The organism is Streptomyces sp. NPDC057249 (assembly GCF_042669245.1).
In the GTDB taxonomy this organism is placed as follows: Bacteria; Actinomycetota; Actinomycetes; order Streptomycetales; family Streptomycetaceae; genus Streptomyces.
This window is the reverse complement of record NZ_JBHUXS010000013.1, coordinates 169,063-224,363: the sequence shown is the minus strand read 5'-3', so window position 1 is coordinate 224,363 and position 55,301 is coordinate 169,063. Positions and strand designations below refer to the sequence as shown.

The 55,301-nt window shown below is 71.1% G+C and carries 52 protein-coding genes and 5 pseudogenes (2 of these 57 only partly in view); 39 read left to right on the top strand and 18 right to left on the bottom strand.

What is annotated here, in order from left to right; genetic code table 11:
- Window positions 1-745 carry the 3' portion of a protein kinase gene (locus ACFUJY_RS24320; RefSeq protein ID WP_383303185.1) on the top strand. 140 nt of this gene lie to the left of the window's left edge, so only the last 745 of its 885 coding nucleotides appear in the window; its start codon lies beyond the left edge, outside the window; it ends in the stop codon at window positions 743-745.
- A complete protein-coding gene (locus ACFUJY_RS24315) occupies window positions 739-1,335 on the top strand; it encodes a GNAT family N-acetyltransferase (protein ID WP_383303182.1) in 597 nt (198 codons plus the stop codon). Before ACFUJY_RS24320 ends, ACFUJY_RS24315 begins: the two co-directional genes overlap by 7 nt.
- Here ACFUJY_RS24315 and ACFUJY_RS24310 read toward each other — a convergent pair.
- Together ACFUJY_RS24310 and ACFUJY_RS24305 are read right to left on the bottom strand one after the other, a co-directional pair.
- Window positions 1,262-1,867 (bottom strand): dihydrofolate reductase family protein, encoded by a 606-nt coding sequence (locus tag ACFUJY_RS24310; protein ID WP_383303179.1) that lies wholly within the window; start codon window positions 1,865-1,867, stop codon window positions 1,262-1,264. The genes ACFUJY_RS24315 and ACFUJY_RS24310 overlap by 74 nt on opposite strands.
- A gap of 47 nt (window positions 1,868-1,914) precedes the next feature.
- On the bottom strand, window positions 1,915-2,487 hold the full coding sequence (locus ACFUJY_RS24305; RefSeq protein ID WP_383303176.1) for a dihydrofolate reductase family protein: 573 nt from the start codon (window positions 2,485-2,487) through the stop codon (window positions 1,915-1,917).
- Window positions 2,488-2,600: 113 nt separating this feature from the next.
- Between ACFUJY_RS24305 and ACFUJY_RS24300 the strand changes: the two genes are divergently transcribed.
- Both ACFUJY_RS24300 and ACFUJY_RS24295 read left to right on the top strand, forming a co-directional pair.
- The gene (locus ACFUJY_RS24300) at window positions 2,601-3,185 is read left to right on the top strand and encodes a DinB family protein (RefSeq protein WP_383303174.1); all 585 of its coding nucleotides are present in this window, start codon (window positions 2,601-2,603) and stop codon (window positions 3,183-3,185) included.
- Window positions 3,186-3,370: 185 nt separating this feature from the next.
- Window positions 3,371-4,000, top strand: a complete 630-nt coding sequence (locus ACFUJY_RS24295) for a LysE/ArgO family amino acid transporter (protein WP_383303171.1) — start codon at window positions 3,371-3,373, stop codon at window positions 3,998-4,000.
- A gap of 47 nt (window positions 4,001-4,047) precedes the next feature.
- Here the strand turns inward: ACFUJY_RS24295 and ACFUJY_RS24290 are convergent, their stop codons facing one another.
- Both ACFUJY_RS24290 and ACFUJY_RS24285 read right to left on the bottom strand, forming a co-directional pair.
- The gene (locus ACFUJY_RS24290) at window positions 4,048-4,980 is read right to left on the bottom strand and encodes an RNA polymerase sigma-70 factor (protein ID WP_383303169.1); all 933 of its coding nucleotides are present in this window, start codon (window positions 4,978-4,980) and stop codon (window positions 4,048-4,050) included.
- Window positions 4,981-5,008: 28 nt separating this feature from the next.
- Entirely contained in the window at window positions 5,009-5,482 is a 474-nt protein-coding gene (locus tag ACFUJY_RS24285) for a carboxymuconolactone decarboxylase family protein (RefSeq protein ID WP_383303167.1), read from the bottom strand.
- A 590-nt stretch (window positions 5,483-6,072) separates the two neighbouring features.
- Here ACFUJY_RS24285 and ACFUJY_RS24280 point away from each other — a divergent pair.
- The 3 genes and pseudogenes from ACFUJY_RS24280 to ACFUJY_RS24270 form a co-directional block, all read left to right on the top strand.
- Entirely contained in the window at window positions 6,073-6,744 is a 672-nt protein-coding gene (locus ACFUJY_RS24280; protein ID WP_383303164.1) for a hypothetical protein, read from the top strand.
- Between the two features lie 69 nt (window positions 6,745-6,813).
- Window positions 6,814-7,284 (top strand): hypothetical protein, encoded by a 471-nt coding sequence (locus tag ACFUJY_RS24275; protein ID WP_383303161.1) that lies wholly within the window; start codon window positions 6,814-6,816, stop codon window positions 7,282-7,284.
- Window positions 7,285-7,522: 238 nt separating this feature from the next.
- A pseudogene (locus ACFUJY_RS24270) lies at window positions 7,523-8,656 on the top strand (MFS transporter); the annotation flags it as partial.
- Between the two features lie 10 nt (window positions 8,657-8,666).
- On the opposite strand, the gene ACFUJY_RS24265 reads toward ACFUJY_RS24270, so the two are convergent.
- A complete protein-coding gene (locus ACFUJY_RS24265) occupies window positions 8,667-11,951 on the bottom strand; it encodes a S41 family peptidase (RefSeq protein ID WP_383303160.1) in 3,285 nt (1,094 codons plus the stop codon).
- 162 nt (window positions 11,952-12,113) lie between these two features.
- Between ACFUJY_RS24265 and ACFUJY_RS24260 the strand changes: the two genes are divergently transcribed.
- On the top strand, window positions 12,114-12,686 hold the full coding sequence (locus tag ACFUJY_RS24260) for a TetR/AcrR family transcriptional regulator (RefSeq protein ID WP_383303158.1): 573 nt from the start codon (window positions 12,114-12,116) through the stop codon (window positions 12,684-12,686).
- 126 nt (window positions 12,687-12,812) lie between these two features.
- Window positions 12,813-15,041: an MMPL family transporter gene (locus tag ACFUJY_RS24255; RefSeq protein ID WP_383303155.1), complete on the top strand. Its 2,229-nt coding sequence runs from the start codon at window positions 12,813-12,815 to the stop codon at window positions 15,039-15,041.
- 144 nt (window positions 15,042-15,185) lie between these two features.
- Here the strand turns inward: ACFUJY_RS24255 and ACFUJY_RS24250 are convergent, their stop codons facing one another.
- Window positions 15,186-15,554 (bottom strand): SsgA family sporulation/cell division regulator, encoded by a 369-nt coding sequence (locus ACFUJY_RS24250; RefSeq protein ID WP_383303153.1) that lies wholly within the window; start codon window positions 15,552-15,554, stop codon window positions 15,186-15,188.
- Window positions 15,555-15,753: 199 nt separating this feature from the next.
- On the opposite strand from ACFUJY_RS24250, the gene ACFUJY_RS24245 reads away from it, so the two are divergent.
- The 7 genes from ACFUJY_RS24245 to ACFUJY_RS24215 all read left to right on the top strand — a co-directional run bounded on the left by ACFUJY_RS24245 (window position 15,754) and on the right by ACFUJY_RS24215 (window position 22,002).
- On the top strand, window positions 15,754-16,812 hold the full coding sequence (locus tag ACFUJY_RS24245; protein ID WP_383303151.1) for an energy-coupling factor ABC transporter permease: 1,059 nt from the start codon (window positions 15,754-15,756) through the stop codon (window positions 16,810-16,812).
- A gap of 1 nt (window position 16,813) precedes the next feature.
- Entirely contained in the window at window positions 16,814-17,575 is a 762-nt protein-coding gene (gene cbiQ, locus ACFUJY_RS24240) for a cobalt ECF transporter T component CbiQ (protein ID WP_383303149.1), read from the top strand.
- Window positions 17,572-18,345 carry an energy-coupling factor ABC transporter ATP-binding protein gene (locus tag ACFUJY_RS24235; protein WP_383303147.1) on the top strand — a complete coding sequence of 258 codons (774 nt, stop codon included), beginning with the start codon at window positions 17,572-17,574 and terminating at the stop codon, window positions 18,343-18,345. The genes cbiQ and ACFUJY_RS24235 overlap by 4 nt, the downstream gene beginning before the upstream one ends.
- Before the next feature lie 66 nt (window positions 18,346-18,411).
- Window positions 18,412-19,572, top strand: a complete 1,161-nt coding sequence (locus ACFUJY_RS24230; protein ID WP_383303226.1) for a serine hydrolase domain-containing protein — start codon at window positions 18,412-18,414, stop codon at window positions 19,570-19,572.
- 77 nt (window positions 19,573-19,649) lie between these two features.
- On the top strand, window positions 19,650-20,432 hold the full coding sequence (locus ACFUJY_RS24225; RefSeq protein ID WP_383303145.1) for an SDR family NAD(P)-dependent oxidoreductase: 783 nt from the start codon (window positions 19,650-19,652) through the stop codon (window positions 20,430-20,432).
- 83 nt (window positions 20,433-20,515) lie between these two features.
- Entirely contained in the window at window positions 20,516-21,085 is a 570-nt protein-coding gene (locus tag ACFUJY_RS24220; RefSeq protein ID WP_383303143.1) for an RNA polymerase sigma factor, read from the top strand.
- Complete coding sequence (locus ACFUJY_RS24215) at window positions 21,082-22,002, top strand: CU044_5270 family protein (protein WP_383303140.1); 921 nt, start codon at window positions 21,082-21,084, stop codon at window positions 22,000-22,002. Before ACFUJY_RS24220 ends, ACFUJY_RS24215 begins: the two co-directional genes overlap by 4 nt.
- 176 nt (window positions 22,003-22,178) lie before the next feature.
- On the opposite strand, the gene ACFUJY_RS24210 is transcribed toward ACFUJY_RS24215, so the two are convergent.
- A complete protein-coding gene (locus ACFUJY_RS24210; RefSeq protein ID WP_383303137.1) occupies window positions 22,179-22,526 on the bottom strand; it encodes a DUF2750 domain-containing protein in 348 nt (115 codons plus the stop codon).
- 59 nt (window positions 22,527-22,585) lie between these two features.
- On the opposite strand from ACFUJY_RS24210, the gene ACFUJY_RS24205 reads away from it, so the two are divergent.
- Entirely contained in the window at window positions 22,586-22,996 is a 411-nt protein-coding gene (locus tag ACFUJY_RS24205) for a VOC family protein (RefSeq protein ID WP_383303134.1), read from the top strand.
- A 32-nt stretch (window positions 22,997-23,028) separates the two neighbouring features.
- Here the strand turns inward: ACFUJY_RS24205 and ACFUJY_RS24200 are convergent, their stop codons facing one another.
- Window positions 23,029-23,514, bottom strand: coding sequence for a hypothetical protein (locus tag ACFUJY_RS24200; RefSeq protein ID WP_383303132.1), 486 nt, complete (start codon window positions 23,512-23,514; stop codon window positions 23,029-23,031).
- 164 nt (window positions 23,515-23,678) lie between these two features.
- Here ACFUJY_RS24200 and ACFUJY_RS24195 point away from each other — a divergent pair.
- Window positions 23,679-23,852: pseudogene (locus ACFUJY_RS24195) on the top strand (NUDIX hydrolase); the annotation flags it as partial.
- A 2-nt stretch (window positions 23,853-23,854) separates the two neighbouring features.
- On the opposite strand, the gene ACFUJY_RS24190 reads toward ACFUJY_RS24195, so the two are convergent.
- Complete coding sequence (locus ACFUJY_RS24190) at window positions 23,855-24,664, bottom strand: class I SAM-dependent methyltransferase (protein ID WP_383303129.1); 810 nt, start codon at window positions 24,662-24,664, stop codon at window positions 23,855-23,857.
- Window positions 24,661-26,058, bottom strand: coding sequence for an XRE family transcriptional regulator (locus tag ACFUJY_RS24185; protein ID WP_383303125.1), 1,398 nt, complete (start codon window positions 26,056-26,058; stop codon window positions 24,661-24,663). The genes ACFUJY_RS24190 and ACFUJY_RS24185 overlap by 4 nt, the downstream gene beginning before the upstream one ends.
- Before the next feature lie 323 nt (window positions 26,059-26,381).
- Here ACFUJY_RS24185 and ACFUJY_RS24180 point away from each other — a divergent pair, with 323 nt between their 5' ends.
- From ACFUJY_RS24180 to ACFUJY_RS24165, 4 genes are all read left to right on the top strand, one after another.
- On the top strand, window positions 26,382-26,711 hold the full coding sequence (locus ACFUJY_RS24180) for a hypothetical protein (RefSeq protein WP_383303122.1): 330 nt from the start codon (window positions 26,382-26,384) through the stop codon (window positions 26,709-26,711).
- On the top strand, window positions 26,699-27,817 hold the full coding sequence (locus ACFUJY_RS24175) for a radical SAM protein (protein WP_383303119.1): 1,119 nt from the start codon (window positions 26,699-26,701) through the stop codon (window positions 27,815-27,817). Before ACFUJY_RS24180 ends, ACFUJY_RS24175 begins: the two co-directional genes overlap by 13 nt.
- Window positions 27,814-27,951: a hypothetical protein gene (locus ACFUJY_RS24170; RefSeq protein WP_383303117.1), complete on the top strand. Its 138-nt coding sequence runs from the start codon at window positions 27,814-27,816 to the stop codon at window positions 27,949-27,951. Before ACFUJY_RS24175 ends, ACFUJY_RS24170 begins: the two co-directional genes overlap by 4 nt.
- 87 nt (window positions 27,952-28,038) lie before the next feature.
- Window positions 28,039-28,854 carry an aminoglycoside phosphotransferase gene (locus tag ACFUJY_RS24165; protein WP_383303115.1) on the top strand — a complete coding sequence of 272 codons (816 nt, stop codon included), beginning with the start codon at window positions 28,039-28,041 and terminating at the stop codon, window positions 28,852-28,854.
- 119 nt (window positions 28,855-28,973) lie between these two features.
- On the opposite strand, the gene ACFUJY_RS24160 is transcribed toward ACFUJY_RS24165, so the two are convergent.
- Complete coding sequence (locus ACFUJY_RS24160) at window positions 28,974-29,396, bottom strand: hypothetical protein (protein WP_383303113.1); 423 nt, start codon at window positions 29,394-29,396, stop codon at window positions 28,974-28,976.
- A 496-nt stretch (window positions 29,397-29,892) separates the two neighbouring features.
- Between ACFUJY_RS24160 and ACFUJY_RS24155 the strand changes: the two are divergent.
- The 4 genes and pseudogenes from ACFUJY_RS24155 to ACFUJY_RS24140 all read left to right on the top strand — a co-directional run.
- A pseudogene (locus ACFUJY_RS24155) lies at window positions 29,893-30,135 on the top strand (AAA family ATPase); the annotation flags it as partial.
- A 135-nt stretch (window positions 30,136-30,270) separates the two neighbouring features.
- Window positions 30,271-31,284: an AAA family ATPase gene (locus ACFUJY_RS24150; protein ID WP_383303224.1), complete on the top strand. Its 1,014-nt coding sequence runs from the start codon at window positions 30,271-30,273 to the stop codon at window positions 31,282-31,284.
- Entirely contained in the window at window positions 31,268-31,915 is a 648-nt protein-coding gene (locus ACFUJY_RS24145) for a DUF4276 family protein (protein ID WP_383303111.1), read from the top strand. Before ACFUJY_RS24150 ends, ACFUJY_RS24145 begins: the two co-directional genes overlap by 17 nt.
- 13 nt (window positions 31,916-31,928) lie before the next feature.
- Window positions 31,929-32,595: pseudogene (locus ACFUJY_RS24140) on the top strand (transcriptional regulator); the annotation flags it as partial.
- A gap of 126 nt (window positions 32,596-32,721) precedes the next feature.
- Here ACFUJY_RS24140 and ACFUJY_RS24135 read toward each other — a convergent pair.
- Window positions 32,722-33,021: pseudogene (locus tag ACFUJY_RS24135) on the bottom strand (zinc-binding dehydrogenase); the annotation flags it as partial.
- Between the two features lie 117 nt (window positions 33,022-33,138).
- Here ACFUJY_RS24135 and ACFUJY_RS24130 point away from each other — a divergent pair.
- From ACFUJY_RS24130 to ACFUJY_RS24115, 4 genes are all read left to right on the top strand, one after another.
- A complete protein-coding gene (locus tag ACFUJY_RS24130; RefSeq protein WP_383303108.1) occupies window positions 33,139-34,377 on the top strand; it encodes a sensor histidine kinase in 1,239 nt (412 codons plus the stop codon).
- Window positions 34,374-35,048 carry a response regulator gene (locus tag ACFUJY_RS24125; RefSeq protein WP_383303106.1) on the top strand — a complete coding sequence of 225 codons (675 nt, stop codon included), beginning with the start codon at window positions 34,374-34,376 and terminating at the stop codon, window positions 35,046-35,048. The genes ACFUJY_RS24130 and ACFUJY_RS24125 overlap by 4 nt, the downstream gene beginning before the upstream one ends.
- Before the next feature lie 177 nt (window positions 35,049-35,225).
- A complete protein-coding gene (locus ACFUJY_RS24120) occupies window positions 35,226-36,071 on the top strand; it encodes an ABC transporter ATP-binding protein (RefSeq protein ID WP_383303103.1) in 846 nt (281 codons plus the stop codon).
- Window positions 36,068-38,569 (top strand): FtsX-like permease family protein, encoded by a 2,502-nt coding sequence (locus tag ACFUJY_RS24115; RefSeq protein WP_383303101.1) that lies wholly within the window; start codon window positions 36,068-36,070, stop codon window positions 38,567-38,569. Before ACFUJY_RS24120 ends, ACFUJY_RS24115 begins: the two co-directional genes overlap by 4 nt.
- Before the next feature lie 329 nt (window positions 38,570-38,898).
- Here the strand turns inward: ACFUJY_RS24115 and ACFUJY_RS24110 are convergent, their stop codons facing one another.
- A complete protein-coding gene (locus tag ACFUJY_RS24110; protein WP_383303098.1) occupies window positions 38,899-39,999 on the bottom strand; it encodes a DUF1996 domain-containing protein in 1,101 nt (366 codons plus the stop codon).
- A gap of 151 nt (window positions 40,000-40,150) precedes the next feature.
- The gene (locus ACFUJY_RS24105) at window positions 40,151-41,041 is read right to left on the bottom strand and encodes a LysR substrate-binding domain-containing protein (RefSeq protein WP_383303096.1); all 891 of its coding nucleotides are present in this window, start codon (window positions 41,039-41,041) and stop codon (window positions 40,151-40,153) included.
- Window positions 41,042-41,132: 91 nt separating this feature from the next.
- Here ACFUJY_RS24105 and ACFUJY_RS24100 point away from each other — a divergent pair, with 91 nt between their 5' ends.
- Both ACFUJY_RS24100 and ACFUJY_RS24095 read left to right on the top strand, forming a co-directional pair.
- Window positions 41,133-42,065, top strand: a complete 933-nt coding sequence (locus tag ACFUJY_RS24100) for an EamA family transporter (protein ID WP_383303093.1) — start codon at window positions 41,133-41,135, stop codon at window positions 42,063-42,065.
- Entirely contained in the window at window positions 42,062-42,694 is a 633-nt protein-coding gene (locus ACFUJY_RS24095) for an NAD(P)-dependent oxidoreductase (protein ID WP_383303090.1), read from the top strand. Before ACFUJY_RS24100 ends, ACFUJY_RS24095 begins: the two co-directional genes overlap by 4 nt.
- Here ACFUJY_RS24095 and ACFUJY_RS24090 read toward each other — a convergent pair.
- The 3 genes from ACFUJY_RS24090 to ACFUJY_RS24080 form a co-directional block, all read right to left on the bottom strand.
- Window positions 42,688-43,212 (bottom strand): NUDIX hydrolase, encoded by a 525-nt coding sequence (locus ACFUJY_RS24090; protein WP_383303087.1) that lies wholly within the window; start codon window positions 43,210-43,212, stop codon window positions 42,688-42,690. The genes ACFUJY_RS24095 and ACFUJY_RS24090 overlap by 7 nt on opposite strands.
- Window positions 43,209-44,858, bottom strand: coding sequence for a penicillin-binding transpeptidase domain-containing protein (locus tag ACFUJY_RS24085; protein ID WP_383303084.1), 1,650 nt, complete (start codon window positions 44,856-44,858; stop codon window positions 43,209-43,211). Before ACFUJY_RS24085 ends, ACFUJY_RS24090 begins: the two co-directional genes overlap by 4 nt.
- A 147-nt stretch (window positions 44,859-45,005) precedes the next feature.
- Window positions 45,006-46,784, bottom strand: a complete 1,779-nt coding sequence (locus tag ACFUJY_RS24080) for a dolichyl-phosphate-mannose--protein mannosyltransferase (protein ID WP_383303082.1) — start codon at window positions 46,782-46,784, stop codon at window positions 45,006-45,008.
- A gap of 52 nt (window positions 46,785-46,836) precedes the next feature.
- Between ACFUJY_RS24080 and rsmI the strand changes: the two genes are divergently transcribed.
- The 5 genes from rsmI (at window position 46,837) to ACFUJY_RS24055 (ending at window position 51,013) form a co-directional block, all read left to right on the top strand.
- Window positions 46,837-47,733, top strand: coding sequence for a 16S rRNA (cytidine(1402)-2'-O)-methyltransferase (gene rsmI / locus ACFUJY_RS24075; protein ID WP_383303079.1), 897 nt, complete (start codon window positions 46,837-46,839; stop codon window positions 47,731-47,733).
- Window positions 47,734-47,893: 160 nt separating this feature from the next.
- Window positions 47,894-48,283, top strand: a complete 390-nt coding sequence (locus ACFUJY_RS24070) for a hypothetical protein (RefSeq protein ID WP_383303076.1) — start codon at window positions 47,894-47,896, stop codon at window positions 48,281-48,283.
- 53 nt (window positions 48,284-48,336) lie between these two features.
- Window positions 48,337-49,203 carry a TatD family hydrolase gene (locus ACFUJY_RS24065; RefSeq protein WP_383303073.1) on the top strand — a complete coding sequence of 289 codons (867 nt, stop codon included), beginning with the start codon at window positions 48,337-48,339 and terminating at the stop codon, window positions 49,201-49,203.
- Window positions 49,204-49,238: 35 nt separating this feature from the next.
- Window positions 49,239-50,123, top strand: coding sequence for a 16S rRNA (adenine(1518)-N(6)/adenine(1519)-N(6))-dimethyltransferase RsmA (gene rsmA, locus ACFUJY_RS24060; protein WP_383303071.1), 885 nt, complete (start codon window positions 49,239-49,241; stop codon window positions 50,121-50,123).
- Window positions 50,120-51,013: a 4-(cytidine 5'-diphospho)-2-C-methyl-D-erythritol kinase gene (locus ACFUJY_RS24055; protein WP_383303068.1), complete on the top strand. Its 894-nt coding sequence runs from the start codon at window positions 50,120-50,122 to the stop codon at window positions 51,011-51,013. Before rsmA ends, ACFUJY_RS24055 begins: the two co-directional genes overlap by 4 nt.
- A gap of 8 nt (window positions 51,014-51,021) precedes the next feature.
- Here ACFUJY_RS24055 and ACFUJY_RS24050 read toward each other — a convergent pair whose 3' ends face one another.
- Window positions 51,022-51,651, bottom strand: a complete 630-nt coding sequence (locus ACFUJY_RS24050; RefSeq protein ID WP_383303065.1) for a lipoprotein — start codon at window positions 51,649-51,651, stop codon at window positions 51,022-51,024.
- Between the two features lie 122 nt (window positions 51,652-51,773).
- Between ACFUJY_RS24050 and ACFUJY_RS24045 the strand changes: the two genes are divergently transcribed.
- Both ACFUJY_RS24045 and ACFUJY_RS24040 read left to right on the top strand, forming a co-directional pair.
- On the top strand, window positions 51,774-53,585 hold the full coding sequence (locus ACFUJY_RS24045) for an ABC-F family ATP-binding cassette domain-containing protein (RefSeq protein WP_383303221.1): 1,812 nt from the start codon (window positions 51,774-51,776) through the stop codon (window positions 53,583-53,585).
- A 90-nt stretch (window positions 53,586-53,675) separates the two neighbouring features.
- On the top strand, window positions 53,676-55,301 hold the 5' portion of the coding sequence (locus tag ACFUJY_RS24040) for a PQQ-binding-like beta-propeller repeat protein (RefSeq protein WP_383303062.1). The gene runs 99 nt beyond the window's last position; 1,626 of the gene's 1,725 nt are visible here — the first part of the coding sequence; its start codon is at window positions 53,676-53,678; its stop codon lies beyond the right edge, outside the window.

Here is a 55,301-nt window from a genome sequence, read left to right as displayed (position 1 = left end):
GGTGAAGGCCAACAACCCCGACGCCGACAACGACCACGACAAGGCCGCAGAGATGGCCCAGGAAGACGACCACCTGCTCCGACTCACAGCTGCGGGAGCCCTCAGCCTCGACTACCGGGTGGGCGCCGGGACGTGGGAGGGCGGCCGGTGGCTGGCCGTCAACTGGATCGACGGCGCACCCCTGTGGCAGGCCTTCGCCCCGGCCCGCAGCCCAGAAGGAGACCGCGCCGCGGTCCGGTCCTGGCTCACGGGCATCGCCCGCAAGTGGACACAGCACCTCGCCCGGATGCACGCCGCCGGATGGGCGCACGCCGACGTTCAGCCCACCAACACCCTCGTCACGAACGACGGCCGGGCGGCGGTCATCGACTACGCCCTCGCCTGCGGACCCAACGACCGCCGCTCCGTTCCGTACCGGGGAGCCCTCACCCACACCACCGCCCCCGAGATTGCCACCGCGATCCTCTCCACCCCCGCCGACACCCACGTCCAGGCGCGTCCGGCCGCTGACGTCTGGAGCCTGGGCGCCTCCCTGTTCTGGTGCTGGACCGGTCACCGACCCGTCCCCTACGACGAAACCACCGACCGACCGGAGAAGCTGGCCGCCATCGCCAAGGGCGCCACCACCGCGCTGCGCGATGTCCGCCCGTGGCCGTTCCCCGCGTTCGAGGACACCGTCACCGCCTGCCTGGCCCCCGCCCCCTCCGACCGGCCCGCCGCGAAGGAACTGACCATCGCATGGTGACCCTGCGCGCCCTGCGCCCCGACGACGCGCGCGCACTCACCCGCGTCTACAGCGGCGCCTCCATCCGGCATACCACCGGCAAACCTCTTACGCTCGACCAGGCACGCGAGAAGATCCGCGCAGCCCTCGACCGAGCCGTCGAAACCCCGTGTGCGCAGTGGAGCTGGGGCATTCTCGCCGCACACGAGGTGATCGGCCTGCTCTCCCTGCGGCGACGAACCCCCGCCATGGGCACCATCAGCTACATCCTGAGAGAAGACACCTGGGGCCACGGCTACGCCACCCAGGCCGTGCGCCAGGCCGTCTCCATAGCTTTCACCACCGCCGGTCTCAACCGGCTGGAGGCCATGCACCACCCCGACAACCCCGCGTCCGGCCGCGTCCTGGCCAAAGCCGGATTCACCCGCGTCGGCACATCCGACCGGCAGACCGACCACGGAGCCGTGCCTTACGAGCTGTACGCCCTGGAGTACGACAGCGCCGAATCAGGCCCCCGATCCGCTGCGTCTGCGGCGGCTAGAAGCTGTCGTACGCAGGCCGCCCCGCAGGCCGGTAGACCGCCAGGACCGTGCCGCCCTTCGTCCCCGTGACCGTGACCGGCTCCAGGGCCGTCGGGATCGTGCCGTCCGCGAAGAGGCGTTTGCCGGTGCCGAGGATCACCGGGTGGATGGTGAGGCGGTACTCGTCCACCAGGTCCTCGCGCATCAGGGTCTGGACGAGGTCGCCGCTGCCGATGACGTTGATGTTGCGGCCCTCGGTCGCCTTGAGGCGGCGTACCGCGTCGGCGGTGTCGCCGGTCAGGAGGGTGGAGTTCTGCCAGTCCACGGACGTCAGGGTGCGGGACGCCACGTACTTGTGCATGGAGTTCATCCGTTCGGTGAACGGGTTGTCCGGGTCGGCGGTCGGCCAGTACGAGGCGAAGATGTCGTACGTCTTGCGGCCGAGGAGCATCGCGTCGGTGTCCTCGTACCAGCCGGCGATCGCCTCGCCGACGCCCTCGTCGGACGTGGGCTTCTGCCAGCCGCCGTGCGCGAAGCTGCTCTCGGGGTCCTCGTCGGGGGCGCCGGGGGCCTGCATCACGCCGTCGAGGGTCAGGAACGTGGAGACGATGATCTTGCGCATGGTGTGTGCTTCTCTCGTTGTGGGGTGGAGCGGTCGGCGCGGCGGCCTCAGCGGACGACGTCGAAGACGTTCTTCTGGATGCCGTTCGGGAACGCCTCGTGCTCCACGAGCTTCAGGTGCTGGGTGTCCTTGTCCGCCGCGCTGAACAGGCGCTTTCCGGCGCCGAGGAGCAGCGGGAAGACCAGGAGGTGGTAGCGGTCGATCAGGCCGGCGTCAGAGAGCGCGTGGTTGAGGGTGGCGCTGCCGTGGACGATGACCGGGCGCCCGTCGGTCTCCTTGAGCGCGGCGACCTCGTCCAGGGAGCGCAGGATGTGCGTCTCGCCCCAGGTGTCCACGAGGCCGTCCTCGGTGAGCGTGGTGGACACGACGTACTTGGGCATCGCCTTGTAGCCGGCGAACTCCGCCATGCCCGGCCACACCGGGCTGAACGCCTCGTAGCTGACCCGCCCCATCATGAGCGCCCCGGCCTCCTCCTGCTCCCGGCCCTTGATCTCGTACGCCTCGGGGAGGAAGTCGACGCCCTTGAAGGTCCAGCCGGAGTTCCGGTATCCGGGCTCGCCGCCGGGGGCCTCCATGACACCGTCGAGGGAGACGAAGGCGGTGCTGATGAGTGTGCGCATGATGTCCTCGGGGTAAGGGCGGCGGGTTCTACAGGGGTTCAGACTGCGCTCGGCGGGAAAAGTCATCGGTCCGGCGTTCCGGTCGGGTCCCTCCGATGGCAGAGTCGGTACGCATGATCGATGACGCGGCGAAAGACCGTCTCCACGACAACCTGCGCACCGCGCGCGAAGCCATGGTCTGGAAGCTCGACGGGCTCGGGGAGTACGACATCCGGCGTCCGCTGACCTGGACCGGGACCAATCTGCTGGGGCTCGTCAAGCACCTGTCGTTCTGGGAGGCCCGGTACTTCGGTGATGTCTTCGGCCGGCCGTTCCCCGAGTCGCTTCCCCGGTGGGACGACGACAACGAGCCGGGCAGCCGGGACATGTGGGCCGCCGAGGGGGAGACACGGGACGAGATCGTCGGCCTGTACCGCCGGGTGTGGGCGCACACCGACGCGACCATCGCCGCGCTGCCGCTGGACGCGCCCGGCCGGGTGGAGTGGTGGCGGCAGCCCGAGGTGCGGCTGTTCGACGTCATGGTGCACATGCACGGCGAGACCGCCCGGCACGCGGGCCACGCCGACATCCTGCGCGAACAGCTCGACCACGCGACGGGCCGGGTGGCCGCGTACGCCGAACCGCAGCAGGACGCGGCGTACTGGGAGGCGCACCGCGCGAAGGTGGAACGCGCGGCGAGGGCCGCCGAAGGCGCGTAACGGGGCAGCCCGGACCCGAGGGGCTGCGGCGGCCTCGAAATCGGGTTGTTCGGCCGGCCGGGCGCGGGCGAGGATCTGCCCATGACCACGACCACTGCTTCCGTGCTGCCGCTGCCCTCCTCCGCTGCCGCGGGGCGGGGTCAGCAGCAGCCCGGCCGTACGCGGAGGCCGACACCGCACCGTGCGTGAGCGCGGCCCTGGTCGCGGGGCTCCTGGCCGGCTATGGCATCGCCATGCCCGTGGGAGCGGTCGCGACCTATCTCGTGGCCCTCACCGCGCGGACCTCGTTGCGGGTCGGGATGTGTGCCGCTCTGGGGGTCGCGACCGCTGACGGCCTGTACGCACTCGTCGCCGTGATCGGCGGCTCGGCGCTGGCGCCCGTCATCCAGCCGATCACGCTGCCGCTGCGCTGGGCCTCGGCCGTGGTGCTCGTGGCGCTGGCAGGTCGGAGCGCCGTGACGGCCATCGTCCAGTACCGCAGACAGGAGCGCGTGGACCGGGACGGCCGAAGGCCGATGAGCCCGGTGCGGGCGTATGCGCAGTTGCTGGGGATCACGCTGATGAACCCGATCACCGTGATCTACTTCGCGGCGCTGGTGCTCGCCGGTCAGGGCACCACCGCGCCGGATCGCTGGAGCGAGGCCGTGTTCGTCCTGGCGGCCTTCGTGGCCTCCGCCAGTTGGCAACTCCTGCTCGCCGCGGGCGGAGCCCTGCTGGGCCGGGTCCTGACGGGCCCTCGTGGCCGTCTGGCCACCTCTCTGGTGTCCAGCGCCGTGATCGTCGGACTTGCCACCCACCTACTGGTCGCCCAGTGACGGCCGACGGGGATTTGGGCACAGAGGCCGTGCGGAGCCGCGCGGCCTCACTCGGCATGAGAGGCCCGCCTGCGCAGCGCCTTCACCTCGCGGTCCGCCTCCCACGCGTCCGCCACCGGCCCCAGGTGGCCGAGCTTGTCCGGGTTGATCACCGAGCGGACCGTCTGGATCCGCCCGTTCAGCACCTCCAGGGACAGGATGTGGAGCACGCCGCCGTCGCGCACCCGGAACAGCGCGCCCGGGCGGCCGTTGACCTCGCGGGGCTCGCAGGTGATGCCCGCCTCGGCCATGAGCGGGTAGACCGTGGCGAGCAGCCGGGCCGCGTTCTCCGCGCCCACGACGGTCCTGGCCAGCTGCGGGGCCTTGCCGCCGCCGTCGCCGACGAGCTGGACGTCGGCGGAGAGCAAACTCCGCAGCCCGTCCACGTCGCCCCGGGACAGCGCGTCGAAGAACCGGCCCGCCAGCTCCCGCTGCTCCGCGCGGTCCGCCTCGAAGCGGGGCCGCCCCTCGTGCATGTGGCGGCGGGCCCGTACGAGCAGCTGGCGGCAGGCCGCCTCGGAGCGGCCCACCGCCGCCGCGATGTCGTCGAAGCCGAAGGCGAAGACCTCCCGCAGCACGAACACCGAGCGCTCCAGCGGGCTCAGCCGTTCCAGGAGGAGCAGCGACGCCATCGACACCGAGTCCGCCAGCTCGGCGGCGCGCGCCGGGTCCGCGTACGGGTCGTCCAGCAGCGGTTCGGGCAGCCACGGGCCGACGTACTCCTCCCGTCGCACCCGGGCCGACCGCAGGACGTCGATCGCGATCCGGGTCACCGTGGTGGAGAGGAACGCCTTGACCGAATCCGGCCGGGTGGCCGAGGCGTCGTAGCGGAGCCAGGTCTCCTGGACGGCGTCCTCCGCCTCGGCGACGCTGCCCAGGATGCGGTACGCGATCGAGAACAGCAGCCCGCGCAGCTCCTCGAACTCCTCGGCCCTGCCCATGCGCGTTCCTCTCCCTCGCCGCTACCGCTCAGTGGAACTGTCCGGGCTCGTAGTCGCCCGCCGGCTGCTGCGTGATGATGTTCAGCCGGTTCACCGCGTTCATGAACGAGACCAGCATGACGAGCGCGGTCAGCTGCTCCTCGTCGTACAGCTCGGCCGCCCTCGCCCACGTCTCGTCGTCCACGCCGGTCCCGGCGTCGGCCGTGCGCGTGCCCTGCTCGGCGAAGGCGAGGGCCGCGCGCTCGGCGTCGGTGAAGACGGTGGCCTCCCGCCAGACCGCGACGAGATTCAGCCGCACCGCGCTCTCCCCGGCCGCGACGGCGTCCTTGGTGTGCATGTCGACGCAGGCCGCGCAGCCGTTGATCTGGCTGACGCGGAGGGCGACGAGCTCCTGTGTGGCGTCGGGCAGCGGCAGGTCCTTCACCTCCCGGCCGCACGCCATGAAGTACTTGAGCGCCTTGCCGGCGACCGGGTTGGTGAAGTAGTTGAGGCGAGCGTTCACGGTGTGCTCCTCGGGATCGCTGTGGTGCGTTCATTCCCGGGACGAGACGGCGGACGGGGCTGTGACATAGGGGTGCACGGTGTGATGCACGTCTCGTGCGCTACTCCAGTCGTACGCGTATGGCCTCGGCGGCCCAGTAGAGCGCGGGCCCAGGCTCTCCGGGGCGAACCAGCCGTTGATCACCGCAAGCAGCTGTACGTACCGCTCACGGCAGGGGGCGTCGAGGCGCCGGAGCCGGGGAGGAGCCCGTCGACACGGGCGTGCTCGGCGGTGAAGCCGCATCGGGGATCCCAGCTGTTGATCGCTGCGCGGCATGACTTGCCTCCACCTCACGTCGCTCAGGCCAGTGGGCTGCAAGGTTCCGTGTGCAAACGAAGGTGTAGTGCTGCGGATCAGCCAGGGTGGCCGAAAAAGCCATCATTTACGGGCGCGACAACGCTGTCTTTGGCGGATCACCTCAGGTTCAGCTCAATTGGATCGCATGGGTGTGCCGAGCTGTGCTCTGATCGCTGTCAGCTCCGAACGGGGTTCAACATCATTCCAGGGGGGACATGATGAGATCTGCACGGGCGATAGGCCTTATCGCGGCAATGATCGTTGTCGGAAGCGCGGCGCCTGCCATTGCCGACGACAGTGGTCCGTCTCTTCGGATAGCTCCGGGGGCGCAAACCGAATCGGTCACGGTGTCTGGTCCGGGTGAGGCTCAAGGACCGGATCCCGAAATTATTGAAGGTGTGGAAGAAGACGTGCCTCTGGAAGAGGACTTGCCCCTTCCGGGTGAGGTCGATGGACCGCAACTAGACGACAACGAGGCGTCCGAGGTGTCTGCGTCCGGAGGTGACCGATGTGTGGCGCGAGGCTTTTTCCACATCAGTAGGAACCTCAAGAACACCATGGCCGTCAAGTACCACGTGGTTGCACGAAACAAGAAGGACTACTCCATCTCCTTCAAGTTCACTTCGAAGAAATCGGGCACGACGACCATCGGTGCTTCGGTGACGGTCAGCGGAGAAACCAAGGTCATGCTGCTCGGAGCCATCAAGGTAGAGGTAAACGCCAGTGTGGAGAAGTCCTGGACCTCTGAGTTGGGGGTAGAGGTTTCCGGAAAGGTGAAGGCGCACTCGGCGGTGTTCGGTGACTACGGAATCATGAAAGAAAATATTTCCGGGTACACGGCCTACCGTTACAGCAATTGTACGGTGGGCCAGAAGAAGAACATGACGGTTTGGGCGCCCTATCGTGAGGGTTGGACCATCAGTTGATCACGCATCAACGGGCCCAGCCCTTCGGGCTGGGCCCGTTTCACCTCGACCGACCTCGTGGAGGCTGCTATGAATCGAATTTCCCCGGCCTTGACCGTCGCTGCAGCCGTTCTCCTCGCGGCCGGGTGCAGCAGCAGCGGGCAGGATGAGTCCGCAGTGCGCAAGTACCCGTCCGGTGGCGCGTCCGACAGCCGGAGCAGTGAGGGGAAGCGGGTCGCTCCGAGCGAGGGCGGTCTGAAGGTACCAGCGCATGCTGAGGTGCTGGTACCTGAGACGTCCGGGTCCTCGGACCTCGATCTGAAGCGCTTTACGCCGAAGCCGGGCACCTACACGATCTACGCTCGTTGCACTGGCAAGGGAAAGGTGACCATCGTCGACCTCGACCGGCCCAAGGAAGTTCCGACCCGCGTAGCCTGTGATGGTGTTGTCACAGTGGGTTGGGTCTACAGCGAGGTGGAGGCCCAGTCTCTTCGTATGCGGGTGCGGGATGGGGCCGCCACGTGGACAGTGGCAATCGTGGCCGGCGAGCATAACGTCTGAGCGAGGGGATCAGATCCTTACTTGGGCCTCGCCGGTGGCGCCGGTGAGGCCCAGCCAACCCCCGGCCGCGCCTGCACGGCCCCGCCTGGCACCATGCGCCCATGACCGCCCAGGACACATAAACTCGGGGCGAGGCCGACGGCGCGGCCGCCGGCCCAGCGGCAGCTCGGCATGACCTGGCGGGCCGTCGAGCAGTTCGCCGACGCAGCGAGGCCGGAGGACCGCGCTCAGCACGGGTGCCGTCTACGCGATCGAGTACATTCCGTTCCTGCTCCTGTCCCTGCCGGGCGGGGTGTTCGCGGACCGCTTCGACCGGCGCAGGCTGCTCGTCGGCGGTGACGTCGCCGCCGCCGCCATCGCCACGGTGCTGGCCGTCGTGGTCTCCACCGGCAGCCGTGAGCTGTGGCCGATCTACCTCGCCGCATTCCTGCTGGCCTGTGTGGAGCCGGTCTACCACCCGGCTTTCCAGAGCTTCCTGCCCGAGATCGTCCCCGAGAACCGGCTCGGACCAGCCAACAGCTGGATGCAGTCGGGCGACAACATCATGAGCATGATCGGCCCGGCCGTGGCCGGCAGCCTGGTGATGTTCCTCGGTTTCGAGACGACGATCTACGTCAACGCCGCCACCTTCGTCGTCTCGGCCGTGGCCATCCTCCTGATCCGCCCCGCGGCACCGGCCGCCGAGAAGGCCGAGCCGCGCAAGGTCCACTTCGTCGAGGACGTGAAGGTGGCGCTGCGGTACGTCTTCAGGCGCAACCGTGTCATGGCCGCCGGTTCGCTCATGTTCACCGGGACGAATCTGGCCATCTGGCTGATCCAGGCCAACTTCCTCTTCTATTTGACGACGTACCGGGACATGAGCCCGCGCGTGATCGGCTTTGTGCTGGCCGCGCAGGGTGTCGGCGCGGTCATCGGCGCGGCCGTCGCGGGGCGCCTGGTGCAGAAGTACGCCCCCGGCCGCATCCTGATCACCACCACCGCCCTGGCCGGCGTCGGCACCCTGCTGCTCATTCCCCTGCGCAGTCCGGTGTCCATCGGCGTCGTCTGGGGCCTGCTCTACGCGCTCGGCTCCGTCAACCCGGTCGCCTGGTTCACCCTGCGCCAGAAGATCGTCCCGCGCAAACTGCTCGGCCGGGTCGTCGCCACCACCCGCATGCTGGCCTTCTCGTCCATCCCCGTGGCCGCCTTCCTGGCCGGCGCGTTGGAGTCCTCGTTCCACAACATGTACGTGATCATCGCGATCGGCGGACTGTTCCGCCTGGCCATCGCGGGCCTGGCCTTTCTCTCGCCGCTGCGGACCCCCGTGGAGGGGGTGGTCGAGGACGCCGTGGCGCCGGGTCCGGCACCGGCACCCGAACAGGCCGGGCCGTGACGGTCCGGCGCTACCTCGGCGGTAGCGGGGGCCGCCTGAGGTCCGGGGCCGTGTCGTACGTGGGCGGGGTCGCCGGGGGATGGGCCGCCAGGAGGTCCAGGGCGGTGCGGACCGCGTCGTCCAGGACCGCGTAGCGGCCCTCCGCCCAGTCCAGGGGGGTGCGCAGCGCCTCCAGGTCCGGTTCGACGCCGTGGTTCTCGACGGACCAGCCGTACGTGTCGAACCAGGCGGCGTTCATCGGCACCGTGATCACCGTGCCGTCGCCCAGGCGGTGGCGGCCGGTCATGCCGACGACGCCGCCCCACGTGCGCTGGCCGACGACCGGGCCCAGCTTCAGCAGGCGGAACGCGGCCGTGATCATGTCGCCGTCGGAGGAGGTCGCCTCGTCGGCCAGGGCGACGACGGGCCCCCGGGGGGCGTTGGAGGCGTAGCTCACCGGCTGGGCGTTGCGGGTCAGGTCCCAGCCCAGGATCGTCCGGGTGAGCTTCTCCACGACCAGCTCGCTGATGTGGCCGCCGGCGTTGCCGCGTACGTCCACGATCAGCGCGGGGCGGGACACCTCCATGCGCAGGTCGCGGTTGAACTGCGCCCAGCCGGAACCGCCCATGTCGGGGATGTGGAGGTAGCCGCACCGCCCCCCGCTCAGCTCCCGGACCACCTCGCGGCGCTTGGCGACCCAGTCCTGGTAGCGCAGGGGGCGTTCGTCGACGAGGGGCACGATCGCGATGCGGCGCGACCGGCCCCCGCCCTCCGCCGGGCGGAAGGTCAGCTCGACCGTCGTGCCGCCCGCCGCCGCCAGCAGCGGGTACGGCCCGGCGACCGGGTCCACCGGGCGGCCGTCCACATGGGTCAGCACCGCCCCCTCGCGGATTCCCGTACCGGCCAGCGGGGAACGCGCCTTGGAGTCCGAGGAGTCGCCGGGCAGGATGCGCAGCAGGGTCCAGTCGCCGTCCCGGCACGCGAAGTTGGCGCCGAGCAGACCGATCGCGCGCTGGTAGTGCGGCGGGCCCTCGTTGCGGCGCGCGGGCGACACGTACGCGTGGGAGGTGCCCAGCTCGCCCAGCACCTCGCGCAGCAGGTCCGCGAACTCGTCGGGCGTGGCGACGCGTTCGACCAGGGGGCGGTACTGGTCCAGGACCGCCTGCCAGTCGATGCCGCACATGTCCGGCTCCCAGAAGTACGAGCGGGTGATGCGGCCCGCCTCGTCGTACGCCTGGCGCCACTCCGCCGCCGGGTCCACCTCGTGCAGGATGCGGCGCAGGTCCAGATAGACGGTCGAGTCGTTGTCGCCGGGCTCCGTGGCGGGGACCGCGCGCAGCTCGCCGTCGTCCATCACGACCAGCCGGGAGGAGTCGCCGCTGACCTCGAACCAGTCGAGGTGGGACACGAGTTCGGTCTTCTTCGCCTTGGCGATGTTGAAGTGCTCCAGGGTCGGCCGGCCCGACATGTCCGCCGGGTTGGCGAAGGTCTCGCCGAGCGCCCCGGAGATCGGCCAGCGCAGCCACACCAGCCCGCCGCCGCTGACCGGCGCCAGCGCGGAGTACTTCGAGGCGGAGACCGGGAACGGCGTGACCCGGCTCTCCAGGCCCTCGAACTCGACCGTGACCGTGGACCCCTCCGCCATCCCCGCCTCGGCCGAGTCGACCGGGTCCAGACCGCCCGCCGCCGGCCGGCCGTCGGGGAGCAGCGCGAAGGGGGACGGGGTCGCCGAGGAGAGCGGGACCAGGTAGGGGCGGCAGCCGAGCGGGAAGGACAGGTCGCCGGTGTGGACGTCGTACACCGGGTCGAAGCCGCGCCAGGACAGGAACGCCAGATAGCGGCCGTCGCCGGTGAAGACCGGGTTCTCGTCCTCGAAGCGGCCGTTGGTGACGTCCACGATCACCGGCTCGCCCGGGCCGCCGATCCGGGCCAGCTTGATCTTGCGCAGCGAGCGGCCGATGCCCGGGTGCGACCAGGTCAGCCAGGCGCCGTCCGGGGAGAACGCCAGATCGCGGACGGGCCCGTTGACGGACCGGATCAGTTCGGCCGGCTCGCCGGTGGACGTGTCCTCGCCGGTGTCCAGGAGCAGCAGGCGGCCGTCGTGCGCGGCGATGGCGAGGCGTTCGCCGTCCGGGTCGGAGACCATCTCCTGGACCCGGCCGATCCGGCCCCAGGCCAGGCGGCGGGTGGGGCGGTCGCCGCTGGCGCGCGGCAGCTGGGCGATCTCGACCGCGTCCTCGCCCTCCGCGTCGGTGACGTAGGCGACCTGGCCCCCGCTGCCCAGCATCTCCGGCAGCCGCACCCGTACGCCCGGGGTGTCCGAGATGGTGCGGGCGGGCCCGTCGCGGTGCGTGAGCCAGTACAGGCTGCCGCGCACCGACACGGCGCTCGCCCGGCCCGTCTCGTCCACGGACACCGCGTCCACATGGCTCGCCGCCGGCACCTGGTACGTACGCCGTCCGGAGCGCGGGCCGCCGAGCCGGACCTCCAGCTTCCGGGGCACGGCGTCGGGCGTCTCCAGGTCGTCCACGAGCCACAGCTCGCCCGCGCACTGGTAGACCACGCGGCGCCCGTCGCTCGCCGCGTGCCGGGCGTAGAACGCGTCGTGGTCGGTGTGGCGGCGCAGGTCCGTGCCGTCGGGGCGGCAGGAGTAGAGGTTGCCGACGCCCTCGTGGTCGGAGAGGAACGCGATCCGGCCGCCCACGAACATCGGGGTGTCGAGGTGGCCGCCGATGTCCGGGAGCAGCCGCTCGCCGTGCAGCCACAGCCGGCCCATGGCCCCGCCCCGGTAGCGCTTCCAGGCCGCCGGTTCGTGCGGCGGGGTGCCGGTGAGCAGCAGGGTGCGGCGCTCGCCCCCGGAGTCGGCGACCGCGATGTCGGTGACCGGGCCCCACGGGAGCTTGCCGCCGGGGCTGCCGTCGGTGGGGACGCTGTAGGCCCAGGAGAAGTAGGAGAACGGCTGGTTGTGCGAGGAGACGGCGAGGATCTGCGCCGCGTCGCCGGGGTCGGGCGTCCAGCCGCAGACCCGGGTGTCGGTGGAGCCCCAGTAGGTGAGCCGGCGGGACGGTCCGCCGGCGACCGGGGCGAGGTGGATCTCCGGGTCGAGGCTGCGCCACGACGTGTACGCGATCCGGGTCCCGTCGGGCGAGAACCGGGGATGGCCGACTCTGGTCCGGTCGACGGTGACCCGCCAGGCCCGGCCGGGGCGCTCGCCCTCGGCGGCGAGCGGGGCGACCCAGAGGTCGTCCTCGGCCGCGAAGCAGAGCAGATCCTCGTGGAGATGCGGGAACCGGAGATACGAGACATCGTCACTCACCCCCCAATGCTTTCCGCGCGCGGGGGGTGCGGCAACTCAGAGAGGCCGCTTTCTGTGGTGCGGACCACAAGCGAAACCGTTTCGTTTCGCTCGGCGCACGAGGTACCGTTCTGCTGTACGAAACGGTTTCGTTCGATGACTCATCGGACAGGAGGTCGAACCATGGCACGCACACGGCTCACGCCCGAGCGTGAGAGCGAGCTGTACGCCGCCGTGCTCGACCTGCTCCGCGAAGTCGGTTACGACGCCCTCACGATGGACGCCGTCGCCGCCCGTACGCATTCCAGCAAGGCCACCCTCTACCGCCAGTGGGGGAGCAAGCCGGCGCTCGTCGTCACGGCCCTCCGGCACAACAAACCCGGCACCCTCGGCGACGTCGACACCGGCTCGCTGCGCGGTGACTTCCACGCCGTACTCAGCCGCAGTGACGACTGTCAGATGGAGAAGGACGCCGCGCTGATGCGGGGTCTGAGCCATGCCGTCCACAACAACCCCGACCTCCTGCAGGCCCTGCGCGAACTGTTCGTCGCACCGGAGATGACCGGTCTCGACACGCTGCTGCGCCGGGCCGTGGACCGGGGAGAGGTGAGCCCGGACAACCCGGCGCTCAGATACGTACCGCACATGCTGATCGGCGCCTTCGCCACTCGGCAGCTGGTCGAGGACCGCCCCGTCGACCACGCATTCCTCCTCGACTACGTCGACTCCGTGATCCTCCCCGCTCTCGGAGCCTGACCTTCTCGGTCCCCGCGCTTTTCCGTACGGCCCCCTCCCCAAGCCCCACCTGACACGCCGCTCTCGTCGTCGGGCTGGTTCCTCACGCCCATTTCCACTCAACGACCTGACCGGGAGTACGCCTCCGTGGCCACATTCCTCTACAAGCTCGGACGGCTCGCCTTCCGGCGCCGCCGCTATGTCGCCCTGATCTGGGTGGCACTGCTGGCGCTCGCCGGGTTCGGCGCGTCCTCCGCAGCCACCGCGACCTCCAGCTCCTTCTCCATCCCCGGTACGGAAGCCCAGAAGGCATTCGACCTGCTGGAACAGCGCTTCCCGTCGTCCAGTGCCGACGGCGCCACCGCGCGCATCGTCTTCAAGGCCCCCGAGCACGAGAAGATGACCGACGCGGCCAACAAGGCCGAGGTCGACAAGATCACCCGGGAGCTGAAGGAAGGCTCCGACCAGATCGCCTCGGTCACCGACCCGTACACCGGCGACGCCGTCTCCAAGAACGGCTCCACCGCGTACATCTCGGTGTCGTACAAGGTCAACTCGATGGAGCTGACCGACGCGACCCGGGACGCGCTGGAGGACGCGGGCACCCACGCCCAGAAGAGCGGGATGACCGTGGAGATCGGTGGTGACGCGCTCCAGGTGATGCCGGAGACCGGCGCCACCGAGGTCATCGGCATCGCGCTGGCCGCCGTGGTGCTCGTCATCACCTTCGGCTCGCTCATCGCGGCCGGGCTGCCGCTGCTCACCGCCCTGATCGGGGTCGGCATCGGCGTCTCCACGATCACCGCCCTGGCCAACGTGCTCGACCTGGGCAGCACGACCTCCACGCTCGCGATGATGATCGGCCTCGCCGTCGGCATCGACTACGCGCTGTTCATCGTCTCCCGCTACCGCGCCGAGCTGGCCGAGGGCCGGGAACGCGAGGAGGCGGCGGGCCGGGCGGTCGGCACCGCCGGGTCCGCGGTCGTCTTCGCCGGGCTCACCGTGATCATCGCCCTCGTCGGCCTGGCCGTCGTCAACATCCCGATGCTCTCCAAGATGGGCTTCGCCGCGGCCGGCACGGTCGCCATCGCGGTCCTCATCGCCCTCACCCTCGTCCCGGCCATGCTCGGCTTCGTGGGCAAGCGCATCGTGGGGCGCAAGGCGCGCAAGGCCGCCGAGGCGGCGGACCAGCCCGAGGCGAAGCCGAACATGGGCACCCGCTGGGCCCGGTTCGTGCTGCGCAAGCCGGTCTGGGTGCTGCTCGTCGGCGTCCTGGGCCTCGGTGCCATCGCCGTACCGGCCGCCTCGCTGGAGATGGGCCTGCCGGACGACGGCTCCCAGCCCACCAGCACCACCCAGCGCCGCGCCTACGACCTGCTGTCCGAGGGCTTCGGTCCCGGCTTCAACGGGCCGCTGCTCGTCGTCGTGGACACCGAGGACAGTGCGGACGGCAAGGCCGCGGCCCAGCAGGTCGGCGACGAGATCGCCGGGATCAAGGGCGTCGTCGCCGTCACCCCGGCCACGTTCAACAAGGCCGGCGACGCGGCGATGATCACCGTCGTCCCGAAGGACCGCCCCAGCTCCGTCGAGACGGAGAACGTGGTCCACGCGATCCGCGACGCGGGCGAGGACATCAAGTCCGACACCGGCGCCGAGGTGCTGGTCACCGGCTCCACCGCGATGAACATCGACTTCTCGCAGAAGATGAACGACGCGCTGCTGCCGTACCTGGCGCTCGTCGTCGGCCTCGCCTTCCTGCTGCTGATGGTGGTCTTCCGGTCGGTGCTGGTGCCGCTGAAGGCGGCGCTCGGCTTCCTGCTCTCGGTCGTCGCGGCCCTGGGCGCGGTCGTCGCGGTCTTCCAGTGGGGCTGGCTCGGCTCGCTCTTCGGGGTCGAGCAGACCGGTCCGATCATGTCGATGATGCCGATCTTCATGGTGGGCGTGGTCTTCGGCCTCGCGATGGACTACGAGGTCTTCCTCGTCACGCGGATGCGTGAGGCGTACGTCCACGGCGAGAAGCCCGGCCAGGCCATCGTCACCGGCTTCAAGCACGGGGCGCGGGTCGTCACGGCCGCCGCCGTGATCATGATCGCGGTGTTCTCCGGGTTCATCGGCTCCAGCGAGCAGATGATCAAGATGATCGGCTTCTCGCTGGCGATCGCCGTCTTCTTCGACGCATTCATCGTGCGCATGGCGATCGTGCCGGCCGTCCTGGCGCTGCTCGGCAAGCGTGCCTGGTGGCTGCCGCGCTGGCTGGACCGCGCGCTGCCCAACGTGGACGTCGAGGGCGAGGGCCTGCGCAAGGAGCTGGACGAGCCGTCGGCCGGCGACGGCGGTCCGGAGTCCGGCGGCGAGCGCGAGCTGATCCGGGTCTGATCCCGATCCGCGGGTGAGCCGCGCGGACCGACTCCGGGGCCGCGTCCGAGCGGTGCGCGGCCCCGGGAGCCCGGGTTGCCTGTGGGGACGGGGGGCCGGGGCGGCGAGAGCCCCCGTGCACGGTGCACGGGGGCTCTCGCCGTGTCAGGCGCGGGCGGTCTCCGGCCTCGGCGCCTCGTGGTGCGGCGCCTCCTGATGCGTGCGCCGCAGGAAGCGGACCAGCGGGGCGCAGTCGAACTGGACGACATCGACGCCGGCCGCCTCGTGCCGCTCCATGATCACCTGGACCCTGCCGCACGGCCATATCCGCCAGCCGTCCTGCTCGACCGGATAGCGCAGCCCGCGCTCCAGGAGCTCGCGCTCGACGGTCCACTCCGTGCCGCCCGGGTAGGCGATGCGGACCGTCGCGGGGGAGTCCGCGGCGTCGAACCGCAGCTCGACCGGGACGACGGGCAGGTCGCGGGCGTCGGTGACGAGCCGGGCGCGTGCATGGTCATGGATCACGGAGGACATGGGCCGACTCTCCATCCTGCTTCTGCAACTCTGTTATCTAATGTCCCATATTTTACGTAAAGGGCACTATGGAGGGCCTCTGCAGTTGTGAGGGACGCGCTCTTGCGAACGCTTCGCAACAAGGTCCTATCATTGAGAGGTTCACGACCCCGCGCACCCGGCGCAGCCACGCGAGAACGCAGGAAGCGGAGCCTCCCCCATGCATGTACCCGACGGATTCATCAACGCACCTGTCTCCGCCGTCACAGGCGTCGTCGCCGCCGGAGCCGTCGCCGTCAGCCTGAAGGGGGCCCGCCGGGAGCTGGATGAGCGGACCGCGCCGCTGGCCGGGCTCGTCGCCGCCTTCATCTTCGCCGTGCAGATGCTGAACTTCCCGGTCGCCGCCGGCACCAGCGGCCACCTGCTCGGCGGGGCACTCGCGGCGATCCTCGTCGGGCCGTACACGGGCGTGCTCTGCATATCCGTCGTCCTGCTGATGCAGGGCATCCTCTTCGCCGACGGCGGCCTCACCGCGCTCGGCGTCAACATCCTCGACATGGGCGTCGTCACCACCGTCGTCGCGTACGCCCTCTTCCGCGGCCTGCTCGGCGTGCTGCCGCGCACCCGGCGCTCCGTCACCGCCGCCTCGTTCGTCGCCGCACTGGTCTCCGTACCGGCCGCCGCCTGCGCCTTCACGCTGATCTACTGGATCGGCGGGACCACCGACATCCCGATCGGCAAGGTCTTCACCGCCATGGGCGGCGTCCACGTCCTCATCGGCATCGGCGAGGCCCTGATCACCGCGCTCACCGTCGGCGCCGTCGTCGCCGTCCGCCCCGACCTGGTCCACGGCGCGAAGGGCCTCGCCGCCCCGCTCAAGCTCCGCGTCGACGGCGAACTGGTCGACGCCCCGGAGCCCGCCCGCGAGCCCGCCCCCGCCGCGCACCGCCCGACCCGCGGCCTCTGGGTCACCGGCCTGGTCACCGCCCTCGTGCTGGCCGGATTCGTCTCCTTCTACGCCTCCGCCGACCCGGACGGCCTGGAGAAGGTCGCCGCCGACAAGGGCATCGACCGGGAGGCCAAGGAGCACGCCACCGCGGACTCCCCGCTCGCCGACTACGGCGTCAAGGACGTCTCCGACGCCCGGCTGTCCGGCGGCCTCGCCGGTGTGATCGGCGTCGGCGCCACCCTGGTCGCGGGCAGCGGCGCCTTCTACGTGGTCTCGCGCCGCCGCCGTACGCAGGGCGAGGCCGGCACCCGTACCGAGGAGAAGGTCTGACATGGGCGCGGGCCACGCGCACAAGCTCTACCGGCACGGGCACTCACCGGTCCACGACCTGCCGCCGCACTGCAAGCTCGCCGCCGTGTTCTGCTTCGTCGTGGTCGTCGTCTCCACCCCGCGCGAGGCCGTCTGGGCCTTCGGGCTGTACGCGCTGCTCATCGCGGGCGTCACCGCGCTCGCCCGCATCCCGGCCGGCTTCCTGCTCAAGCGGCTGCTGATCGAGGTGCCGTTCGTCGCGTTCGCCCTGCTCATGCCGTTCGTCGTGCCCGGCGAGCAGACCCACGTCCTCGGCCTCTCCGTCAGCGTCCCCGGCCTCTGGGGCGCCTGGAACGTGCTGGCCAAGGGCACGCTCGGGGTCGCCGCCTCCGTGCTGCTCGCCTCCACCACCGAACTGCGCGAACTGCTGCTCGGCCTCCAGCGCCTCAAGCTGCCGCCGCTGCTCGTCCAGATCGCCTCCTTCATGATCCGGTACGGCGACGTGATCACCGACGAGATGCGCCGCATGTCCGTCGCCCGCCGTTCCCGGGGCTTCGAGGCCCGTGGCGTACGGCACTGGGGCGTCCTCGCCAAGTCGGCCGGGGCCCTGTTCATCCGCTCCTACGAGCGCGGCGAACGCGTCCACCTCGCGATGGTCAGCCGGGGCTACGCGGGCACCATGCCCGTCATCGACCAGGTGACCGCCTCGCGCACCCAGTGGGCGTACGCCTCGGCCCTCCCGCTGCTCGCCCTCGCGGTGTGTCTGGTGGGATGGACCGTATGAGCCCCGACCCCGCCCCCGTACCGCCCTCCCTGGAGGTCAGCGGCCTCGCGTACGCGTATCCCGACGGCCACCAGGCGCTCTTCGGCGTCGACCTGACCGTCGGACGCGGCGAACGCGTCGCGCTCCTCGGCCCGAACGGCGCCGGCAAGACCACCCTCGTCCTCCACCTCAACGGCATCCTGGACGCGGGCGCCGGGTCGGTGCGCGTCGCCGGACTGCCGGTGGACAAGCGCAACATGGCCGAGATCCGCCGCCGCGTCGGCATCGTCTTCCAGGACCCCGACGACCAGCTCTTCATGCCCACCGTCCGCGAGGACGTCGCCTTCGGGCCCGCCGCCGGGGGACTGCGCGGCGCGGAGCTGGAGGAGCGGGTCATGGAGGCGCTGACCCGGGTCGGCATGGAGGAGTACGCGGGCCGGCCGCCGCACCACCTCTCCTTCGGCCAGCGCCGCCGCGTCGCCGTCGCCACCGTCCTCGCCATGCGCCCGGAGATCCTGGTCCTGGACGAGCCCTCCTCCAACCTCGACCCGGCCTCCCGGCGCGAACTCGCCGACATCCTGCGCTCCCTGGACGTCACCGTCCTGATGGTCACGCACGACCTGCCGTACGCGCTGGAGCTCTGCCCCCGCGCGGTGATCCTCAGCGAAGGGGTCATCGCCGCCGACGACCGCACCCAGGACCTCCTCTGCGACGAGCCCCTGATGCGCGCCCACCGCCTGGAGCTGCCCTTCGGCTTCGATCCGCGTTCCGTGACGGTGAATTCGGGGTGACCCGCCCCACCCCTCACCTGCGGTGCCGTGCACCATGGGGGGATGAGCGGCAGTGCGGCAGCAGGCGTGGACGTACGGGGCACGGCGGCGCCCGGATTCGAAGCGGTCCGGGACGCGTTCGTCCGTAACTTCGAGCAGCGCGGGGACCGGGGGGCGGCGGTCGCCGTCTACCGGCACGGGCGCAAGGTGGTCGACCTGTGGGCCGGCACCAGAGACGTGGACGGCACCGAGCCCTGGGCCGTCGACACCGTCCAGGTCGTCCGCTCGGCCGGCAAGGGCATCGCCGCCGCCGTCCCGCTGCTGCTCCACCAGCGCGGCCAGATCGACCTGCACGCCCCGGTCTCCACGTACTGGCCGGAGTTCAAGGCGAACGGCAAGGAACGCGTCCTCGTCCGCCACCTCCTCGCCCACCGGGCCGGCGTCCCGGCCCTGGACCGGCCGCTGACCCCGGAGGAGGCCGCGGACGGGGTGAGCGGGGCGCACGCCGTCGCCGCCCAGGCCCCGGCCTGGGAGCCCGGCGAGGCGCACGGCTACCACGCGCAGACCTTCAGCTGGCTCCTCGGCGAACTCGTGCGGCGCGTCACCGGCCGCACCGTCGGACGCTGGGTCGCCGAGGAGATCGCCCGCCCGCTCGGCCTCGACTTCTGGTTCGGCATCCCCGGCGACGAGGCCCACCGGGTCGGCCGGATCGGGCCCGTCGAGCCGCCGGCCACCGAGAACACCGGGGCGCTGCGGATGCGCCCGAAGCGGTCCGTCGTGGACGCCTACCGCGACCCGGAGTCGCTGACCCGGCGGGCGTTCGGCGCGATCGACCCGCTGCCCGACGAGAACGACGCGGCGTACCGGGCGGCCGAGCTCCCCGCGTCCAACGGCACCGCGACCGCCCGCGGCCTGGCCCGCTGCTACGCCGCGATGATCGGCCCGGTCGACGGCCAGCGGCTGTTCGCCCCGGCGACCCTGACGCTCGCCCGCACCGAGGAGTCGGCGGGCCCGGACCAGGTCCTCGTCGTCAACACCCGCTTCGGCCTCGGCTACATGCTCCACGGCCCGGCGAGCCCGCTCCTCGCGCCCGGCTCCTTCGGGCACCCCGGCCGGGGCGGCTCGCTGGGCTTCGCGGACCCCGAGTCGGGGATCGCCTTCGGGTACGTGACGAACGGCCTCCAGAAGGGAGTCACCGCCGACCCCCGGGCCCAGGCCCTGGTGCGGGCGGTCCGGTCGGCGCTGTGACCGGTGGGCGCTCCGGGGGAGTCGCGGCCGGCCGCCCCCGGGGCCCGGGTCCGGGGGCGCGCGGTACGGTCGGCGTCATGACTCCTGCGCGCTTCGACGGATACGGCGTCCTCATCACCGGTGCGGGCCGGGGCATCGGCGCCGCCACCGCCCGCCTGATGGCCGCGGAGGGCGCCCGCGTCCTCGTCACCGACCTCGACGGCGAGCGGGCGGAGACCGTGGCGGCGGAGATCCGGGCGGGCGGCGGCACGGCCGAGGCGCTCGCCTGCGACGTGGCGGACCGGGCGGCGATCGAGGCGGCGGTGGCGCACGCCGTGGCGGCGTTCGGCGGGCTCGACGTCCTCGTCAACAACGCGTACTCCTGCAACGTCGACAGCACGCTCTTCGAGGACGAGCCGGACGAGATCTGGGACCGCGACCTCGACATCACGCTGGGCGGCGCGTACCGCTGCGCGCGGGCCGCGATGCCGCACCTCGCCGCGTCCGGGCGGGGCGCGATCGTCTCCGTCGGCTCCGTCAACGGCCTGCAGGACTTCGGCAACCACGCCTACAGCGCCGCGAAGGCGGGCCTCGCGAGCCTCACCCGCACCCTCGCCGGCCACGCGGGCCCGCGCGGGGTCCGGGCCAACCTCGTCGTCCCGGGCACCATCCGCACCGACGCCTGGGCGGGCCGCGAGGCCGAACTGGACCGGATCACCCCGCTCTACCCGCTGGGCCGGGTCGGCGAACCGGAGGACATCGCGAAGGCCGTCGCGTTCCTCGCCTCCTCGGACGCGGAGTGGATCACCGGCACGTCGCTGTGCGTGGACGGCGGGCTCACGGCGGTCAACACGGGGTTCCGGGCGGCGGTTTCGGAGTAGCCCGAGCCGCCCGCGAACGCTCGGGGCACTCCTGTGCAAGTACGGGGTGAGACCGCCGCCCGGCGGTCCCGGACAGGAGACCCATGGACCCGGACGAGGATCTGCTCACTCGTTCCGCACGTGAACCCACGGCCTTCGAGCCGCTGGTCGCCCGGCACTCCGCCGCCCTGCACGGCTACCTCGTACGCCGTGCCCCGGCCGCCGCGGACGACCTGCTCTCCGAGGTGTGGCTCCAGGCGTACGCCCACCGCGCGACGTTCGACGCCGCGCGCGGCTCCGCCCGGGGCTGGCTGTTCGGCGTCGCCCGCAACGTGCTGTCCCGCCACCGGCAGACCGCGGCGCGCGCCGCGGCCCACGCCGAGCCGGGGCCCGACGCCGACGCCGCGACGGCCGACCCCTGGCAGGCCGTCGACCAGCGCCTGGACGCGGCCTCGGTGGCTCCGGAGCTGCGCCGCGGACTCGCCGGACTCCCCGCCTCGGAGCGCGAACTGCTGCTGCTCGTGGCCTGGGAGCAGCTGACCCCCGCCGAGGCGGCCACCGCCGTCGGCATTCCCGCCGGAACCGCCCGTTCCCGCCTGCACCGGGCCCGTGCCCGCCTGCGCGACGGACTGACCGGCCCCGCCCGTACGACCCTGACGGGAGATTTCGCATGACGCACGAGAACCGCCCCACGGACCTGATGGACTTCCCCGGCGCCGCCGCCCTGGAACGCGCCGGCCGCACCGAACCCCTCGACCCGGCGGTCCAGGCACGGGCCCACTCCCTGGTCCTGGAGGCGATCGCGGCGGACGCCTCGGCCCCGGCCGCCGTCGCCGCGCCCCGCTTCGGACGCCGCCGGGTGCTCGCCCTCGCGGCGGCCGTCGCGGCGGTGGCGGTGGGCGCGGCGGTCCTCCCGGTCACCGACTTCGGCGGCGACGGCCCGGCGGCGAGCGCGTCGGCGTCGGAGGTGTTCACGAGCATGGCGGACCGGGTGGCGGGAGGACCGGCCGCTTCGGCCCCGTACTGGAAGACGACCGTCCGGACGTGGACCGAGGGGCACCGGGCCCACACCGACGACATCTACCTGGCCCGCGACGGGGTCGTCGTCAAGTCGGAGGACGGCCGCACGACCACCAAGAAGAGCTTGAACCTGGCCACGTGGCAGGTCGGTGCGAGGCGGATCGGCTGGGACGACCTGGACACCGTCCCCACCCGCCCCGACGCGCTTCGCGCCGCGCTCTCGGCCGGCGCGAAGGACTCCGCCGCCGCACAGACCGTCCTCCAGGCCGGCGACCTGCTCACCGACGCCCCCATCTCGCCGAAGCTGAGGGCAGCGCTCTACCGCGTCCTGGCGGACACGCAGGGCGCGGAGGTGACGGAGGGCGTCAAGGACGCCACGGGCCGCACGGGCACCCGTATCTCCTGGAAGTGGAAGGAGAGGCCCGGCTACAAGATCTACAACCCGAGCTGGATCGTGCAACCGTCCACCGGCCGCCTTCTGGAACGCGACTACGCCCCCGCCGGCAAGGACGGCCACATCACCGACCGCGACACCTACCTGTACGCGGGCCCGGCGAAGACCACGGGGTGAGTTCCCCCGCCGCCCACGGCCGCACGGCGGACGGCCGCCGGGTCGTGGGCGGCGGCGCGGTCCACACCCGGTCCACCGGGCCGGCCCGGTCACCGGAGGAGCCCCCTGCTTCATCGTGGAGTGGCCCGGCTCCTCGTCCGGCCCTTCCCGCTCACCGTTTCCGGCCCGGCCGGACGTCAACTGCGGGCAGTGAAAAGCCGGTTGTGCACTTCCGAGACGGTGAAGCTCCAGCCGACCAGGCGCGGTCCGCTCCAGTTGACGCCGATCACGAGCCCGTCCCGTGCCGCGTCGGGCAGAACGTGCTCGCACCAGGTGTCCAAAGGCATGGATTCGACCCGTAGCTCGTTCCCCCAGATCGCCGCTGCTCGACGAGCGCGTGCCGAGGTCGACCAGAAGGGAAGGCTCCGCGTGCCGTCCGCGGAGAGGTGGGTCGGACTCCCGTCGTCATTCTGGACAAGCCAGACCACTCGGTTCCGGCGAACGTCGCGGAAGAACGCAGCCGCTTGCGAACCGCTCTGACTCATGGGCGCCGAGCCTACTGGCCCCCGTGGAGACGGGTCGGAGCGTGTGCCAGGATCGCGGGATGCTGCGACTCACCGATTTCATCATCGACTGCCCGGACACGATGAAGCTGGCTTCCTTCTACTCCGAGGTGACAGGCCGCCCGGTGAAGGAACGCAGCTCCGAGGACTGGGCCGGCATCCGGTTCGGCGAGATCGAGCTGGCGTTCATCCGGGTGGACGACTACCGCGCTCCTCAGTGGCCCGACAGCGAGCACCCCAAGCAGTTCCACCTCGACTTCGAAGTGGACGACATCGAGTCGGAGCAGCGCCGCGTCCTCGACCTCGGCGCGACGCTGAGGCAGGACTTCATCGGCCCCAACGGCTACGGCTGGCGGGTCTACACCGACCCGGTCGGCCACCCCTTCTGCCTGTGCCGCAACAAGGGCGTCATCTGGACCGACGAGGGCCCGGTCTGGCCCGAGCGCGGCTAGCCCTTCGGCTCGTAGCGGTTGGTCAGCGCGTCTCAGCCCCTTCGGCAGGCACCCTCGGGCCATACGACCTCAACCGGCAGCCCGATCGTCCGGGCCTCCGCCACCGTGTCGGCGGTGCCGCCACGGCCGTTGCCCGGCTGACCGTCCCACACGGCGACGCCCCTGTCCGCCCGGCGGAGAAGTGCGCTGTTCGCGGCCTCGTACGCTTCCCGGTTCGCCTCGTCGTACGGCATCACGGCCACTTCGGCGGCGGCCTGGTGAAGGCGGTCGAACTCGGCCACGTAGTCGGGCTTGACCTTGGCCTCTCGATAGTCCTGGGACGGCACGACGACGATCAACCGACCGCCGAGAGACAGAACCGCGTCGGCGAACAGAGCATCCGCCCCCTTCGCGATGCAGGAGACCCCGGTCAGCCCCTCCTCGACGTAACGACCGAGCAGCGCCACTAGCGCCTCACGGACCAGCGGCACGCTCTCTTCAGCGAGGTCCATGTGTCCGGTCACCGCGATTACGGTCATCCCGTCCCCCTTCGGGTCAGTTCGCCAGTAGCTCGCGGATGCTATCGCGGGCCTCTCGTACGGCCCTGCTCTCCGAGCGGCCAACGGTGTACTGGTACAAGCCCCCAAGCCGTGTCCGGACTCGGCTGGACTGGGTGAGCGACGCGGCCGCGACTGCCTGTTGGGTCTTCCGCGCCGACGGAGCGACGTACGAGGGGCCTCCGACCGAGAAGAACGAGCCGGACCGGATCGAGTGGGTCCCGCTGGCGGATGTGCGGCGCATGATCGACCGCCGCGAGATCGTCAGCAGCGGCTCCCTGGTCGGGCTGCTCCACGTACTCATGGACGAGGCGATCTGACCTCACCGGCAGACGAGCATGCCGCCGAGGCAGGTGACACGGAAGACACCCTCAGCCCAAATGACCTCGTCGACCCGCTCCCGCGCGCGCTCGATCGTCTCCTGGAACGGGACGCCCATCCTGTCCGCCCAGGCTTCGTACGAGGTCAGGTGCGCGACGACCGGTTCTGCGTCGGTCACCTCAATCACCCCAGGGAGGGGGATCGTGCGGATTTCGCCGAAGGCCGCACCGAGGATCGCCGGTGCATCCTCCAGCGTGAATCGAGCGGACAACTGCACTCGGTCCGGACCCTCCTGACAACCCAGCACATCGCCTGCGGCCCGGCGCCAAAGGTGTTCAAGCTCCCGCTTGTCGGTCCGGCTGTTCGTGGAGACGATCGCGATGCCGCCCGGTGCCAGTACGCGCGCCAACTCCCTTACAGCCTGGGCCTGGTCTTCGACGTGGTAGAGCATGTGAAGCGCCAGAACCGCCCCCAGGCATCCATCCGCGATGGGCAACTGCTGGACGTCCGCGACGACCGCTCCGGGGATCGCGCCGACGATGCCGGGTGAGACATCCACGGGCAGCACGTCCAGGTCGGGCCGGTCGTCCCGCACCCGGGCAACGAACTTCCCGTTGCCGCAACCCACGTCAGCGACCACACCGCGCACGTCCGTCAGTTCGTCAACGACGATGCCCGGAAGGTCGTAGCGCGGGGTCTGCCACTTGTAGAGGGACTGACGTGCGGCCAAGTGCTGACCCGTCCCGTACGCCTTGGTGGCAAGAAGGCCGCGATCGGTCACCAGACGGTCAGGCGTGGGTTGGTCGGTCATCGGGGCTCCGTAGGATTGCCGGCGAGACTGGGCCGGACTGTCACCTCGTGAATGTGCGCGCGGAGATCGACTGCCGACCGTGCGCCACGGTACGGCTCGCTGCCGAGGAGCGCGGCCAGATTACGAAGCCTGATGGTGATGCTTGCCGTGTATGTCTCGGCGCCGAACACCTCCGAGAGTTTCGCTCCGGCTCCTTCGACGTCTCCGCCGGCTAGGTAGGCAGTGGCCAGGTCCAGATGGGCGGCCTGTAGATCGCCGGGGGAGCGGTCGCCTTCCGGCCCGCCCCGGTACAGCTCAACTGCACGGTTGGAAGCGTTTATGGCTTGCCGAATCTGCTCGCCACCCCCGACGGCCAGCAGCGTGGTCCCGGCGTACGCCCACTGCTTGGCCTTGGGAAACGAGAAGACCCCGGGAAACTCGTCGGGTCCCGCAGTACCACGCGCCTCGTGGGCCAGTGCCAGTGTCCGCAGAGCGTTGCGATTGTCCCCTGAGGCTGCACGTGCACGAGCCTCCAGACTCAGTAGCCGAGCCTTGACTGTTCCCGTGCCCAGGCCCTCACGCTGACCGGCCTGCGCAAGGTCTCCTGCTCTCCGGTAGTCCCCCGCCCAGTAGGCGATCAGGGACTGAAAAGACCGTGCCCAAGCGCGTAATGGTGAGTGCTCCGAGATCTCCGCACACTGCACCACAGTGCGGACATGCGTAGCCGCCGCGGAGCGGTTGCCCAGGTCGAACGATGCGTGGGCTGCGAGTCCGGAAAGCCACCCCGCAATCACGTAGAGGCGACGGGTCTGGCTGGGGTGCTGACGCCCCTCCAGTAACTGGAACACGCCACTCTGAGCTGTGCGAATCTCCGGGATCAGAAGAGGCACTGGCCGACTGACGAAGTCCCGGGCGAGCCGTTCGACATCAGCATCGAACTGCTCCAGCACGAGCGTGTTGACGTTGGTCTCCGCCGCGTGACGAGCGAGCCTCGCGGAGAGCCCCGTATCCGCAGCTAGGGAGCGCGCACCCTCGCGCGCGCCTGGTAGTCCGGCGATGAGGGGTTCGATGACTGAGGCCGGCGCTTCGGCCGGTTTCCTGGGCTTGGTCGTCAGGCTCGGTGGAGCTTCCCAGGAGCGCCGGGCAAGGCCGAGCATGTGTCCGGGGATGCGGAGGCCGTCTGAGATCCGCTCGATCACGTCCATGTGCAGCAACTGCCGCCGTCCGGCGATCACCTCGCCCACACGGCTCGGGGTCAGGTCGCAGCGACGCGCGACCATCGACGGATAGATGCCTGCTCGCGCTTTTACCAGCTGAAAGATACGGCCGAAGTCCCGGGCCTGGCATGCCTCGATCATCACCGGGTCCGTGAGCAGGCTGACCGGGAGTTCCTTCGAGCGGGATGGCTCGGGCATCGGGCACGCTCCAGCATGAGGATTACGAACTGCTGCGACTGGCCTACTGAGGGTGATGTTACCCAGGTTGGGTAATCCGCTTGGCCTTTCTGGCGGGGGCCGTGGATCGAGATGCTCCTGGTCATGGCGAACGGACAGAACGAGGTACGGATGACGTTGCGGGTTTCCCGCGACTCCGGCCGGACGTGGGGGCCTCTCACGGCGGTACGCGTGGGCGAGGACACGGTGGTCCCGGAGAATTCGGGCCGCTACCCGCCGTGCGTCTGCTCGCGGTGCTCGCGGCAGGCCAACAATGCCATCGGCTCCTTCCGGATGGTGTCGTAATGCGTTGCGCGCACTGGCGCCGGGTGCCCCTCGACCTGGCACGGGAAGCGTGCGAGAAGTCGGCCGCCCTGTACGTGGACACGGCGGTGCAGTGCCAGTTGTCCTCGCATGACGAGGGTGAACACTTCGGCCTCCTCACCGACAACGGCGCGTGCGGAACAGCGCTGTGGCTCCGCTGGCACGGGATGGGCGAGGCGGAGCTCGTCGTGCTGCCGGACTGTCCGGTCGCTGCCCCGGGCCCCGCCGGTGACGGCTGCTGTCTGTTCACCGACCACGCCAAGCAGCACACCTGGGAAGACACCCCGGAGGAGGTCCCGTGCACCAGCTGATCGCGAGCCCGTACAACGGAACGTTCCTGATCGCCCGTCCCGGTTTCAAGGGGGGCATGCGCATTCCTCGGACGCTGTACGAGGAGCTGGCCTCGATCGCCGAGAGCAGCAGCCCTCTACCTGCCTGGCTCCTCGACCACTCCCGTACGGCCTGGAACGTGGACCTGGCCGACTATGCGATGAGGGACGCCGTTCTCGTACGTCCAGAGACCCGTCTCGGGTACGGCAGGGCCACGTACGAGATCAACAAGGGCTGCAACTTCAACTGCGAGCACTGCTACCTCGCGGAGCGGAAGTTCGAGGGGCTGCCCTGGCCGGACAAGGTCCGGCTCCTGCGCCTCCTGCGAGACGCCGGAGTGCTGTGGCTTCAGTTCACCGGCGGCGAGCCACTGATCGACCGGGACTTCGTGGACGCGTACATACTCGCCCACAGCTGCGGAATGCTGATCGAGATCCTGACCAACGGCTCCCGGCTCCACCGCCCCGAGATCATCGATCTCCTGCACGACCTGCCGCCGCACAAGGTGACCGTCTCCCTGTATGGGGCGACCCCGGACAGCTTCGACTCGCTCACCCGTAAACCGGGGGCGTTCAAGTTGGTCGAGAAGGGGATCGTCGCGGCGCGCGAGGCCGGCATCGCGCTCGAACTGGCGCTGATCATCACCCGCCACAATGCCCACGAGCTGGACGCTATGCGCGCTCTTGCCGAGCGGTACGGGGCGAGCCGCCAGGAGTACGGCACGATCTCCCCGACGTACACAGGCACACCGGAACCGCTGGCCGCGCAGGCGCCCGGATTCCTGGACAAGACCAGCGTGTTCGAGGGCTGCCCCGCCGGCCACACCTTCTTCCACGTCGACCCGCATGGCCTGGCGACGATGTGCAAGGTCGGCCGCGAGAACCCCATCGACCTCATGTCCGACGGCCTGGACGGACTTCTCCGTCTGCCCGGCATCGCCGATGCCCAAATGCTTCGCACCGGTGGCTGCGGCGGCTGTCAGCTCTCCGGCACCTGCCGGGTCTGCCGACCGCTCGCCAAGGCGTACCAGGAGGCGAAGGCACCACTGAACACCTACTGCCAACACGGAAGCGAGGAAGCGTCATGACCGCTGTCATGGTGGAGATCAGCCCCCGACCGCCGAGCCTGGAGGAGCCCGAGGGAGTGATCCTCCTGGATGACCTGGAGGTGCTGTCCGAAGGCGCAATTCCGGGCTGCAACGACGACAACCCTTACCGGTAGACAACCGGTAACACAGAACCGCGAGGGCTCCGAACGTTCTTCAGTCCGGAGCCCTCGCACGACCACCTTCTGGAAGAGTGAAGCCCCATGGCGACCACCCGCATCGGTCTCGACCAGCTGCCGCCCGCCGCCCGTGCCGCCGTAGAGGAGCACACCGGCCTCCTCCTCACGGTCGAGGAGGTGCCGGAGGGCTTCAACAGCGAGATCGCGGCCCGCGTCACCTCCGCCACGGGCACGTGGCACATCAAGGGCCTGCGCACCGACCACCCCCGCGCGTGGACCCAGCGCCGGGAAGCCGCCGTCGCCCCCTTCCTCACCGGCCTGGCCCCTGCCCTCCTCTGGCACGTCGAGACGGACGGCTGGGACCTCCTCGGTTTCGAGGGTCTCACCGGCCACCACGCCGACTACGCCCCCGACTCGTCGGACCTTCCCGAAGTCGCGTCCGTCCTGCGCCGCCTCGGCGAAACCCTCTGCCCCGGCATCGAACTCCGCCGCGCCGAACAGCGCCTGGAACGCTACGCCGCCCACCCGGACGACCTCCGTTTTTTCGCCGGGACCCACCTGCTCCACACCGACCTGAACAACACCAACGTCCTCGTGGACGACGACGCCCCGGCGGGCGACCGGGCCCGGCTGGTCGACTGGGCCTGGGTAACCCGGGGAGCGGCCTGGCTCGACGCCGGCTACTGGGTCGTCTGGCTCATCGCCTCCGGCCACACCCCCGCCTCCGCCGAGCGCTGGGCCGCCAAGATCCCCTCCTGGCACATCGCCCCCGCCGAAGGCATCACCGCCTTCGCCGCCGCTGGCGCCAACCTCTGGTCCGAGATCAGCACCGCCGACCCCGACCCGTGGACCCGGCGCCTCGCAACTGCTGCCACCACTTGGCACGTGCATCGTCAGTGACTCGCCCCCACGACGGTTTTCAAGACCGTGCCACCCGCCTGACTGGCGCCACGCTGACCTGCTCCTCAAAGCCTGCGCAAGCCTTGATGCGCTATGCCCGGCCCGCGTATGGCCCACGGTCAGGCCGGTAGGTCAGGGCCATGGCGTTCGTAGAGCTGCTTCACTTGCTTGACCCAAAAGTCGAACTTCGCATCTGCCGATGCGCTCGTGGGAAGAAGCTGGAGCTCCTTGGCCAACTGATAGAAGCCAGAGCCAGCGTCGTTGGCACCCAGGTAGTTCACCAGGGCCGAGAGCATGAGAAGCGGCTCTGAGGGGGTGATCTCATGGTCTCGTTCCACGATCAGTCCGAGCAGATGTCCCATCGCTGCCCGCTCGTCAGCACGCTCGAAGTCGAAGGGAGGGCAACCCGTTCGCCTGGCCAGAGTCACGTTGAGCTCGGTGTACGAGGTGAGCTTGCCCAGCTTTGCTCGCTCGACGAGAAAGCCATGACCGGCATGTACCAGCTCGTCCCACTCGCTGTCCGTGCGACCGTATCCAGACATCCCGCCCCCTGAGCCACATCGATCCGTGAGCGGGAACGTACAGTGCTGGCGCAGTGCCCACAATCGCTCGATGGGCTAATCACTGCTGCTCCGGCTCATGGCAAGAAGCACCCCACCTTGCCTGACGGCCAGCCCTGGACGGAAATGGGTACCTCAGGGGCCCATGACCTTCCCCGCATCCGGACACGGGCGGCTCCGTCGCGGTGGTTGGTGGCCGTCGTCGGTCACCCGCTGACGGCCCACAGACGGCCCGGCGGGGCCCTAGGTGGCCCCCCGTGTCTCGCTGCTGGGGGACGTCGGAGGAATCTCGGTCTGCTCTCCCACCCTTCGCGCGACGGCTGGGCCCCGAGCGGCGTGCGGTAGGCGTACGAGATCACCGTCAGGTTTTCGTCCGCCACGACCCGCGGACTGGTGCAGTGGAGGGCCGACCTCTAGGGGGTCCGACTGCTCGCCCCAGGCGCGCAGTAGCAACGAGTCCGAGACAGCGCTGCCGCTCATGCTGCATCATGTGACCCAACCTTCGATCAACTGGAATCCATCAGATCCCCAATTAGGGACAAGCATGCGACTCGACAGCTTGCGAATTAAGCGATTCAAGTCTCTGTATGACGTAAGTCTAGACTTCAGCAACTTTCGCGTTCTCACCGGCCCTAATGGTTCCGGAAAAAGCAACCTGGTAGACGCCATTGGCTTCCTTGGGGAGGTCTATCGTTTTGGGATTGACTACGCGGTTGGGCGATCGGGGGGAATCGATTCGCTTGCCTTCAGAGCCCAACGTCGGACTACCATCGGCGTCCAGTTCGTAGTTAAAGCCTCGCTCAACCTGTCCGAACTCCCCATGCATAGGGGACGCCACCGAACAAGAAGGGGAGCAATGCCCAATCTCGCCTTCTCGATCGAGCATTCCTTTACCATCAAGCCCGCTTCCGGCAGTAGTGCGTCCGACTACGCGGTGAGCCGAGAGACTTTCAAAGTACATTCAGAACACGAAGATGGCTGGAAGGAAATTCTGAGCCTGACAGGCGACGCTTCCAGTGAGCCTCAGGTAAGCATGATCTCGACTACGGGCCTTGCCGACGATGTCATGGAAGCCTACCGTGACGCATTGGGGTACCTGTGGAGGGAACGAGAGTCAAGCACTCAAGATGAGCTCTTTAGCCTTCCGGCAACGCAACCGGCTTCCGGCCTCGACTCACTTTCGATTCCCTTCCCAATCTTTCGCGAGTTCCGGAATCGAATGTCTTTCATTCAGGCATACAGACTGAACCCCTCCTCTTGCCGAAAGCCTGGAGCGCTGACTCCTAATGCGTCGCTGGATAGCGGCGGAAGAAACCTACCCGCAGTGGTAGCACGAATGGCTCTTAGGCAGCCAGACGTCTGGCAACGCGTCATGGCAGGCATGCGACACATTATGTCTGGCCTTGAGGACATCTCAACGGAACCGAGCCCCGATAGCGGAGGGCTGGTCCTGAAATTCCATGAAAAGGGCGGAGGTCGCCCTTGGTTTGCCCGCGAAGTATCAGACGGCACTATTCAAGCACTTGCGCTCCTTATCGCATTGCACGACAAGAGGCGACCGATCGTTCTTATCGAGGAGCCAGAAAACGCAATCCATCCATGGGTTCTCCGCCGATTCCTCGAAGATTGCCGGGAGGTCGGGGACCGTCAGGTCGTACTGACTACTCACAGCCCTATTCTGCTCAAACTACTTCGCCCCGAAGAGGTAGTCCTTCTATGGCGAGCCTCCGGAAAATCACATATCAAGCCTCTCGTTAAGGCCATGCCTGAAGCACATGACCTTTACTACGAGAAAGGCTTCGATGTTTTTGACGTCTACGATAGCGGCCTGATCCCGCAGTCATTGCCCGGCAATGAAGCCGAAGGGTGAATTAATGCGTAAAGTGGGGGTAGTAACTGAGGGCGAATCGGAAGTCAGGGGCCTTCCGATGCTTTATCCACAGCTTGAGCGAAGGTTGGGCTTGCAGATATTGCGTCCGGTACGCGCTTCGGTTGACCCCTTGGCCCCAGTTGCAGTAATTGCTCGTGGCGCACGCACTGGGATTCAGATGTCTTTTGCGCGGGGCGCCCAACTCGTAGTATTTCTCATAGATCGCGAGATGAGCCAGACCCTGGCCTCAGTAAGGGCAGCGGAAATTGAGGCAAGGTTGCGCAGCGACATCGACGACAGAGTTAGAGTTGTCGTAAAGGACCGCTCTTTTGAAAATTGGCTTATCGCCAGCCCTGAAGGATTTCGAGCACAAAGAGCGCGTTACTCACGGCCTGAAAGAATTGAAAAGGCGGCGACGCCAGATAAAGCCGACAAGGTTACCGATCCGTGCGCAGTGATCAATTCTTCAATAACCAGAGGTCAGTATGACAAGACGGGTGATGCACCTAAAATTCTGGCCGCTGCGAGTATCGAATCGCTGGCCGCTAATAGTCGAAGTTTCAGGAGGTTTCTAGCCGTTCTGGGCGATCCAGTATTTTCCTCGGGAAGCAAGAGGCCTGTGAAGCCGTAGACTAACAATGGATTCTACTGACGAGGGGCTGCACGGCCTTGCGCAGCGCTACTACGTCAAAGCACTGGAACTGGCGGGCACCGCCGAGGACCACCTGACCTACTGCACCACTCTGCGCGGCATGAGCGTCCAGGCCATCGACCTCCGCCATGGAACTGGCAGACGCCTCCCCCAAAGCAGGACCTCGCATGCTGGCCATCCTCGCCGGCCAGCAAGCACACGCCGCCGCACAGACCGGCGACCGAACCCGGGCGCTGCGGTATATCCGGGAGGCCGAGACGGCCATGGACCGTGCCGAGTCGCGCGGCAAGGCGTTCGGATCGTACGACCCGGCCTCGCTCAATTACCACATCAGCCAGGTTCGTTACGAGCTCGGCGACGTCTCCGGCGCCATCGAAGCCATGCAGCAGTCCGACAAGGTGCGCTACAGCGTCTATCGCCGTGCTCGTGTCCGCCACCGCGCCATATTGGGCGAACGGCAACTGGAGGTCGGCCACTTGGAAGCGGCCTGTGACATCTGGCATCAGGCGCTCGACGACTACCCCATGGTGCAGTTCGGCCGAGCCGACGACAGGGTCAGAACCATGTTCGGCCTTCTGTGGCCGCATCTGAAGAACGCCACCGCGCGGGACCTCTACGACCGCGCACGAACGATCGCGCCGCCTTCCCTGGTCAGCTGACCCGTGCCGTGCGTTGCGGTGCGTCACGGATGGGTTCCTAGCGCCAGGGATCGAGGGCGTGCTTGCGGTGGTGCCGTCCTCGAGTTGTGTCAGCACCTTGACCCCTTCGGCCAGAGGGTGGACCCGGGAAGTACCCGGCAGGTAGATGCCGTTGGTGACGAGCGCCTCGATCTCGGTGAGCAGCGACTGGTACATGGACGGGGCCTCGGTTGCGAGTGCGCCGACATGCTGGCCCTTGATCGCTGCGTGGTGGGTGAAGACCAGGTCGTGCGTGGTGACGGCGGCATTGCCGGAGGCGGCGCCGAAGACGACGAGGCGGCCGGGGGAGGGTTTGGCGACCGCAAGGCTGGTGGGGAAGGTGGCCTTGCCCACCGATTCCAGAACCAGGTCGACCGGTTGACGGACGTCGAAGTACGCGAAGGCCATGAACGAGATCGCCACCGCCGACCCCGCTCCCTGGACCCGGCGCCTCGCCGCCGCTGCCGCTGCCTGGCACGCGTACCGTCCCGGGCGGTGACCGGCGGGGCGCCTACGCTGGTGGGCATGACCTCAGTGGAGGAGGAGCGTCCGCGCGCGCTGCTCGCGGGTGCTTCGCGGTGGTGGGTGCGGGCGCTGCCGTGGGCCGTGGCGTTCGTGCTGTGCGTGGCGCTGCTGCCCACCACGATCCGGGTCCTCACCGCCGACTACGGCCTGAACGGGGGCGTGGCCGGTGCGCTGGCCGTCGCGCAGGCGGCCCCGCTGCTGCTCGCCGTCGTACAGCCGCTGCGGGCCTGGTACGTGATCTTCGCCGCCGACGTGGCGGGGGCGCTCCTCCTGCTCACCGTCGACTTCGAGGACCGCCTGCTGTGGCCGTTCCCGCCCATGCAGATCGTCGGGTACGTCGGGCTCTGCCTCGCCCTGGGGCTGCGGGAGCGGCGCCGGACGCTGATCCGGGTGTGGCTGGTCACGGCGGTGGCGAACGTGGCCCTGGGGTTCGCCGCACGCCACGGCTTCGGCGCCGGGGACCTGCTGCTCACCATCCTCGGGGGCATCGCGCTCCTGCTGGGCGGTGCGCTCCGCGAGCGGTCCGACGCGCAGCGGAGGCTGGTCGAGCAGGAGACGATCAGCGAGGCCGAGCGCGGCCGGCGCACGCTGCTGGAGGAGCGCGCCCGGATCGCCCGCGAACTGCACGACGTGGTGGCCCACCACATGTCCGTCATCACGGTGCAGGCCGACACGGCGGAGTACCGGCACGACGGGCTGCCGCCCCAGCTGCGGGAAGAGTTCACGACCATCGCGGCCACCGCGCGCCAATCGCTCGGCGAGATGCGCAGGCTCCTCGGCGTGCTGCGCAACGAGGACGCGCACGGCGAACTCGTGCCCCAGCCGGGCCTCGCGCAGATCGGGCCCCTGGTGGAGGCGACGGAGCGGGCGAGCGGGCGGGTGGACTTCACCCCCTGCGACGCCGAGGTCCCCGAAGCGGTGGGCCTGTCCGCCTACCGGATCGTCCAGGAGGCCCTGGCGAACGTCGTGCGGCACGCGCCGGGCGCGCACACGCGGGTGTCGCTGTCCGTGTCGGACCCCGCCGCCCCGGGCGCCCCGCAGCTCACCGTCCTCGTCGTCAACGGCCCGCCGCCGGGGGCCTCCGGAGGACCGCTCGAAGCGAGCGGCACCGGGCACGGGCTCGTCGGCATGCGCGAGCGGGTCAGGATCATCGGTGGCACCCTCGACGCGGGGCCGCTCCCGGACGGCGGCTTCCGGGTCGCCGCCCTCCTCCCCCTCACCGGAACGGACCCCACGTGACGACACGCGTCCTCATCGTCGACGACCAGGCCATGGTGCGGGCGGGCTTCGCCGCGCTGCTGGCCGCCCAGAGCGACATCGACGTGGTGGGCGAGGCCGCCGACGGAGAGCGAGGGGTCGAGCTGAGCCGGCAGACCCGCCCCGACGTCGTGCTGATGGACGTCCGGATGCCCGGGATGAACGGCCTGGCGGCCGCACGCGAGCTCCTGCACCCGCCGTCGGGCGTGACCCACCGGCCGCGGGTGCTGATGCTCACCACCTTCGACGTCGACGACTACGTGTACGAAGCGCTGCGGGCCGGCGCGAGCGGATTCCTCCTCAAGGACGCGCCGCCGGCCGACCTGATCGCGGCGGTCCGCGTCGTGGCCTCGGGCGAGGCGCTTCTCGCCCACTCCGTGACCCGCCGCCTCATCGCGGACTTCGTCAAGCAGCGCCCCGCCGCCCGGGGCAAGCCCGCGCAGCGGCTGGGGGGCCTCACGGAGCGTGAGACCGAAGTCCTCTCCCTGGTGGCCCGCGGCCTGTCGAACGCGGAGATCGCGCAGACCCTGGTGCTGGCCGAGCAGACGGTGAAGACCCACGTCAGCCGCGTCCTCACCAAGCTCGACCTGCGCGACCGCGCCCAGGCGGTGGTCTTCGCCTACGAATCGGGGCTGGTGACCCCGGGCGAGTAGGACGCGGCCACCCCCCACGCCCGTGCGGGTGCCCGCCCGCACGGGTTCGCCCCTGCTCTCCGCCACCCCCTACCGCCGTAGCACTGCCACGTTGGCTCCCGGGTATGACGCTCCGCCCACAGCCTTCCGCGCACTCTTCACCCGTAGACGAAACGCACGTGTGAGGGAGACCGGAAGATGAGGCTACGCAGGAGCAAGCGGGGGAAGGCGGAGGTCCGGCCGGAGGCGGGCCACGCGTCCGGGGGCCCGGCCGCCACGCCCGGTCTCGCGGTCGAACTGCGCGACGTCCGGCGGCACTACGGACGCGGTGCGGGCACGGTGCACGCCCTCGCGGGCATCGACCTGGCCCTGCCCAGCGGCACGTTCACCGCGGTCATGGGCCCGTCCGGGTCCGGCAAGTCCACGTTCCTCCAGTGCGCCGCCGGGCTCGACCGGCCGTCGGCGGGCTCGGTGCGCGTCGGCGGCACGGAGATCACCGGCATGGGCGAGAACGAGCTCACCGAGCTGCGTCGCAGCCGCCTCGGCTTCGTCTTCCAGGCGTTCAACCTGCTGCCGTCGCTGACCGTGGAGCAGAACGTGCTGCTGCCCATGCGCCTGGCCGGGCGCCACCAGGACCGGCACCGGGCGCACGCGGTGCTCGCCCAGGTCGGACTCGCGGACAAGGCACGGCGCCGGCCCGCCGAGCTCTCCGGCGGCCAGCAGCAGCGCGTGGCCGTCGCCCGCGCCCTGGTCACCGGCCCCGACGTGATCTTCGCGGACGAGCCCACCGGCGCCCTCGACACCGGCACCGCCGCCGAGGTCCTCGGCCTCCTGCGCGACGCGGTGGACTCGCTCGGGGCCACCGTCGTCATGGTCACCCACGACCCCGTGGCGGCCGCCTGGGCCGACCGGGTGCTGTTCCTCGCCGACGGCTCCTTCGCCGACCACGTCGAGCGCGGATCGGCCGAGCAGATCGCGGCCCGGATGGCCGCGCTCACCTCGCGCACGGCCCGTGCCGGGGCGACCGCCGGGGTGGCGGCATGAGGCGCCCCAACGGACTCGCACGTGAGGCCGTCCGCTTCAAGCCCGCGTCCTTCGCGGGCACCTTCCTCGCGCTGCTGATGTCCGCGCTGATCGTCTCGGCCTGCGGCATCCTGCTGGAGACCGGCCTGCGCGCCTCCGTGCCGCCGGAGCGGTACGCCGGCGCGCCGGTCGTCGTGGCGGCCGACCAGAACGAGTACGTCGTCACCGGCAGCGGCGAGGACCTGGAGAAGGAGGCGACGCCGCTGCCGGACACCGCCCGGATGGACGCCGGACTGGCCGCGAAGGCCGCCGGGGCGCCGGGCACGGCCACCGCCGTCGCGGACTTCACCTTCCCGGTGCACGCGCGGGGCGGTGCGCTCACCGCGCACGGCTGGGGCGCCCACAGCTTCACCGGCACCGCGCTGACCGCCGGCTCCGCGCCCCGCGAGGGCGAGGTCGTGCTCGACGCCGGGGCGGCCCGCGCCGCCCGGGCCTCCCTGGGCGACACCGTCGCGCTGGAGACCGCCGCCGGACAGCGGGACTTCCGCGTGGCCGGCGTGGCCGAGGCGGGTCCCGCGGAGATCGCCCGGGACTCCGACGACGCGGGCGGCACGGCCTGGTTCGCCGACGCCCAGGCCCCCGCCCTCGCCGGGCACCCCGGCAAGGCCGACGCCGTCGTCGTGCTGGCGGAGAAGGGCACCGGCGCCGGCACCCTCGGCGACGCCGTGCAGCGGGCCCTGGCCGGGTCCGGCGTCCAGGTCCACACCGGCGACGACCGCGGAGCCGTCGAGGACCCGGGCCTCGCGTCCGCCAAGCTGACGCTCTTCGGCATCGGCGGCTCCTTCGGCGGCATCGCCGCGATCGTCGCCGTCTTCACCGCGGCCGGAACCGTGGCGCTCTCGGTCGGCCAGCGCGCCCGCTCCTTCGCCCTGTTGAGGGCCATCGGCGCCACCCCGCGACAGGTGCGCCGTGCGGTCGCCTCCGAAGCGCTGCTCGTCGCACCGCTCGCCGGGATCGCCGGCTGCCTGCCCGGCATCGGGCTCGCGCACTGGTGGTTCGGGCAGCTCCAGGACCGCGGTGCCGTCCCGCGCGCCGTGGACCTGCACGTCTCCGTGCTCCCGCTGCTCGCCGCCGTCGTCCTGGGCCTGCTCACCGCGCTCGGCGCGGGCTGGATCGCCGGGCGCCGGCCGGCCCGGATCGCGCCGGGGCAGGCGCTGTCGGAGGCGTCGGTGGAACGGCTGCGGCCCGGCCCGGTCCGCACGCTCCTCGGCGTCGCCGCCCTCGTCGGGGGTTCGATCCTCACGGGTGTGTCCGCCCGCTCCGCGGGGGACGACGCGGCCGGTGCCGCCCTCGGCGTCGTCATGCTCTTCATGCTCGCCGTCGGGCTGCTCGGCCCGCTGGTGGCGCGGCTGTGCGCGGGCCTGTTCGGCCTGCCGCTGCGCGGCGCGGGCCCGGCGGCCGGACTCGCGGCAGCCAACTCCCGCGCCAACGCCCGCCGCCTCGCCTCCGCGATCACCCCGATCGTGCTCGCCGTGGCGTTCTCCTCGACCCTCGTGTTCATGCACACGAGCGAGAACCACGCCGCCGACAAACAGCTGCGCGCGGGGATCACCGCGGACCACGTGGTGACGGACCCGGCCGGGCTCCCGGCGGACGCGGTGGCCCGCGCGGCCCGTACGCCGGGGGTGGAGACGTCCGTGGGGCTGCTGAACACCCAGGTGCTGGTGCCGACCGGCTCGGGCGAGTTCAAGTCGTTGCAGGGGGCGGCCACCCAGGGCGTCACCGGCTCCGGCGCCGCCCTCGCGAAGGTGCAGGACCTGGACGTACGCGAGGGCAGCCTCGACCGGCTCGGCGCGGGCCGCATCGCCATCGACCGGACGCTGGCGGACTCGGCGGACGCCGGCGTCGGCGACCGGCTGCCGCTCTACCTCCCGGACGGGACCGAGGCCGCTCCCGAGATCGTCGCGGTCTACGGCCGGGGCCTCGGCCTGGCGACGGTGACCATGGACCGGGCGTCCCTGGCCGGGCACGTCACCTCGGGCTTCGACAGCACGCTGCTGGTACGGGGCGGCTCCGCGAAGGCGCTCGCCGCCCTGGGGCAGGTCACCGACGCCTCCGGCTACGCCACCGAGCGGAACGCGGAGGCGGAGCTGGGCGCCTGGATGAACTCCACCATGGCGGCGGTGCTCGGCGGCTTCGCGGCCGTCGCCGCGGTCAACACCCTGGTGATGACGGTGCGGGACCGGCGTCCCGAACTGGGCGCGCTGCGCCTCGTCGGCGCCACCCGCCGGCAGGTGATGACGATGCTGCGCTGGGAGGCCCTGCTGGTCGCGGGGGCGGGCCTGGTCCTCGGCTCCGCGATCGCCGCGGCCACGCTGATCCCGATGATGAACGGCGTGACCGGCGACGCGCCGTACGTGCCCCCGTTGATGTACGGGGCCCTCGCGGCGGCTGTCGGCGGCCTGGCCCTGCTCGCGGTCACGCTGCCGGCCGGGACCGGGCCGCGCCGCCGGGCGTAGGGCGGCGGGCGAGGCGGGGGGGCCGGGCGGGGCCGGCTCCCGCCTTCTCCGCGCTGTGGGGCCGCATGCCTTGGGGCGCCGCCGGCCCCCCGGGCGCAGTCCCGGGGGGCCGGTCGCGGCGCGGCCGTTCCCTCAAACGGGCGCCGAGGCGGTGGTGGTGCCGCTCCTTCCGCGGTCGGGGCGGCCCGTCAGCTGGGGGCGCCGAACTCGTGGAGCGAGGAGCCCCAGTCCGTGCCGCGCGCGTGGTCCGGGGCCTCCGCGATCTTGGAGAGCGCTCTCCGGCGGGGGCCGAAAAAAGGCCCCGGACCTGTGGGGGCGCGCGGTGCCGGCTACGGCAGCTCGTAGTTCCCGTCGAGCACCGCACCCTTGTCGGGGTGGTTCTCGTCGTAGCCGTGCGGGTCGCACTGGAGGCCGCCCTTGATGCAGTGGGTGACCATCGCGTCCAGCGTGGCGGTGTCCCAGGCGTTCATGAAGTCGTAGTGGAACGAGTAGCCCGCTCCGCTCGCCAGCCTCACCTGCGACATGTCACCGTTGACCGGCCATGCCATCTTGAACTCGATCATCGGCAGCGCGACCGGGTGGTCCGCCGGGCAGGAGTTGTAGTTGGCTCCGCCCGCGACCGGGTACGCCATGTGGCTCTTGTGGTCCGGCGTGTCCAGGTGGATGCCGTCCCAGCAACTCGGCGCCTGGAGGCGCAGATTGAGCTGGACGTCCCGGCGGTCGGGGCAGGACGCCGGGAAGTCGTAGTTCTTGAAGGAGTCACCGCACTCCCAGCCCTCCACGGTGCCCTTGAGGTTCTTGAACTCCTCCTTGCTCTGCATCGGACTGCCGACGACGAACCGCAGGCCCTTGGGGAAGGGGCGGACGCTGCGGTAGTCGGTGACGCCCGCCTTGTAGTAGATGGTCTGGACGCCGTCGGGGAGGATCTTCTGGTCCCCCTTGAACAGGCTCGGCATCCAGTACGCCGACTTGTCACCGGGCGCCAGGCACGTGGTGTTGCCGGTCTCCAGCGAGGCGGCCGTGGTGTCGGCGTTGGTCGTGGTGTTGCCCATGAACGTGTGGTCGTGGGACTTGCCGGGCTGGCCCGGGTAGACGATCGGGTCGTCCGGCGCGGTGTGCGTGGGGGCGCACTTGGCCTGGAACTCGTGGAAGTACGCCTGCGGCGGGACGTCCATCGAGGGGGTGACCCCGGTGACCGGCGGGTCGGCCATGATGTAGCCGTCCCCGTCCGGGTCGTCGCCCGACGCCTGGGTGGACGCCGGCATGCCGGGCATCCCCGGCATCGAGTACGCCGTGTGCCCGCTGTGCGCGGCGGCGCTCGTCTCGGGGGCCGCGTTCGCCGTCGTGGCGATCCCGGCGATCCCGGCCGTGGTCAGGCTCAACGAGGTGAACAAGAGCAGTCCGGTGAGGGTTCTGGACCTCCGTGGCATGGAGGGACCTCCTGCGCGTCGTGGGGGAGTACGGAGTGGCGGAGAGCGCCCGGCCGGGGAGGACGGAGGCGCTGTGGCCGGGCTTGGAGAGCGCTCTCCCGTGGAGTGTTCCGTCCCTGACAAGAGCGTGTCAATACGTCGTGCCGTCACTTCACGACCCCTCCCCGGCCGTCACGGGGATGCCGAGCGCCCCCAGGAACGCCGTCGCGGCCGGGGTGCGGCCGGACCGGCTCCAGGTGGCGTGCTGGACGCGGACCGGGGCGTCGGAGACCTCGATCGCCACCACGCCGGTCAGCCGCGCGGCGTACGCGGGCGGCAGCATCGCCACCGCCAGGCCGGGGGCGACGAGGCTCGCGATGTAGTCCGCGGTGGTGACCTCGAAGGCCACGTCCCGGGCGAGTCCGGCGGCGGCGAACGCCTGGTCGGTCTGGGCGCGTCCGGCCGTGCCCGCCGGGAAGTCCGCGAACACCTCCGAGGCGAGTCTCCGCAGGTCGGCGGAGGGCGCCCCGGCCAGTGGATGGTCCGGGGCGACCACGGCGACGAGCCGGTCGCGGGCCAGCTCGTGGCGGCCGACGCCCCGGGGCACGGCGGTCGCGGGCAGCCCGAGGAAGGCCACGTCGAGGGTGCCCTCGCGGACCTGCTCGGCCAGCTCGTCGCTGGCGCCCACGCGCAGGCTGACGCGGACGTGCGGGTGGCGCCGGCGGAAGGCGCCCAGGGCGGCCGGGATGTCGACGGCGGTGACCGTCGGGATCAGGCCCACCGCGAGCCGGCCGCGCACCTCCCCGACCGCCGCCGCGACCTCGGCGGCGGCCCGCTCGGCGGCCTCCAGGCACTGGCGGGCGGCCGGCAGGAACGCCTCGCCGGCCGGGGTGAGCCGCACCCGGCGGGTGGTCCGCTCGAAGAGCCGCCCGCCCAGCTCCCGCTCCAGGCGGGCGATCTGGTGGCTCAGGGCCGACTGCACGACCAGGCACCGCTCGGCGGCCCGGGTGAAGCTGCCGGTCTCGGCCACGGCGACCACGTAACGCATCTGCTGAAGTTCCACGGGGGCATCGTCCATTCATCGCGGATCGAGATCAATGCGGTGACGGACATGTGTTGGACTCATCAATGAGCCGGGGCCGAGACTTCGAGGCATGACAAGCCGACCCGTGCGGGGGGCTGCCGGGGCGCTGCCCCGTACCGCCCTGACCGCACTCGCCCCGGCGGTGTGGGGCACGACCTACATCGTCACCACGGAGTTCCTGCCGGCCGGGCACCCGCTGTTCGCCGGTCTCCTGCGCGCCCTGCCCGCCGGGCTGATCGCCCTCGCCGTCACCCGCACGCTGCCGCGCGGCGCCTGGTGGGGGAAGGCGGCGGTGCTCGGGGTGCTCAACATCGGGCTCTTCCTGCCGCTGCTGTTCATCGCGGCGGAACGGCTCCCGGGCGGCGTCGCCGCCACGCTGGGCGCCGCGCAACCGCTCGTCGTCGCCGTCCTCGCGATGGCCGTCCTGCGCCAGCCCTTCTCCGCCCGGCCCCTGGTGTGGGGCGTGACGGGGGTGCTCGGCGTCGGCCTCGTGGTCATCGGGCCGGGCGCGGAGCTGGACGCCGCCGGAGTGGCGGCCGGTCTCGCCGGGGCCGCCACGATGGGGCTCGGGGTGACGCTCACCAAGCGGTGGGGGAGGCCCGAAGGGGTCGGCCCGCTCGCCTTCACCGGCTGGCAGCTCACCGCCGGGGGCCTCTTCCTGGCGCCGGTCACCTTCCTCGCCGAGGGAGCCCCGCCCGCGATCGACGGCCGTGCCGCGCTCGGCTACCTCTGGCTGGGCCTGGTCGGCGGACTGCTGACGTACGCGCTGTGGTTCCGGGGGATCGGCGCGCTGCCGGTGACCTCGGTCGCCGTCCTCGGCCTGCTCTCGCCGCTCGTCGCGGCCGGCCTGGGCGCGCTCGTCCTCGGCCAGACGCTCGGTCCGGTCCAGCTCACGGGCTTCGCGCTCGCCCTCGCCTCGATCGTCGGGGGCCAGCTTCCCGGGCGCGCCGCCCGTACCCCCGTCCTCCCCTCAACTCCCCTACCCGAAAGGACCCCTCGATGAGGATCGCCGTTCTCGGAGCCGCAGGCATGACCGGCTCCCGCGTCGTCACCGAAGCCGCGCACCGGGGCCACGCGCTCCTCGCGGTGTACCGCACCACCCGCCCGGACACCCTGCCGCCCGGCGTCACCCCGGTGGCGGGCGACGCGGACGACACCGACGCGATGTGCGCCCTGTTCGAGGGCGTCGACGCGGTGGTGGCCGCGACCCGTCCGCCCGTGGGGCGCGAGCACACGATCGCGGCGACCACGACCGCGCTGCTCGACGCGGCGGCGAAGACCGGGACGCGCATCCTGGTGGTCGGCGGCGCGGGCCCGCTGGCGGTCCCCGGGCACCCCGGGCGGCTGGTGGTGGACGACCCCGCGTACGTACCGCCGCAGTGGCGCACGGTGGCCGCCGCGAGCTCCGCCCAGCTGGCCGCCTGCCAGGCGCACGAGGCCGACTGGACCTACCTGAGCCCGCCGGCCGTCCTGGAGCCGGGCCCCCGCACGGGTGCGTACCGCCGGGGCACGACGACCCTCCTCACCACGGAGGACGGTACATCCCGCATCTCGGCGGAGGACCTGGCGTCGGCGGTCCTGGACGAGCTGGAACACCCGCGCGGGGAGCGGCACTTCACGGTGGGCTACTGAGCGCCGGAGACCCGCAGCGCGGCGGCGATCCTGTCGTGGATCAGGAGGTCGGCGGGGTCGCGGTTCTCCTTGAGCCGGTTCAGGTCTCCGGGGCCGAACCAGCCGTGATCGCTGATCTTGGTCCACTCCAGGGCGGGGTGGGCCAGGTCGCCGTCGACCTCCACGAGGTAGTCCGCCTCATGGCGCAGCCCGCCGCCGTCGTCGCCGGTCCAGGTGGTGACGCCGAGCAGGGTCCGGAGCCGGCGCAGGCGCCATCCCGTCTCCTCGCCCACTTCCCGGGCGAGGGCGGTCAACAGGGTTTCGCCGGGCTCCACATGGCCGCCCACGATGTCCCAGCAGCCGGGGAACAGCCGCTGGCGGGGGCCGCGCTTCTGCGCGAAGGCGCGGCCCCGACCGTCGAGGATCACCGCGCCGACGGCCCACGTCTCGCCCTCGGCGGGGACCGGTACGTCGACGCCGGGGTCGACCAGCACCGGCCGGTCCGCCGCCGCCCCGGGCCCCTGGTCCGCCGGGCTCACGGCCCCGCCCGCAGGACCTCCGCGACGACCGGGCCCGCCGCGTCGCCGCCGTGGCCGCCGGACTGGACCAGGGCGGCGGCCGCCAGGTCGTTGCTGAAGCCGGTGAACCAGCTGTCGGAGGTGGCGTGGCCGTCGACCTCCGCCGAGCCCGTCTTGGCACCCTTGTCACCGCCGACGCTCGCCATGGCCTGTGTGCCGGTGCCCTCGGGGGCGGTCGCGGTGTAGCGCAGCATCTCCTTGAGCTGGCCGGAGACGCCGGGCGGTAGCGGGGTCGCGGTGGCGAAGGTCCGGTTGTCCAGCGACTGCGGCACGATGAACGGCTGGCGGAAGCGGCCGTTGACGGCGGTGGCGGTCACGGAGGCCATGTTGAGCGGGTTCATCTGGATCTTGCCCTGGCCGATGAACGAGGCGGCGGTCTCCGCGCCGGAGGACTCGGGGACCTTGCCGTCGACCGTGACGATGCCCGTCTGCCAGTTCTTGCCGATTCCGAAGTACTGCTCGGCCTCCACGGCCAGGGCGGTGTCCCGCTTGTCCTTTAGGGGCGCGACCGGCTTGATGAAGGCGGTGTTGCAGGACCGTGCGAAGGCCGTCTTCAGGGTCGCGCTCGGCATCGAGAAGTTGTCGAGGTTGTGGAAGGTGACCCCCTCCCAGCGCACCTGCGACGGGCACTCCACGGGGGCGTTCGCGCTGCCGAGACCGTTCTGGATGATCATCGCGGAGGTGATGATCTTCATCGTCGAGCCGGGCGCCACCGCACCGCTGCGGGACGTCTCGAAGCCGGTCGGCGGGTTGTTGGCGATCGCCCGGATCGCGCCCGTCGACGGTTCCACGGCGGCGACCGACGCCTTCTCGAACTTCTTCACGCCCCGCTCGGCCGCCGCCTGCACCTTCGCGTCCAGCGTCGTCGGCACCCGGCCCGGCTTGCCCTTGACCAGGGTCAGCAGCGTCTTGTCCACGCCGTCGGCGCTCGCGCTGTTGATCCAGGTCTCGATGCCCGTCGTGCCGCCGGCCTTCTCGCCGTACTTCTTGCGCAGCTCGTCCAGGATGCCGCCGAGCGACGGGTACTTCTCCTTGGTGAGCACCTGCCCGTTGCGGTCGACCGCCTCGATCGACGCGCTGGAGGACTCGCCGGTCTCCAGCGACTCGCCCTTCTCCAGTTCCGGGTGGATGACGGAGGGCTCCCAGTCGACCAGCGGGCGGCCCGTGGTCAGTCCGCGTACGACGGTGAGCTTCGAGGCGTACGACCAGGACTTCGTCGTGCCCTTGTACGAGACCTTCGCCTTCACGGTGTACGGGACCGTCGAACCCGTCGCCTTGCCCGGGGTGATCACGGCCCCCGTGACATGCGCCGTGTCGCTGTAACCGGTCAACGCGGTCTCCGCGTCGGCCTTGTTGTTGGTGAGCGCCGCCGCGACCGCCGCCTCGCCCTTCGCCCACGCGGCGAGGAACTTCTTCGACGTGTCGGCGATCTCGTCCTTGGTGACCGGCCCCGACCTCACCTCGGAGGAGTCGGCGGCCGTGCTCGTGTTGCCACCGACACCGCTGTCCCCGAGGCCGTCCAGGATGTTGTACGCCCCGTAGCCCACCCCGCCCAGGACGAGCGCGAACACCCCGCCGACTATGCCTACCTTCGCTCCACTACGCATTCCGTGCTGTCCCCATCCCCCGGAGCTTCCCTTCTTGAACGCGTTCAAGAAGGTTGTACGGGGCACCTTACGGGACGGTAGTGACGGGAGTAACGGTTGTTATCGGAATGCGACGCGGACACGGCGTGAATGGCGGGACGGGGCCGCTCAGATCCAGGTGTCCAGCCACATCCGGTCCCGCCACGAGCCCTCCGGGATCGGCGTCCCCGTGAACAGCGGCCAGAAGTAGATGAAGTTCCAGATGATGAGCAGCACCAGCACACCGGCCGCCACCGCCCCCAGCGTCCGCCGCCGCTCCCCGGAGGGATCGGGCCTGGCGAGCCCGAGTTCGTACCGTGGCCCCGTCCCCGCCGCCGGCCCCAGCATCGCGCCGATCATCATCGACACCGCCAGGCACAGGAACGGTACGAACACGACCGCGTAGAACAGGAAGATCGTGCGCTCCTGGTACAGGAACCACGGCACCCACCCCGCGGCCACCCCGCAGGCGATCGCGCCCGCCCGCCAGTCGCGGCGGAACACCCAGCGCCACAGCACGTACACCAGGGCGAAGCAGGCCGCCCACCACAGCAGCGGCGTCCCGATCGCCAGCACCTCGCGGGAGCACTTCCCGGTCACCGAGTCGGCGCAGCCGTTCTGCTCCTCGTAGAAGTACGAGACGGGCCGGCCCAGCACGATCCAGCTCCACGGATTGGACTGGTACGTGTGCCCGGACGTCAGGTTCACGTGGAAGTCGTAGACCTGGTGCTCGTAGTGCCACAGGCTGCGCAGCCAGTCCGGCAGCCAGGTCCAGTTCCCGCCCTTGCCGTCGGTCGTGGCCCAGTCCCGGAAGTAGCCGTGCCGGTCCGGCGAGTTCCGGACGATCCAGCCCGTCCAGGACGCGAGATACGTGACCAGCGCGACCGGGACCACCGAGACGAACGCCGGGAGTACGTCCCGCAGCAGCACCGCCGTGTACGGGCGGACGGCCCCGGCGGTGCGGCGCGCGCCCACGTCCCACAACACGGTCATCAGGCCGAACGCGACCATGATGTACAGGCCGTTCCACTTCGTCGCGGCGGCCAGGCCCAGCGAGACACCGGCGGCGATGCGCCACGGCCGCCACCCCAGGCGCAGGGTCTCCGCGACCTTCGCGTCCGGGCGCAGCACGCCCTCCTCGTTCACCGGCAGCGCCGCCGCGAGCCGGGCCCTGGCCCAGTCGCGGTCGATGAGCAGGCAGCCGAACGCGGCCACCACGAAGAACATCAGCACCAGGTCGAGCAGCGCGGTGCGGCTCATCACGAAGTGCAGCCCGTCCACCGCGAGCAGCGCGCCCGCCAGGCAGCCGAGGAACGTCGAGCGGAACAGCCGGCGGCCGATCCGGCACAGCATCAGCACCGACAGCGTGCCGAGCACGGCGACCATGAACCGCCAGCCGAACGGCGTGAACCCGAACATCTGCTCGCCGAGGCCGATGATCCACTTGCCCACGGGCGGGTGCACCACGTACCCGGGATCGGTCGGCACCGGCACCTGGGAGGGGTCGTTCAGGATCAGCTTGTCGACGTCCTTGGGCCACGCGCCCTCGTACCCCTGGTTGATCAGCGCCCAGGAGTCCTTCGCGTAGTACGTCTCGTCGAATATCACCGCGTGCGGGCTGCCCAGCTTCCAGAAGCGCAGCACCCCCGCCACCGCCGCGACCAGCAGCGGACCGCCCCACGCCGACCAGCGCACCAGCCGGTCCGCGAGCAGCGGCGGCACGCCGAGCACCGCCCACAGCTGGTTCCCGGGCCGGGTGTACGGCGGGATCAGCCGCTCCCGCAGCCCGATTCCCGGGCGCGGGGAATGGCCGAAGCGGCGCAGCCGCCGCTGCCAGGAGGTCGGCTCAGGGCCGTGCTGTTCCCCGGCGTCTTCGCCCTGCCGGGCTTCGGGCGCAGTACTCGTCACCGCGCCATCGTAGGGAACACGTCTGTGGGAGAGGTGTTCCCCGTGCGGGAGGATGGGGCTTGTGACTGGAACGACTGGAACGCTCGTGCTCGCAGGGACCCCCATCGGCGACCTGGCGGACGCCCCGCCCCGCCTCGCCGCCGAACTGGAGGCGGCCGACGTCATCGCCGCCGAGGACACCCGCAGGCTGCGCCGGCTCACCCAGGGGCTCGGCGTTCACACCACGGGCCGGGTCGTCTCGTACTTCGAGGGCAACGAGTCCGCCCGTACCCCCGAACTCGTGGAGGCGCTGGCCGGCGGGGCCCGGGTGCTGCTGGTCACGGACGCCGGGATGCCGTCCGTCTCCGACCCGGGCTACCGGCTGGTCGCCGCCGCCGTGGAGCAGGACATCAGGGTCACCGCCGTGCCGGGCCCGTCCGCCGTGCTCACCGCGCTCGCCCTGTCCGCGCTGCCGGTGGACCGGTTCTGCTTCGAGGGGTTCCTGCCGCGCAAGGGCGGCGAACGCCTCTCCAAGCTCCGCGAGGTCGCCCGCGAGCCCCGCACGATGGTCTTCTTCGAGGCCCCGCACCGCCTGGACGACACCCTCGCCGCGATGGCCGAGGTCTTCGGCGCCGAGCGGCGGGGCGCGGTGTGCCGCGAGCTGACCAAGACGTACGAGGAGGTCAAGCGCGGTCCGCTGGGCGAACTCGCCGCCTGGTCGGCCGCCGAGCAGGTACGCGGGGAGATCACCGTCGTGGTCGAGGGCGCGCCCTCCGGCGGGGAGGACCTGGACGCCGACGAGCTGGTGCGCAGGGTGCGGGTGCGCGAGGAGGCGGGGGAGCGGCGCAAGGAGGCGATCGCCGCCGTCGCCGCCGAGGCGGGCCTGCCCAAACGCGAGGTGTTCGACGCCGTCGTCGCGGCAAAGAATGCCGCCCGGACCGGCCATGCGGACGGCAAAGGACTAACCTGAAAAGCAAAGCGGGAGCCGCGTACCGGCCCCTTTGACCACGAGAAGCCCAAAACCGCTCCAATACTCGACAGGGCCCGGTGCGCTCCCGCCGGTGAAGGCGTCCACTGGAAGGCAGGGCGCATTCCCCGGAGTGCTTGTCCGACGGACAAGAGGAGCAGGCATGAGCGACATCACAGCAGCCACCGCACACGAGGCATACGCGTTCGCCTGCATGAGGTGCGGCCACGGGTGGGAGCAGGCGTACGAGATAGAGCACCACGTCGACGCGTCCGGCCACGCCTACGTGGTCTACAAGGCGGACGGCGAACGGGTGCCCTCGCCCCTGTCCACCCCGACCTGCGCCAACTGCGGCGGGCACGTCGTGCGGATCATGCGGGCCGGGCGGGTCTCCAACATCCAGCGCTTCCTGTACAACCAGAACCGCTCGCAGCCCGCGGCCGGGCCGCTGATGCCCGAGGAGCCGGCCGAGGAGCCGGTGGCCGCGACCGCCGCCCCGTCCGCCGGCCACCACTGGCACCTCTCCGACCTCCTGCACCCGTTCCGGAAGTGACGCCGTAGCCGCCTCGTAGGGCGGACCGCCCCGGTCCTCGTACGATCGTGGCCATGAGCCGCAGCGAAGCCCCGCCCCTGCCGGAACCCCTCCGGGTGCCGGTCGCCGATTCGCACACCCACCTGGACATGCAGGACGGCACCGTCGAGGAGGGCCTGGCCAGGGCCGCCGCGGTGAACGTGACGACCGTGGTCCAGGTGGGCTGCGACGTGAAGGGGTCCCGCTGGGCCGCCGAGACCGCCGCCGCCCACCCGAACGTGCACGCGGCGGTGGCCCTCCACCCCAACGAGGCGCCGCGCATCGTGCACGGCGATCCGGATGGCTGGTCACGGCAGGGTGCCCGGGAGGCCGGAGGCACCGCCGCGCTGCACGAGGCCCTCGCCGAGATCGACGCGCTGGCCGCGCTGCCGCACGTACGCGGGGTTGGCGAGACCGGGCTCGACCACTTCCGGACCGGCCCCGAGGGCATGGCCGCCCAGGAGGAGTCCTTCCGGGCCCACATCGAGATCGCCAAGCGGCACGGCAAGGCCCTCGTCATCCACGACCGCGAGGCCCACGCGGACGTCCTGCGCATCCTCGCGGACGCGGGCGCGCCCGAGCGGACCGTCTTCCACTGCTACTCCGGCGACGCGGACATGGCCCGGGTCTGCGCGGAGGCCGGCTACTTCATGTCGTTCGCCGGGAACATGACCTTCAAGAACGCCCAGCCGCTGCGCGACGCACTGGCGGTCGCCCCGCTGGAACTGGTCCTGGTCGAGACGGACGCCCCGTTCCTGACCCCGGCGCCGTACCGGGGCCGGCCCAACGCGCCGTACCTGATCCCGGTGACGCTGCGGGCGATGGCGGCGGTGAAGGGGCTGGACGAGGACACGCTCGCGGAGGCGATCGCGGAGAACACGGCGAGGGCGTTCGACTACTGAGCGGGGGCCCGCCCAGGGCCCCGTACGCTTGACAGGTGAGCACCACTGAGCCCGACGCCCTCCTGGGCCCCGCAGACATCCGCGAACTCGCCGACACCCTCGGCGTACGCCCCACCAAGCAGCGCGGGCAGAACTTCGTCATCGACGCCAACACGGTCCGGCGGATCGTGCGCACGGCGGAGGTCCGGCCGGACGACGTGGTGGTCGAGATCGGCCCGGGCCTCGGCTCGCTGACCCTCGCGCTCCTCGAGGTCGCCGACCGGGTCGTCGCCGTCGAGATCGACGACGTACTCGCCGCGGCCCTGCCCGCCACCGTGGCCGCCCGGATGCCCGCCCGCGCCGACCGCTTCGCGCTGGTGCACTCGGACGCCATGCTCGTACGCGAGCTGCCGGGCCCGCCGCCCACGGCGCTGGTCGCCAACCTCCCGTACAACGTCGCCGTGCCGGTGCTGCTCACCGTGCTCGACCGCTTCCCCAGCATCGAGCGCACCCTCGTCATGGTGCAGGCGGAGGTCGCGGACCGGCTGGCCGCCCGGCCGGGCAACAAGGTCTACGGCGTGCCGTCGGTGAAGGCCAACTGGTACACGGACGTCAAGCGCGCCGGGTCCATCGGCCGCAAGGTCTTCTGGCCCGCGCCGAACGTGGACTCCGGGCTCGTCTCGCTGGTGCGCCGCCGTGAACCGGTGGCGACGACCGCGAGCAAGGAAGAGGTCTTCGCGGTGGTGGACGCGGCGTTCGCCCAGCGCCGCAAGACGCTGCGCGCGGCACTCGCGGGCTGGGCCGGTTCCGCGCCGGCCGCCGAGGCCGCCCTGGTCGCGGCGGGCATCTCGCCGCAGGCGCGCGGCGAGTCCCTGACGATCGAGGAGTTCGCCGCCGTGGCCGAGAACAAGCCCGCCGACGGGACCGGGAGCGCGCAGTGAGTGTCACCGTACGGGTCCCCGCCAAGGTCAACGTCCAGCTCGCGGTCGGCGCCGCGCGCCCGGACGGCTTCCACGACCTGGCCAACGTCTTCCTCGCCGTCGGCCTGTACGACGAGGTCACCGCCACCCCCGCCGACAGCCTCCGCATCACCTGCTCCGGGCCCGACGCGGCGCAGGTCCCGCTGGACGCGTCGAACCTGGCCGCGCGGGCGGCGTCCGCCCTGGCCGCGCTGCACGGCATCGCGCCGGACGTGCACCTCCACATCGACAAGGACATCCCGGTCGCCGGCGGCATGGCCGGCGGCAGCGCGGACGGGGCCGGCGCCCTGCTGGCCTGCGACGCACTCTGGGGGACCGGCACGCCCCGCGAGGACCTGCTCGCCCTCTGCGCCGAGCTGGGCAGCGATGTGCCGTTCAGCCTGGTCGGCGGCGCCGCGCTCGGCACCGGCCGGGGCGAGCGGCTGACCCCGGTCGAGGTCGGCGGCACCTTCCACTGGGTGTTCGCGGTGGCCGACGGCGGGCTCTCCACCCCGGCGGTGTACCGCGAGTTCGACCGCCTCACGGAGGGCACCCGCGTCCCGGAGCCGGTGGCGTCGGAGGCCCTCCTGGACGCCCTGCGGTCCGGCGACGCCAAGGCCCTGGCCGCCGCCCTGAGCAACGACCTCCAGGCCCCCGCGCTCTCCCTGCGCCCGTCCCTCGCCGCGACCCTGGCGGCGGGCACGGAGGCGGGCGCGCTGGCGGCCCTGGTCTCCGGCTCGGGCCCGACGACCGCGTTCCTCACCGAGGACGAGGCGACGGCCCGCGAGGTGGCCGCCGCCCTCACCGCCTCGGGGACCTGCCGCACGGCACGCACGGCGGCCTCCCCGGCCCGGGGGGCCACGGTCGTCTAGGCGGCCGGTCAGCCCACCCGTACCGACTTCTTCGCCAGCTCGTACGCCGGCAGCATCTCCTCGTGCTCGTCCGCGTCCAGGCCGCCCAGGTGGACCACGACCGGGCCCTCGGGGGTGGCGAGGGCGAAGGCGTGGGCGGGGCGGTCCTCGTCCATGAGTTCGCTGTGGGCCGTGTAGGCCACCTCGGTCAGCGGCTGCCCGCCGCTCGTGACCTCCTTGTACGCGGCCCCGGAGGCGTTCTCGTCCGCCCCGACGAAGCCCTTCAGCGCCTCGCGCGGGGTGACCGTCGTGGCCTTCGCCCGCCACACCCGCAGGAAGCCGATCTGACCGGCCGGCTTCGCGTCGATCTCGCAGACCATGGTGACCGGACCCTGCGTCCCGAGTTCGGCCAGCTCCGAGTCCGGGTCGATCTCGACGGCCTTCGGCTTCCAGTCCTCCGCCAGGTCGAACGTCACCGGCAGCTCGCAGCCGGAGCCGGCGCCGCCGACCGTGCCGCCCTTGGCCGCGGCCTTCACCGCGGGCGCCGCGGACTTCCCCGGCTTCGCGTCCGCGCCGGAATCCGCGTCCGACGAGCAGCCGGCCAGCGCGGACGCGGCCAGCAGGACGGGCACCAGCCCGCGAACCGTACGACGTGTCATGACAACCCCACCCCTTGATCGATGCGCGCAACGTACACCGGGGCGGGCGGGCACTCGTACGGAGGTCCGTGCGGCGGCGACTACGCTGGAAGGCCGGAGTCTTCCTCGTAGCTGGAGCGTTCGTGGCGGTCAACCTCATCAATGTCGAGCAGGTCAGCAAGGTGTACGGCACCCGTGCCCTGCTCGACGGTGTCTCCCTCGGCGTCTCGGAGGGCGACCGGATCGGTGTCGTCGGCCGCAACGGCGACGGCAAGACGACGCTGATCCGGATGCTCGCCCGGCTGGAGGAGGCCGACACCGGCCGCGTCACGCACAGCGGCGGGCTGCGCCTGGGCGTCCTCACCCAGCACGACTCGCTCGACCCCGAGGCCACCATCCGCCACGAGGTCATCGGTGACCTCGCCGACCACGAGTGGGCGGGCAGCGCCAAGATCCGCGACGTGCTGACCGGCCTCTTCGGCGGGCTCGACCTGCCGGGCTTCGCCAACGGCCTGGACACGGTCATCGCCCCGCTCTCCGGTGGCGAGCGGCGCCGGATCGCGCTGGCCAAGCTGCTCATCGCCGAGCAGGACCTGATCGTCCTCGACGAGCCGACCAACCACCTCGACGTTGAGGGCATCACCTGGCTCGCCGGCCATCTGCGCGCCCGCCGCTCCGCGCTGGTCTGCGTCACCCACGACCGCTGGTTCCTGGACCAGGTCTGCACCCGCATGTGGGACGTGCAGCGCGGCACGGTCCACGAGTACGAGGGCGGCTACAGCGACTACGTGTTCGCCCGCGCCGAGCGGGAGCGGATCGCCGCGACCGAGGAGACCAAGCGGCAGAACCTGATGCGCAAGGAGCTGGCCTGGCTGCGGCGCGGCGCCCCCGCCCGCACCGCGAAGCCCCGCTACCGCATCGAGGCCGCCAACGAGCTGATCGCGGACGTGCCGCCGCCGCGCGACACCAGCGAGCTGATGAAGTTCGCCAACGCCCGGCTCGGCAAGACCGTGTTCGACCTGGAGGACGTCACCGTCCAGGCCGGCCCCAAGACCCTGCTCCAGCACCTCACCTGGCAGCTCGGCCCGGGCGACCGCATCGGCCTGGTCGGGGTCAACGGCGCCGGCAAGACCTCGCTGCTGCGGGCGCTCGCCGAGGCCGCCCGCACCGAGGGCGAGGTCCAGCCCGCCGCCGGGAAGATCGTCGTCGGCAAGACCGTCCGGCTCGCCTACCTCTCCCAGGAGGTCCACGAGCTGAACCCGGACCTGCGGGTGCTGGAGGCCGTCCAGCAGGTGCGGGACCGGGTGGACCTGGGCAAGGGGCGCGAGATGACCGCCGGACAGCTCTGCGAGCAGTTCGGCTTCGCCAAGGAGAAGCAGTGGACGCCCGTCGGCGACCTCTCCGGCGGCGAGCGGCGCCGGCTCCAGATCCTGCGCCTCCTGATGGACGAGCCCAACGTGCTCTTCCTGGACGAGCCGACCAACGACCTCGACATCGAGACCCTGACCCAGCTGGAGGACCTGCTCGACGGCTGGCCCGGCTCCATGATCGTGATCTCCCACGACCGGTTCTTCGTCGAGCGCACCACGGACCGGGTCATGGCCCTGCTCGGCGACAAGACGCTGCGGATGCTGCCGCGCGGCATCGACGAGTACCTGGAGCGCAGGCAGCGCCAGGCCGAGACGGCCGCCCCGGCCGCCGCCCCCGCCGCCCAGACCGCCGCACCGGCGCCCGCGGTCTCCGCGCAGGCGGCCCGCGCGGCCAAGAAGGAGCTCCAGAAGGTCGAGCGGCAGCTGGAGAAGATGTCGACCCGCGAGACGACGCTGCACGCCCTGATCGCCGAGAACGCCACGGACTTCGAGAAGGTGGCGAAGCTGGACGCGGAGCTGCGCGAACTGGTCGCGGAACGCGACGTGCTGGAGATGCGCTGGCTGGAACTGGCCGAGGACGCCTGAGCGTCGTCACGCGTGGGGCGGGTGGTACAAAGAAGCCCTGGCCGGTGCGGGCCACGACCGTGCCACTTTCACCACAGGGGGACGGGTCCGATGAGCCAGCCGCCCGAACAGCAGCCGCCGCAGGGCGGGTTCGGAGCACCGTACGATCCGGCGACCGGTCCGTACACCCAGCCACCCGCCCAGCCCGGCTACGGCTATCCGCCGCAGGGTCACGGACAGCCCCAGCCGGGTCCGTACACCCAGCCCGGTCCGTACACCCAGCCCGGCCCGTACGCCCAGCCCGGCCCGTACACATCGCCGGGGCTGCACCAGATGCCCACCCAGCAGCAGTACGCGGCCCCCGGGCCCGGCGGGCCGCGGGGCGGGGGCGGGCCGTTCCGGGGCCGGATCGCGAAGATCGTCGGGGCCGCGGTCGCCGTGGCGCTCCTCGCGGGCGGCGGGATCTGGTTCGCCACCGGCGACGGGGACGACGACAAGCCGCTGGCCGGGCCGACCCACTCCGCGAAGCCCACCGTCACGCCCTCGCCGACCAAGGGCGGGGCCACCGGGGAACCGGTGGTCAGCCCGGAGGAGGAGGCGCGGACCATCAACGCCGGCGTCAAGCCCGGCGAGGTGAAGGTGAGCTGGATACAGAAGGGCGGCGTCGACCTGCCGCGCGACGGCGAGGACCAGTTCGGCCCCTGGTTCGCCGGGGACCTCGTCGTCAGGGCCCTGTTCAACACGGTCTCCGGCTACTCGCTCTCCGACGGCACCCCGCGGTGGAACCTCCGGCTGCCGACCAAGATGTGCGCGGCGCCCTCGCAGCCCACCGCCGACGGCAAGATCGTTCTCGGGATCAGGCACGACTCCGCCGCCGACGCCCAGTGCGACACGCTCCAGATGGTCGACCTGAAGACCGGCAAGGCCGGCTGGCGCAAGTCGTACGTCCGTGAAGGAGCCTGGGACGGGCTCTCCGACCTCGTGATGTCCACCAACGGCGGCACCGTCACCGTAGGACGCACCGGCCGGACCGAGGGCTTCCGGATCAGCGACGGCAAGCAGCTCTTCGGTGAACGGCCCGGGAAGTGCCAGCCGTTCGGCCTCGTCAGCGGACCGGTGGCCATCGCGGCGGTCAGCTGCCACACCGCCGACGACCAGTACAAGGACCAGCAGGTGCAGCGGATCGACCCCGCCACCGGCAAGGCTCTGTGGACGTACAAGCTCAAGAAGGACTGGGAGGTCTCCCAGATCCTCTCCGTCAACCCGCTCGTCGTCTCGCTGAAGCAGCCGGAGAAGTGGGGGGTCCTCGTCCTCAACGCCGACGGCACCTACCGCACCCAGCTTTCCGGCGGACCGAGCGACCTCCGGGTCAAGTGCGAGCGGGACATGATGTCGCTCGGCCGGAACCTGGACAACTGCGTGGGCGTGGCCGCCGACGCGAAGACCTTCTACATGAGCACCGCGTACGGCGAGTTCGGGGAGTTCCACGCCAACAAGGTCGTGGCGTTCGACCTGGACACCGGGAAGTTCCGCTGGTCGGCCGATGCACCGAAGGGCCAGGCCGTCACCCCGCTGCGCACCGAGGGCGGCAAGCTGCTGATGTACGTCCACCCGGCCGAGGGCAAGGGCGGCGGGATCGCCACTCTCCCCTCCACCGGTGGCACTCCGCAGTTCGTCCAGCGCCACCCGGTGTCCGGCGTCGAGCTGGAGCGCGGCATCTACGAACCGCGCATCGCG

Excerpts from the sequence above, each read along its gene's own strand:
- ACFUJY_RS24150 (WP_383303224.1), top strand. The coding sequence starts at position 30,271 with ATGCCCAATCTCGCCTTCTCGATCGAGCATTCCTTTACCATCAAGCCC.
- ACFUJY_RS24210 (WP_383303137.1), bottom strand. The coding sequence starts at position 22,526 with ATGAGTCAGAGCGGTTCGCAAGCGGCTGCGTTCTTCCGCGACGTTCGC.
- ACFUJY_RS24305 (WP_383303176.1), bottom strand. The coding sequence starts at position 2,487 with ATGCGCACACTCATCAGCACCGCCTTCGTCTCCCTCGACGGTGTCATG.
- ACFUJY_RS24165 (WP_383303115.1), top strand. The coding sequence starts at position 28,039 with ATGGCGACCACCCGCATCGGTCTCGACCAGCTGCCGCCCGCCGCCCGT.
- cbiQ (WP_383303149.1), top strand. The coding sequence starts at position 16,814 with ATGGGCGCGGGCCACGCGCACAAGCTCTACCGGCACGGGCACTCACCG.
- ACFUJY_RS24315 (WP_383303182.1), top strand. The coding sequence starts at position 739 with ATGGTGACCCTGCGCGCCCTGCGCCCCGACGACGCGCGCGCACTCACC.
- ACFUJY_RS24070 (WP_383303076.1), top strand. The coding sequence starts at position 47,894 with ATGAGCGACATCACAGCAGCCACCGCACACGAGGCATACGCGTTCGCC.
- ACFUJY_RS24220 (WP_383303143.1), top strand. The coding sequence starts at position 20,516 with ATGGACCCGGACGAGGATCTGCTCACTCGTTCCGCACGTGAACCCACG.
- ACFUJY_RS24205 (WP_383303134.1), top strand. The coding sequence starts at position 22,586 with ATGCTGCGACTCACCGATTTCATCATCGACTGCCCGGACACGATGAAG.
- ACFUJY_RS24115 (WP_383303101.1), top strand. The coding sequence starts at position 36,068 with ATGAGGCGCCCCAACGGACTCGCACGTGAGGCCGTCCGCTTCAAGCCC.
- ACFUJY_RS24095 (WP_383303090.1), top strand. The coding sequence starts at position 42,062 with ATGAGGATCGCCGTTCTCGGAGCCGCAGGCATGACCGGCTCCCGCGTC.
- ACFUJY_RS24280 (WP_383303164.1), top strand. The coding sequence starts at position 6,073 with ATGATCGTTGTCGGAAGCGCGGCGCCTGCCATTGCCGACGACAGTGGT.
- ACFUJY_RS24110 (WP_383303098.1), bottom strand. The coding sequence starts at position 39,999 with ATGCCACGGAGGTCCAGAACCCTCACCGGACTGCTCTTGTTCACCTCG.
- ACFUJY_RS24050 (WP_383303065.1), bottom strand. The coding sequence starts at position 51,651 with ATGACACGTCGTACGGTTCGCGGGCTGGTGCCCGTCCTGCTGGCCGCG.
- ACFUJY_RS24170 (WP_383303117.1), top strand. The coding sequence starts at position 27,814 with ATGACCGCTGTCATGGTGGAGATCAGCCCCCGACCGCCGAGCCTGGAG.
- ACFUJY_RS24130 (WP_383303108.1), top strand. The coding sequence starts at position 33,139 with ATGACCTCAGTGGAGGAGGAGCGTCCGCGCGCGCTGCTCGCGGGTGCT.
- rsmI (WP_383303079.1), top strand. The coding sequence starts at position 46,837 with ATGGGGCTTGTGACTGGAACGACTGGAACGCTCGTGCTCGCAGGGACC.
- ACFUJY_RS24185 (WP_383303125.1), bottom strand. The coding sequence starts at position 26,058 with ATGCCCGAGCCATCCCGCTCGAAGGAACTCCCGGTCAGCCTGCTCACG.
- ACFUJY_RS24235 (WP_383303147.1), top strand. The coding sequence starts at position 17,572 with ATGAGCCCCGACCCCGCCCCCGTACCGCCCTCCCTGGAGGTCAGCGGC.
- ACFUJY_RS24245 (WP_383303151.1), top strand. The coding sequence starts at position 15,754 with ATGCATGTACCCGACGGATTCATCAACGCACCTGTCTCCGCCGTCACA.
- ACFUJY_RS24215 (WP_383303140.1), top strand. The coding sequence starts at position 21,082 with ATGACGCACGAGAACCGCCCCACGGACCTGATGGACTTCCCCGGCGCC.
- ACFUJY_RS24300 (WP_383303174.1), top strand. The coding sequence starts at position 2,601 with ATGATCGATGACGCGGCGAAAGACCGTCTCCACGACAACCTGCGCACC.
- ACFUJY_RS24260 (WP_383303158.1), top strand. The coding sequence starts at position 12,114 with ATGGCACGCACACGGCTCACGCCCGAGCGTGAGAGCGAGCTGTACGCC.
- ACFUJY_RS24145 (WP_383303111.1), top strand. The coding sequence starts at position 31,268 with ATGAAGCCGAAGGGTGAATTAATGCGTAAAGTGGGGGTAGTAACTGAG.
- ACFUJY_RS24085 (WP_383303084.1), bottom strand. The coding sequence starts at position 44,858 with ATGCGTAGTGGAGCGAAGGTAGGCATAGTCGGCGGGGTGTTCGCGCTC.
- ACFUJY_RS24160 (WP_383303113.1), bottom strand. The coding sequence starts at position 29,396 with ATGTCTGGATACGGTCGCACGGACAGCGAGTGGGACGAGCTGGTACAT.
- ACFUJY_RS24190 (WP_383303129.1), bottom strand. The coding sequence starts at position 24,664 with ATGACCGACCAACCCACGCCTGACCGTCTGGTGACCGATCGCGGCCTT.
- ACFUJY_RS24120 (WP_383303103.1), top strand. The coding sequence starts at position 35,226 with ATGAGGCTACGCAGGAGCAAGCGGGGGAAGGCGGAGGTCCGGCCGGAG.
- ACFUJY_RS24310 (WP_383303179.1), bottom strand. The coding sequence starts at position 1,867 with ATGCGCAAGATCATCGTCTCCACGTTCCTGACCCTCGACGGCGTGATG.
- ACFUJY_RS24250 (WP_383303153.1), bottom strand. The coding sequence starts at position 15,554 with ATGTCCTCCGTGATCCATGACCATGCACGCGCCCGGCTCGTCACCGAC.
- ACFUJY_RS24180 (WP_383303122.1), top strand. The coding sequence starts at position 26,382 with ATGCGTTGCGCGCACTGGCGCCGGGTGCCCCTCGACCTGGCACGGGAA.
- ACFUJY_RS24200 (WP_383303132.1), bottom strand. The coding sequence starts at position 23,514 with ATGACCGTAATCGCGGTGACCGGACACATGGACCTCGCTGAAGAGAGC.
- ACFUJY_RS24275 (WP_383303161.1), top strand. The coding sequence starts at position 6,814 with ATGAATCGAATTTCCCCGGCCTTGACCGTCGCTGCAGCCGTTCTCCTC.
- ACFUJY_RS24225 (WP_383303145.1), top strand. The coding sequence starts at position 19,650 with ATGACTCCTGCGCGCTTCGACGGATACGGCGTCCTCATCACCGGTGCG.
- ACFUJY_RS24290 (WP_383303169.1), bottom strand. The coding sequence starts at position 4,980 with ATGGGCAGGGCCGAGGAGTTCGAGGAGCTGCGCGGGCTGCTGTTCTCG.
- ACFUJY_RS24065 (WP_383303073.1), top strand. The coding sequence starts at position 48,337 with ATGAGCCGCAGCGAAGCCCCGCCCCTGCCGGAACCCCTCCGGGTGCCG.
- ACFUJY_RS24100 (WP_383303093.1), top strand. The coding sequence starts at position 41,133 with ATGACAAGCCGACCCGTGCGGGGGGCTGCCGGGGCGCTGCCCCGTACC.